Here is a 57,671-nt window from a genome sequence, read left to right as displayed (position 1 = left end):
CCACCCACCTGTCCCGCGCTCCCCGGCACTGGTTCAGGCCCACTCATGAAGCCTTCATTCCGTGTGTAGGCCATAGGTTCTCGCGCCCTTCCCGATACAAGATGTGCCCCGCCGCCGCCCGAAACAGCATGTCCTCAACCCCATCGGTCCAGGCCGTCCGCCGAACCTTATCGATGATCAAGGTCCGACTCATCTCCTCCCGCCTCGGCCCGAACCAGTACTCCGCCTCGTCCGGCTCATCGCGCACCTGCCGGTAATAGACAAGCAACGCCATAGCCTCACCAGTCGTCGGCGCGAATCCGGCCGGGGGTGATGTCGTCCAGATCTTCGACATCGGTGAAGGTCATGATCGATTCGCTGTTCTGGTGTCGCTCCGGCGAATTCGGGGGTGCGGTGGAGGCTGGGATGGGTTCGGGGATTCGCTTGGTGAGGTCCGGCAGGCCCTCGATGAGGTCCGACATCTTCGGCATCCGTCCGCGCCGTTCCTGAATCGGATTCGTGAGTTCGGCGCTCTTGCGGCCCAATTCGATGGCCGCGGCCTGCGCGGCTTCGGTGACGGCCTTGCTCAACTCGTGGAGCGAAAGGCCCTCGAGATCGTCGTCGAAGCGGGTCTCGATAACCGTCCCATCGGCATTCACCACCACCGTGACCCGCTTCTGCAGCGCGTACCCGGTGGCCATGAGCTGCGCCCGTTTCTGCTGCATCTCGCCGAGAATCCGCATCTGCTGCTGGAACTCGTCGAGCATCGAGGCCAATTCGGCCTTCACGCTCTCATTGGCCATGGCTACTTGCCGAACGCGTCGGCGTTACCTTGATCGGTACCGTCGAGCTTCTTGCCGGACTGGTTCTGCCCGTCGGAGTTGTTCTCGGCGTTCTTGGCCAGGGTCTCGGAGAGACCCTTCAGCGTCTTGCGGGCGGCCAGATAGCCGGACCCGTCCTCGGTCCCGGCGAATTCCGTGCCGTAGCTGTCGTTTCCCCAAGGTTCGCCCTTGCCGCCGGTGCTGGCCATTAGACCGTCCACCACCCCGCGTAGCCGACTGTTGACCAGGTCCGTTTTGGCCGACGCCTTCTTCAATAGCTCGGGATCGACGTCGAGTTTGTCTGTCATCAGGTATTACTCCTCCCCATAGCAGCCGGTCAGCGCGTCAGCCGCGCTGCCGCATCCGTTCCTGAAACCGTTGAGTGAACCCCGCGATGTAGACCGTCGGCGGCACCGAGGACGAGGACGGTTCGATCACGCCGTCGTCGGCCATGTAGTAGATCGCGCGACCGATCATGATCTCGCCCGGTCGGGTGGGCACGAAAACCATCCAGCCGTTGTCGATTCGTTCGGCGGTCAACTGGTCGAGGGGGTAGCCACTGGTGTCGGTACCGCGCGCCAGGATGAATCGGCTGACTTGCTCGATGGCGTCGATCCGGCTCAGCGGCGGCGCGGTGACAAAGGTCCGAAGGCCCGCCAGCGTGAACTGGTTGAGGGCCGAATCCACGTCGTGCTCGGCCGGATCGAAGACCGCGGCCACCGTCTCGTAGGTCACCAGTCCCGCCTGTGCCGCCGAAACCAGCGTCGCGACAGCGGATCTGGTGGCATCGGTGACCGTCTTCCCGGCGGACGTCATGACCTGCAGGATCACGTCGATGGTCGAGTCGGTGGTCCAGATACCGGGTACGGCGCCAGCTATGCCGGGACCGTCCGGCGATTCCCCCCGGAACCACTGTCCGTCCTCCCACCAGTAGCAGAAGGTCAGCTGCCCGGTGGCCGCCCGCGGATTCAACACCGCGTCGGTCACCCAATCCGGTGCGCCCGCGTACAAGCTGGGTAGTAGAGCGCCGTCGTTGTAGACAGCATCGAGTTCGGGTGCGTTGAGCACACCGCCCGAGATGACCGCCCGATCTCCCGGCAGCACGTACAGCGTGCTCCCACTGCGATTCGGTCCCTCGAACCAGGCGAGCGACGGCAGCATCCGGGGGCCGTTCGGTGCGTCGAGAGCGACGAATACCGCTGCGAGCGTGGTCCAGTGCGACCACATCAGCGGTAGCGGCGGGAAGACCTCGGTCGTCGCCTGGCCGCGAATCTCCTTCGCGCGATCGGACCGAGCCTGCTCCGCGGCGACTCGCGGCGAGCGCATCAGGCGTCCACCGTGGCTCACGTACGCGGCCAGCCAAACGGGTAGTCGGTTGCGCGGGTACTCGCGCAGATCGGCCAGATACGCCTCGGCCGGAAATAGTTGGTTGTCCGGAAACGGCTCGTCGCCGTAGTCGTAGTCGGTCTGCATCTGGCCCGCGTTATTGAGGCTGATTCGGATCCGCCACCACGGTCCTTCGCTCATCCCCGCCGCGACGTCGCGCTGTTCCTGCACCAATTGCAGGACCGACTGCGCGGGTTCGACCTGAACCGCCTGCTCCCCGGCCGAATACACGATGCTCCAGGTCTTGTCGGTCACGGTCCACGCGAAGGTCGCGTCGACTCGCTCCCAACCCTCCGGTGCGGCGGCCGCGAGTTCCTGGGCGATCCGATGCGTCAATCCCCGCGCTCGCTCGATGATCTCCTGCTCATCGGCCACCGCTTCGGGACCGGGATGCGAAACCAGGCTGAATCCGATGTCCGGCTCCGCGTTGGACTCCGCGAACCCAGCCATGAACGACTTCATGAATTCGTCGTCCGGATTCCCGCCCTGAGGTCTGCTCACGTCCCGACTCCCCTCCTCGACCGGTCCCGCGCCTTTCACCCCGGTCGGATACCTGTGCGACCTTACACATTCGAGGTGTCGGTGTCGGCCGGGGTGTGGTTAGCTCAGAGTTCGCGGGAGCTTACGTAGCCCTCGTCGGTAATGCGCAGAGCATCCAGCGTCGCCGTCGGGCTGCCCGACAGAACGACGTCCCAGCCACCGTCGATGCGCTGCGGGGCGAAGCCCATGGCCTCGATATCCACGCCGGCACCGATCAGATACATCCGGATTCGGCTCGATGCCTCGGCCGCGGACATCCCGCCCGGAGCTGCCGCGTGCACAGGCCATGGACGGCGATCGAAAAACCCGAGGCGTTCCGCCTCGCGTTGCCGGTTCTTCTCGCTGTGCCGGTAGTGGTCGGAGGTGTTCGTGAACGGTATCCGCCAGAGTGCCGGGCGCTTGGCCCAACCGTAGAAGTAGGGCCCGCCGGTCACCTGCAATCCCGCGGTGAGCAGTCGGGAATCCTTCGGCTGAACGAGCGTGATGATGCCGCTGTGTCCGGAACCGTCGGCCAGCCGAACACGGCAAGTCCTGCGGTGGGTCGCGGTGCGGTTCTCGACCTCGCCGACGACATCGGAGGGCATCGCGACGAAACGGCTCACCAGCTCATCGAATTCCGCTGGTGGGCCCGAGAATCCGGCGGTGATCTCGTGGAGGCGGCCGTTGGATCCCTTGTCGACCCGGTTGAACCCCTCGCCGACGAAGGCATTCGCGCTCCAGGTTTCGGAGCCGTCACCGTCGGCGGTGAATCCCGCGCCCTCCAACAGCGAGACCAATTCCGAGGCACGCCTGCGCCCGTGCGCGATGACGGCCGCGGCCTGTGCCTTGCCGATGGGCTTCAGCGTCGAGGAGACCCCGCCCCGATATCCGGTGCTCTCCTCCGGCCCGACCACGGCGATGCCGTGCGGAATGAACCACAGTGATCGCACGGTGACACTCCTTCGGTGGCGGCTGTCCCGATTCCGTTGCCGACCCTAGCCGATCGATAACGGCGGTCGCTTTCCCAGTTGATCGTCGGCGCGTTCTGTGGCAGCGTGTCGCGAGATCGTGAACTGTCCGCGCGCCGAATGCGCTGCTGGACAGCGAATCAGCAATACAGATCAGCGCGTATTCGGGGGCGATAGTGGGGTCACGGGGGTGTCTGATTGAAGCCACCGCTGCGCGAGTGATTCTCGTCGCAGGCGGTCCGCGATGATCTGGAAGCCGCCCGCGGCGGGAGGTCTCGGCTGGCTCGTCGGCATGAAATGGCCCGAAGGCAATGAAGACCTCATGTGGGGGATTGCCGACGACTGGACCGGTGCCGCGAAGGATATTCGCAGTATCGATGCCGACATCGATGCCGCGATCGCGGCGGTGCGCCAGGCCTATCCGACGGGTGACGGCGGCGACAAGATCATCGCTCAGCTGTCGGACATGCGGACCGGCAACCAATCGATCGACAAGCTCGCGGACTGGTTCGACACGATTGCGGGAACCGCGAACAACACCGGGACACAGCTCGAATACACGAAGCTGATGTTCTACACGACGCTGATCACGCTGGCCGCGGATATCGCGGCGGCGTGGGCGTTTCCGCCCACCGCGCCGATGGCCGAGGGCGCGATCATCGGCGTCGGCCGGATCACCGTGCGGATCCTTACCCGGCGCGCGATCGACTTCCTCGGCAAGGAAGCCGAGAAGGCCGGTGAGATCGCGCTGAAGAAGTTCATTCTGAAGCAGGTACTCATCGGTGGTGCGCTGGGTGGATTGCAGGACGGTGCGATCCAGGCCTATCAGAACGAATTCGGACGCCGCAACGGTATCGATTACAAGCAGTTGGGGTTGTCAGCGGCAGGTGGTGCTGTCGGTGGTCTGATCGCCGCTCCCGTCGGCAAATACGTCCCGAAGATGCTGCTGAGCCCGCTGTCGAAGGACGTCGCCCAGAAGATGGTGACGCAGAAGGCCGCTAACTTCCTCGGCGGTGGAGTCGCCGGTGGTGTGGCCGGTCTGGGCGGTTGGGTCGTCAGCGGTGGTGTTACGCACAACTGGGAATTCGACCCCCGTGTGGTCACCGCGGGTATCGCGGGAGGCACGCTGCCCGGTGTCGCCCACGAAGTCCCGTCGCCCTGGAAGGGCGGCGAGCCGAAGCTGTCCACTGCGGGAGCCAAGACCGACGGCGCTCCGTCGGGCATCACTGAGCAGCACAAGACGCCTGAGATCGAAACCGGCAAGCCGTCGATCGGTGAGCAGCCTCAGCAGACGCCTTTGCCCGCCGAGAACGCAGCTCGAGATGGTGCTCCGGCGGCCGAGCATCCCCAATCGGTGGAGCCGAAAGCGCAACTGACCGATCACGGGAACCAGCACGAAACTCCGGCCGGCGGGCCGCAAGCCGCACCGAATGCGCAAGCGCAGGTGCACAACCCACAGGTTGTCGAGGCGCGTCCGGCGGACGGTCCGCAGGCCGCCAACACCGGGCAGTCACCGGCTTCGGCTGATCAGCGTCAGGTAACCCCCGCGGGCGCGCCGCGCGCCGAGACGCCCGGTGTACTGCGCACCGAAACACCAGCTGCGCTGAAACCCGAAACACCGGTCACCTCGAATACGGCGCGTGCCGACGCACCCGGATCACAGACCCCGCAGGCTGCCGAACCGAGAGCCACGGCCGCCCCGGCACGCGATGGCGGTGCCGCGCTGACTACGATGAGTACCAGGGCCACCGGGCAGGACGTTCCCACTCGCGTGGGCGAGCACACGGATCTGAGCCAGTCCGCGCGGACAGCGGAACCGGCGGCCGGCCGGCCGGACGGCAGGGATCTGGTGGGGGCCGGTAGCGGTCCGGCTTCCAGAATCGGCGCGCGACCCGAGAATCCTTTGGGCGGAAGGGAACCGCGGCCCGATGGGCAGTCGAATCATCCGTCCGGGTCTCCGACAGAGCACAACCGGGGACCCAACGACCAACGCGGCCCGAATCACCCGGCGTCGGGTCCGGCACCCGACCCGACGGCCACCCATACGACGCCGCCGCACGATTCCACGCCCGCGCTCCCGCGGGACCCCGAACATCCTGTGCTGCCGAAGGATTCGCCGGTCACCGAGGCCGAGCACGCGCACGCTCGTGAAGCCTTGGATCGCCTGGGCCCGGAGGCGACGCCCGAACACCTTGCGCACGAACAGGACAGCTCTGTCGCGGCCGCGCACGATCGAGCGACCGAGAACCACGAGTGGTGGCACTCGCTCACCCCGGAGCAACAGGGCGCCATGCTGCGCGTCCACCCGCACGAGCTCGGCAATGCCGACGGCATCCCACCGCACATCCGCGACGAAGCCAACCGCCTGGCGATCGCGCGCGACATCAACCAGGTACGCGAACAGAATCCGCGGGTCGACAAGTTCCTCACCCGGTTCACCGATCCGGAGAGCGTCCGGCAGTGGAAGAACCTGCGGTCCACCGTGGAAGCCCTCGAGCACGCGGACGATCTGGCTCGCAGCTTCGCGGACAAGAACGCCGGTCACGAGCCGCCGGTACAGGTGCTCTCCTACGACTCGGAGGCGTTCGGCGGCGAGGGTCGCGCGGTAGTCGCATTCGGTGATACCCAGCACGCGTCCACCGTTTCGTTCCACGTTCCGGGTATCACGACCACGGTGCGAAGTCTGGGAACGAACCTGGACAACGCCTTCAACCACTACCGGGCCACTTCGGAGAACAGGGATCCCGCCGAGGTCGCGTCGATCGCGTGGATCGGTTATGACGCGCCGAGCGGATTCCCGAAGATCCTGCGCGAGATGACCGACGCGCGGCTGGCTTCACGCGGAGGCCAACTCCTCGCCCGAGATGTGGCCGCGTTCAGTCAATCCCGTCGCTCGGACGCCGCCCTGCCCGGTGGCTCGCCGACACCCGACGTGCACCTGTTCGGCCACAGCTATGGCTCCACCACCACGGCCTTCGCGGGCGCGGGCGGGCGCCTGTCCGGCGACATCTCCACCATCACGCTGCTGGGATCGCCCGGTGCGGGACCGGTGGGGCACGCCGCGGATTTCGGCATCGGCGCGCACAACATCTTCGTCGCCAGTTCCTCGCGCGATCCGGTCACCTGGATCGGCGCCAACGCACACGGCGAAATCAGCCGCATGGCACCGGGTCTCGGCAACGGCCTGGGAATGGACCCCGCCATTTCGGCATTCGGCGCCAACCGCATCGCCGCCCAATTCCCCGGCGGCATACACACACTCAGCGACATCTCGACCCATACGGGCTACTACAACTACCTGGACAAGGGCGCCACGGTCCCAACCGAGTCCCTGCACAACTTCGCCCGTATCGCCAACGGCGAGAGCCCCCACACCCTGCCCGAATACCCTCGCCCGGGCCGCGACGACCTCAACGCGTGGCAGCGCAACATCGGCTCCCTGCCCCACGACCCGGCGGGCTTCCGCGCTCCCGAACCCAATGTCCATCAGGGCGAACACCCGTACGGCTACGACGATCTGGTCAACCAGCACCGCACCCAGGACCCAACCCCGGTCGCCCCTGATCGTACGCACTCCCAGGTCAACGACTGCGGCCCCCAGGCCCTCCGCCAGGTCCACGAGCTAACCGGCAACCCCGACGTCCACGTCCCCGAAGACGCTCACATCGCCGAACACGGCATGACCGCGGCCGAACTCGAGAACGCCGCAGGCGCCCACCTCGACCGCCACGAAACCCTGGGCTCGATCGCCGACCAACTCCACCGACTAGGCGACGGCGCCACCGCCCTGGTCGTCGACGAATTCCACGGCCCCACAGACGCCAACGACATCGGCGCCCACGCCTACACCATCACCAACGACGGCGGCCGACTAGTCGTCCACGACAACGCCGTCCCCGGCGGCCCCCACTCCTTCCCCCCGGACCACACCAACGTCAAATCCACCCACGCCATCGTCTACGACTCCCATGGCAACCCGGTACATCCGCTCGAACGAACCCCTGAGACCACTCCGGCGAATGTCCGCGATACTCGCCCGGAAGCCCGTATAGGCCAGCCGGATTCACGCTCCGAACCCGCGCATCAAGGGCAGCACCCCGAGCCCCAGCACGAACCAATCACCCACGAATTCACCCATCCGACCGATCATGAGGTCGGTGGTCCCGCCCACGATTCGATCCGGCGTTTCGACACACCTGATGCTGCCCGCCACTATGGCGAGGAGATACTCGGTCCTATCCGAGACATGATGTCCGGCCCTGAACTACGTGAGCTGCAGGCATACACCAAGAAGTCTTGGATCAATGAATTCTTGCGCGCGGCGGACCCGGTGAAGTTGCTCACCAAGCTCGGTGAGGACGAAGTCCACTACGGGCAATTGATGCGGCTCACCGGCGGCAGCCCGATTATGCTGAAGATCGAAGTGCTCGAGCGATTGCTTGCGGAGCATCCCGATCCTCGCGATCCGAATCTCGATCCGCCCCTGCGCGCTGCGATCGACAGCATCCTCAACGAGGACAATCCGCACGCTCGGCTCCAGGAGCTGTGGCGTAACTCCGGCAAGCTGCCTTCGATGCGTGAGTATTTCGGTGGTGACCCGACGATGGACATCCTTCGATCTCAGGTCGCTCACCTCGACCAAGCAACGAATCGTCCGCTTCCCGAGGGAGTGGAGGTTTCGCGCGGTATCAGCATGAGGAGTCTCGACCGTCTCATCGGACCCGACGGCCGGCCACTGAACGGTCGTAATCCAAAACTGCTGAAGGGCACGGTCCAGGACGACCACGGCTACATGTCGACCAGTCTGGGACCGACCCCGCCTCAAGAATTCAGGCTCAAAGTCCGTATGGAACTAGAGGTTCCGGCTGGATCGAAGGGCGCGTGGGTCGGCGACAAGGGACTGTCCGGACCTGAGAACGAACTCATCCTCCAGCGTGAATCCCGCTTCCTGATCACAGATGTCATCGAGGATCCGCAAGGCGCGAGATACGACGATGGGTACGTCGACTACCTGGTCAAAGGAACCCTCGTACCGGCGGATTACGTCCACGAGCCGCACGTCGAAGTCACGGATGCCCACGATCCGAACTCGACGACGGACAAGCCCGAAGCGGATCCGGTTCATCCTCCGACGGACGGACCCGACGAAGACCACGTTCCCTTTCGGCTGGGCGACGAGACGCAGCATCCGGTCGAGCCGGAGCACCCGCAAGAGGCTCCGCATGCCGAAGACAACGGACCCGAACATGTGCCGACCGATCCTGCCGATCGACCCTCGACGCTCACACCGCATCTGGCCGACCGCTTCAACGAGATGCATGAGCGCATCGCCGACATAGCTGCCGCCTACAACGATCCGACTCGCACCGCCGAACTACCCGGACTACGACTCGGACTCGGCGACCTGATGGACAAACTCGGAATGCTCGACCGCTCGACAGCGGTGACTGCGATGCGACTGTTCAACGAGTACAACCTCGAGTTCGCGAAGTATCTGAATGAAAACTACAAGGCCCTACTGCCACACCCATCGGACGTTGAAAGTCATGGCGCGGTTCCGACGCACTCGACTGAGCACCCTTCAGAGGCCGCCGATCATACCGAGCCATCCAAGGAACATTCGTCAGCTGACGAGCCGAACTCGGAACCCGCTCACGAATTGCCGAAAGCCGGTGCTCCATCGGAGCTCACCCCACACGAGCAAGATGCATTGCACCGCTACACCGACCCCGACGCGGGCGTCTACGCCGATCTGAACAAGCGCCTTCGCAGTGGCACTGACCTGGATCCCCATCAAGCGGAACTCGCAGACCATATCTCCTCGGCGCTCGATAAGCTTCCTACCTTCGAAGGCACGGTATGGCGAGGCACAAACCTCTCACCCGAGGACCTCGCTCGCTACGTGAAGGGCGCCACAGTTCGTGAGCCCTCATTCACCAGTACCTCGACCGACCGCAACCGAATCTTCACCGGCAATGTCGAATTCATCATGCACTCGACGAATGGTCGTGAAGTCAGCCCGCTTTCGGCCCGTCCCGCTGAGAAGGAGATCCTGTTCGACCGCAACGCGACGTTCGAAGTCCGAGGCGTAGTCCACGACCCCAACGCCAACCTCTTCGGCGTCACTCGCATCTATCTGGTCGAAACCCCCAGCCACACAGCCATTCACGAAACTTCGCCGGAGCATGCCAACACCCATCCCAGCGATAGCGAGGCTACCCATGCTCCGAACACTCGAGACCTGGTCCCCGAGGATCCTCCCGTCCGTTACGGAACCGACCGCACCTCACTAGGCGATTCCCCCGAAGTAGAGCGAGTCTTCCAAAACCTCCGTAACGAGGGCGAACACGATGTAATCCTCCACGGCGACCGCTTCGGCCGCCCCACCGCCGACGGCGGCCACGAGATCGACCCGCAAAAGGTCGTAGAAGCAATCCGCAACAACCCGGACTATGTACCGGGGACCCCGGTCCGCCTCATCTCCTGCCACAGCGGAAACGAAATCGGCTGGGCCCAACACATCGCTCATGAACTGGGTGTCCCGGTCCGGGCCCCGTCCGATCTGGTCGGTGTGAAGGCTCACCCGGATTCTCCAGCGGTCGTCCACAACGAAGGCACTTGGAAGACCTTTCACCCGGAAGGGCCGGACGGAAGAACCCCCGAACCCACTGTCCACCAGCCGGATCCCCTTGTCGACGCGGACCTGCCCAGAGGCGGGGGCACCCGAGATGGCTGGGACATTCTCGGCAATGAGACAGCGGATGAGCATTCGGGTTCGCCGCACGATGAGCATCCGAGTTCGCCGCACGACGAGCAGTCTGATTCGCCGCACGATGAACACGGGCTCGACGGCGATTCGGCCTCTTCGAGGTACGCGGACCTCGAAGACGATGTGATCATCGATTCGGGCGATCCGAAGTACAACGAGCGATTCGTGGAATGGAATCGCCCTAGTCACCGACCCCCGGATCCCGAGAATCCGCACGCGCCGCGGCGGCCGCTCGATGTGCACGAAGAGATCCGAGCGCCACACCGTGACCGTGATAATGTGCCGGACGGCAACACGGAGCCTGACAGACTTCGGCCGGATGAGAGCCCGGATCCGATACCTGAGCCGCTGGGTGACTTGGCCGGGGACGGCGGGCTCCACCCGTGGACGGAATACCCTGTGGTCAACCAAAATGGCACTCGCACAACATTTTTCACCGACGGTGATGGTGTCGTCAAATGGGTTGAGGCTACTCCTGGTGCACGTGATATGGCCGTCGATGGCAAGGGAAAATGGTCTGGATTCAACCCCGACCTGAGCTTCCCATTGCTACCGGACGTTCAATATCAGGTTCCAAATTTTCATAACAATGAGAAATTACTGAACTTCCATACCGACGAGCATGGCCAGACGGATCGACTCACTGGAGATGTCGAAGCGCGGGGGCAGGACAAGAACCATCGCGACGACGACAGCAAGAAAGGCGCGCAGAAGCGTGCCAACCAGGAAGGGGAAGCTGCCTTCCCGAAGAACCCTCCCGGGCGTACGCTGACCCTCCTTGAACGAGCGAAGGCTCGTATCAAGTGGGCGGGCGGGCACCTGCTCGCGAATGAGCTCGGTGGTCTTGGTGAATATCTGAACATGCATCCGCAGATGGCAGCATCGAACTCCGGAAATGATCGAGACGGATGGGTTCATGCTGCATCGTGGCGGGCAAAGGAGAACCAGCTCGTCGAATTCGCGAGTCAGGATCATCAGGATATTCGAAACTATCAGGTCAAGATGATCAGAGAAGCCGACGGAGTTCCGGCTTCGGTTGTCATGCGCTGGCAAGAGGTTACCTACGCACGCAATTCCGACGGCACCGTGCAGCTTGGTTTGAACGGTAAGCCCGTGGTGGAGTCGGTGGTTACCAAGGAACGAGCGTTCTCGAACAAGGAGGCGAACTTTGGACCAGCCACCCCGTACAACGGTCGCTGAGATCTGCGCGATAGTGGAGCGTGCGGCCCCAGTGAGCTGGGCGTGCCTTACCCTGCAGGTCTGGGCGAATGTGATGTCGTACGAAGTCGCGGTGTCCGCGCAGGATGCCAATGGCAGGTCCGCGGGCGAGGTGAGCCAGCCGGCGGTGACCGATCTGCTGGTACGGCTGCGGAACGAGATGTACGAGCCTGATCGTGGAGCTTGGCTCTCCGCGAGGTTTGTGCTGAATCGTGGGGAAGAACCAGATATCTCGTTCAACTATGACGATGATCCACAGTGGTCACCTGACTTGCATCCGCTGATGTACGCGCGCGACCTGGAGGTGTATCCACGTGCGGAGCAGCATGTTCCGCAGTGGTTGCAGGATCGGGTGGCGTTCGGCCTGGAACTGGAACGCCAGCGTGAGGCCGACGGCGATACACAGTAGGCTGTGCATTGATGATCGGTTTCCGAGGAGGACTTGCCTGATGTCGAACCAGCCGTTGAACCCGATGGAACAACAGGAGAAGCTGTCGGACATCACATTGGAAATACTCGAGACCCTGCCGATGGGATGGACGCGCTTGATTGTTCGCGGTCGGATTCTCGGTCGGTACGCTGAGCGTGAGAGTGGGGTGAAGATGCCGGATGGATCTGTGCAGGGCTTCTCCTTCCCGCCTACCGCATGGCGAAAGTTCCAAGATTTGCGAGACGGTATGTACGCGCCTGGTCTGGGCACCTGGGTCGAGTTCGAATATGTACTGGATCCGCCCGGCCGGTTTGTTATCGACTACAACCGTGACCAACTTCCTCGATTCAGTAAGAAAGGTCCGACGAGCAGCGATTTTGCCCTCGAGAACGAGTGGTATCCGCGCACGGCCGAGCACATGCCCGAATGGTTCCACCATGGATTGGGCACGCCTTCCTCGGAACATCTCGGCTGATGCACACAGGAGTGTGGTGGTGATCGGTCTGAAGCCCGTTGGTATCTACCAGGAGATGTACCGAAAAGCGCGGGAAGGGCTTCCGTCGTTGCGAGATTCGTACACCGACCAGGTGGTTGGGGAACGAGATCTGGTAGTCGCGTATATGAGGTCGGCGACGCCGGTCTTCGACGTACCGGCGGATGTCACGGATCTGGTCGATGTTTCCCAGACTATCCGTAACGGTCCATCACTGCTTTCTGACGGAGAGTGGATCTGGCGCATCGACTCGATCCATTATCTCGCGAACTACTCCCTCGCAATTCCGTCTGCGTTCCTCGATCACGTGCGCGCGCAAAACTACCGTCCCGCAACCGATGTCGACGTGTCTGACGCAAAGTTCGACGCTGCGATTTCCGCGTACTTCTGAACGAACTCAGGAATCCGCCATGACGCTTCCGCATTGGGTGACCCCGCCGGATGAAACCGACGACAGCGAGATCGACAAGAAGCTCGCGGCGAGACTGGGTGTCACCGTCGACCAGTTGCACGAGATCGACCGGCAGATGGCCGAGGATGTACGTGCCCGCGACGCTGTTCCGCCTGCGGACCGAATCGTCGACAGCAGTCCAAAGTTCAATGAGGGTTTCGGGCCCGACAACGCCGCGGACACCGCACAGTCCGGCGAGATCCGAGCCTCCGCCACGCTCCCGCCTCTTGTGTCGGCGGACGACGCGATGGCGCCGAACTACGACGCCTGGACGCGTCTTCCGGTATTCTACGTTCCGATCACGGTAGGCGACACCCTGATCGGCTACCTGTGGGGGTCACAGGACGGGAAGTCCGCGGGGTTCTTCCGGAACCTCGCGTCCGCGGTCGATCGTGTGAAATTCGCTGTGTACTGGAACAATCGGCTCGAAGAGACCTACGGTATGGGGCTCACCCCGGCGGAGGCGATCGAGTATTGGCGTGGAAGGCCTGGGGACCCCCAACTCGGTGCGATCGCTGGTGACGCGGAGCGAGGTGAGTCGCGGACTATCCAGGAGTTGGCGCTGCGCTTGAATCCTGATAAACCGTTGGGCGATGGTCCATGGGTCCAGGACGGCACCTTTCCAAGTGGCAGTCCGGAGGATCGCTCGGAAGGATTCAGCGCGATCGCGCCTTCTCCGACAACCACATACCCCGAGGAAACCGCTTCGGCTGTCATTTATCTGCCCGTCAGTCTGAAAGGCACGATCGTCGGGTACGTGTGGGCGTCGACGAGTGACGATGCCGCCGGGTACATCCCGCGCACCGCGGTCGGCCACACGGGCTTCGTTGCGGGGGGACTGTGGCGCTCACGTCTCATCAATGCACATATGGCTGGTCTGTCGGCGCTCGATGCGGTTCGGCGTTGCCGGTCGCTACCAGACAATGCCCCTGGGACATTCGGTGTGATCGATCCGATTCCGGAGCAGGAGGCGCCCACGCTCGCCGATCTCCGCCGGCTCGCCGATCAAGATTGACCGCTGCGAGAGCTGCGGCCGCGACATGGGCGCCGTGAAACGGATCGATCGGACCTACGACGACCACCAAATCTCCACCGGTGATGATCTGCGACTCGAGTACCGGGGCGAGCCCTTCACAGGCGAAGTGGTGACGACACTCGGTGACCAACTTTTGGCCCAGGCCTTTTACGTGGATGGGATCAGCCATGGACTCCAGCGCGCGTGGTGGTCAGACGGTCAGCTGAAGTCCCAGGGGGAGATGGACTTCGGTACACCCCAAGGCGTGCACAGGGAATGGCATCGGAACGGTCGACTCGCCAAGGAAAGGCAGTTCGATGAAATGGGTCGACTGCGAGCCGTGCAGATCTGGGATGAGAGCGGAAGCGCGGTCGAGAGGGCACGACCGTGGGACAAGATGTAGTCGTAGGCCCATGCCGATCTTCGCTCGAATCTCCTACCAGGATCAGGGAGCTCTGGCCGTGGCGAACTGCCGTATCGGCCACGGCCACGACTCCCTGATCTTGAAGTGGTGATCGCTCCCGACAGTCAGGTGACGAGGTCGTGGCAGCCCTGGGATTCTCGGTCGATGCGGGCGCGTATTTCCGCGACTGAGGTACCTGCGGGGCGGTGGTCGGAGCGAATCGCCGGGGCGATCCATCCGAGGATGAGACCGATTCCAGTACCCAGGATGAGGAAGACTACTTCACTGGTCATGGTCTTCCCCTTCATGATTCGGGTCCATGAGGAGAACAGACCGGGGTTGAGCGCTCAGCTGGTCGAGTGCGTGGCCTCCGACTCGGAGCAAAGTCTGTAGGGCCATCGCGCTGACGAAAAGTTCCAACCCACCGGGCTCGCCGAATACGAGAGTGACTGTCTCGTCCTCGGTGTGTACGACGGGACGAATGGGACATTGGTCGTCGATGCAGGCCCAGGTGCCGACCTTCAACTGCTCGAACATGGCCGTCCTTTCGACGGTTTGGGCTGTCATGCAAGCAATCTGGGATATGGACTGACGCTAGTGTGGCGTACGCCACACATTGAGAATAGGCTGATATATCAGCGGATTCAATGGGCTGGAGCCGATGATGTTGGTCGGCAGGGAGATTCGTCGCAGGCTGCAAGGAGGACCAGGTGAACGAGCGTTCCGACCCGTCCGCGCTGCGGTTTCTGATCGGGCACGAGCTACGGGTCGCTCGGGAGCAGGCACGGGTGAAGCAGAGTGAGGCATCGAAGGCGATCGGATGCAGTCAGCCGAAGATCGTTGCGATGGAGGCCGGGAAGTACCTGCAGCAGCCCTATGATGTGACCGCTCTACTGAGGTTGTACCGAGCCGATGTGGCGCAGATCGACCGGCTCGCATCGCTGGCCGGGCGCGCGGACCAGAAGACTTGGTGGGCACCGTTTTCCGAGGTGCTGCCCAACTGGTTCAAGACGTTTGTCGGCCTCGAGGGTCTCGCGCGGAGCCAGTTCATCTATCAGACGGTGACCTTCACCGGTCAACTACAAACCGAGAGCTATGCGACTGCGCTGCACGCGGGCAGTCCGCTGGTGGCGTCGGTTGACGTTCCGCAGATCGTCCGGGCCCGCATGGCGAGGCAGCGGGTCGCGGACACCGCCGACCCGATGGGTTTGAGTACCGTCATCGAGGAGGCAGTTATGGTCCGGGAGGTTGGCGGTCCGCGCGTGATGCGCGAACAACTGGACCACCTGCTGACCCTGATCGAGCACGACCACATCGATATTCGGATTCTTCCGACCAGGACCTACGCCCATGGCGGGAATGTCGGCGAGTTCACCTTGCTGTACTTCGACGAAGCGCAGACAGTCGGCTACATCGAATACCCGACTGGCGCTCTCTACCTGCAGGACTACGATGGGGTGGCAGTGTACGAGATGTTGGCCGACCAGCTCCGCGCGGCGGCACTGTCGAAAAGTGAATCCGCCGAACTGATTCGGAGCCGGGCGGCCGAGTGGAAATAAGGGAGTCGGCGCATGGCCCCGGTCGCAGGTCGCCTATGGCGTAAGTCCAGCTACAGCGGAAGCAACGGGGGCCAATGTGTCGAGGTATGCGTCACTGCGCAGACGGTTCTGATCCGCGACAGCAAATACACCGGTCCGAGTGAGTCCCGGCCGATCGTCTCGGTACCGGGTGCTCTCTGGCCCGAGGTACTCGACGTAGTGCTCGCGGGGAGCTCAGCTGCGGTCGGGGCGGAGCTCGATATCAAGGTGGACGCCGACGGTGCCGCGAGTCTGACGGACAGCCGCGGTAGGCGGTTGACATTCACCGCAGGCGAATGGGATGCGTTCACGAAAGGCGTTGCGGACGGCCAGTTCCGATAGCGGTTCGGCCGCTATTTCACCGGCATCGTCGTGGTCCACTGGCCCTTGCTGTCGGCGATCGTCGCCTTTGTGAACATGCCCTGACTCGGGTCCGAGAGTGCGACCCAGGCGTGGAGGGTTTCGTAGGTGCCCGCGGCACAGGACGGGTCGCACTTGTTCACGTGGTAGGTGCCTTCGCCTACCGCCACGTCGGATCCCCAGATCTGCCAGGTGACGTCGGTGAGGTACTGGTGGGCCGAGGAGCAGCCGGGTTCCAGTCTGGTCGGCTTGGCGGACGGGGTACGGCCGGTGCAGTCGAGCACCTGCGAGTCGGCTTGCTTCGCAGGGGCGGCGGTTGCCTGCGGGGCAGCCATTCCCGACGCCACGGTCAGTACGACGGCGCTGGCTCCCATCAGCAGTGCCGTTGTCTGTGCCACCATTCGATTCGCCATCGCCCGTTCCTTTCCGTCGACCCCGATCCGGTGCTTCGGCCGGGTACGTTGTCGACGGTAGAAACCGGGACTAGGCGACTTCTAACGAACTTCCAACGGAGACCTACGCGACTACAGCCCGCGTCCGCGCTTGATCAGCGCATACAGCAGGTTGAAGTTGGTCAGCGAGCTGATCGGAACGGCGATCGAGGGATGTTTGGCCGCGGTTTTGATGCGGAGCCGACCCTCGGCGATGTCAACGTCGGTGATCTCGGCCCACTGCACCAGGGTGCTGTATCCGGTTACTCCAGCCGGGCTGAGGGTGATCGAACCGAACTCCACCGCTTGGCCTGATCCCAAAGTCGCCAGGACGGTAGGCATCTGGTGGACGGCTACACCTTCCTGGATCCGCGGCCCCCACTCCTGAGGGTTGACGATCCCCTCGCGTAGACGCAGAGGCCGGCCGTCGAGGTCCTGCATCTCATAGGCGTAGGTGACCCGGGTAGTGACCCCGTTCCGGCGATGGTCGACCAGGTCTTGGATCACGCTCGTCGAGTCGTACCGAACCACCCGCAGTTGTTCCCGGGACACGAAAATCAGCCCATGCTCGAAGAGCTCCAGCCATTTGCCGGAATTCCGCTGCCCGTAGAAGAGCCCGTGCACAATCGAAAACAGCGCCGCCAGCCCCACGATCAGCGCGAAGTACATCGCTGCTTCCAACAACTCGACTCGCACGGCGAACCCCAGCACCGTCACCGCGACCAGCCCGACGAATATCATCCCGAGTCGTCCGATGCCGCGCCAGTCCATCGTGACCGCGCCGTAGGTCTGAACGTGCCTCCCCAGACCCGCCCGCACAGCCGCTTCCGAAATGCGCTGTGTGTCATCGGTTTGCAGGGCTGGCTGCGTCATGATTCCCCCTGTCGTCAAACGTTCTTCCAACGATGGTGCACGAGCGTGTCACCCGCGGTATTGACCACCGCTATTGAGCTGCGCCGCAGCCTGGTTGACGGCTGTGGCGAGCTCGGTCATCAGTCGTATGACTTCCAGGTAAGCGGCAGAATCACGGGGGATGGTGCCGCGGATCCAGCAGATCAGTACTCCATCGTTGACGCGAATGCGCGCCGTAGGGGCAATCTGGACGATCGCGTACGCCGCCTTCTTGACGGGGAGCGTCAGTAGCTGCCGGGCATGATCAGGGTTATTGGGGGTCAGACCGAGGTACCAGCGATCGAATTCCGCGTCACCGCTGGAGAATCGGCGGTGTTCGACCGATTTCTTATTGAACTCGAGAAGCCACTCACCCTGGGTCGACAGGAGGTCCAGCCGGTCCACCGTGGGATCGACGCCTTCGAGCAAGGCCGCGGTGTGTCGCCAGGTCTTGATCGTATTGAGGTACATGGTCTCGTGCTCGACCAAGAATGTGGTGAACGGGAAGCCGAGGGCCTGACCGTGGATGGGCTCCTGGTATTTCGCCTTCGAAGGGTAGGGGCACAGCCCGACCTTCGCGTGTTGCTCGCGCCAGACCTCAGTGGGCCAGCTGGGCACACCACCCATCGCGGCCGCCATCGCCGCATGCGCCTCACGGTTCTTCGCAGTGCCACTGATCGCCAGCGCACCCCACGCCACGACGATGACCACCCCGATGACAATGGCAATAACCATGAACTCCCCCTGTAATCAAGCGTCCATCAACCGCCCGCAGCTTAGTCACCGCCCGGATACGCCGCTATTCGACAGCTATGTCCGCTGGCCAGCGGCCCTGCGACTGCCCGGCTAGGATCGTCTGAAACGTGTCGGGGTGGGAGGGTCCGGCGCGGTATCCCACTACCTACGCAAGCACGCCTTTCCGCCAGACCCAGAGCTGGTGAGCCACATCATCGCTCGTGACTTCCAGTTCCGCGAGGTCAGTCCGGAGGAGAAAAATCTCGCTGTACGCGTGATCACCACCGGATGACCACAATCTCCCGCCGGTGGTACGGTCGGGCCGTATCGTCACCGGGGGCTGGGTAACGCAACGCGGTGTAGTCGAAGCCGTATCAGTGTTGGGTCGCAACGCTGTTGGACGGGGAGGGAGAACGTTTCGTGGCCGATGGCGACGCCTTCACCAATCTCAGAAACGACGGCCAGAAGGGTGTGTACTTCGACTCCGGAGCCGCCCAGACGATGGCGCAGCAGGCCGCCGACATGTTGACGGTCGTGAACGCGGCTATGGCTCTGGTCCAGCCGGAGACGAACCTGCAACCGTTCAATCAGCGAGACTCCGGGCGGATGCTCGCGGACAAGCTCAATGCAGCTACGCAGCGTCTGGGCGGCACGGTCGCGAAGGACCATGTGGAAGTTCTCACCAGTATGGGTGAGGCCTTCGTCGGGGCGAATAAGGCGTACGCGGACGCTGATCAGACGTCAGCTGTGAACTTCGACCAGAATGTGCGCGACAGATTCACCGGTATGCACGCGAGTGGGCAGCCGGGATTGGCGACGTCTCCGCTGGCCGCGCTGACACAGCACGTCGACTCCGTCAGCCTGCCGGGATGGGGGCAATCCAATAGGGGCAACGTCTACGAGTGGTCCGGAACGTCGAAGGACGACTACTCCAACAAGCTCCAGAGCACAGACCAGGCGGGCCAGCTCAGCTCCGCTGCCAAGGCTGCGGGGATTGCGTTGGACGGTAAGCAGATTACTCCCGAACCGGGCAGCCAATACGGCTGGGACGATTTCCATAATCACTGGCAATATATTCACGATTCCACGATCCTCAGCGTGCTCGCGCAGCATGCGCAGGACTGGAAGACCGCGAGCGCTTACATCAAGAGTCAGGCGTCTACTTTTTCCGCGGCCAAGGACCAGTATCTGACGGGCTACCAGGGTGACAACTCGATCGGGGACAAGATCTGGGCCTCCGACGCTGCCAAGCAGGCGCGGGACGGGATCGGGCACTACCTCGACAATGTGAAGACTCTGACCGATTCGATGGATTTGATGAGCGTCAATCTCGCCTTTGCCGAGGGATGGCTGAAGAAGCTGCAGAATTTCTTGCCGTACAAGAGTATTTCGCAGACCACCGAACTTGTCGCGGCGGGAGAATCGGCCGTCGAGATGCCCATTTCGCAGAGTTCCGTCGATGAAGCGATGAACGAGATGCGGCAGGCATGGGATGAGTGGTACGGCAATGGCGTCAGGGACTCGAGCGGTGCGGTGCCCATCATCCCCGACCCGAAGGCTGCGGTCTCGATAACGCCGCCGGACCCGGCACCCACCGATCAGCCGGATCCGAATGCGAAGCAGCCGGCGGGTACTCCCACCACGCAGACCCCGACCACCCAGACACCCAATATCGACAACCCGGACGGTCAACAGCCGACCAACACTGATCCGAAGGACACCGATCCCAAGAAGACCGACACGCCGACAACAACGACTGACACGACGCTCCAGACGCTGATCACGCAGGCCAGCACGGTGCTTCAGGCTGGCATCACCGCCGCCGAGCAGGGCGTCGAGAAGCTCGCCTCGGCGGTCGAAACGGCGCTGACGCAAACACAGACCACGACGAAGACCACCGATCCGACGGATCAGCTCACTCAGCAGTTGCAGAACCTGGGCTTGATTCCGAACACCGATACACCCGGCGGAACCCCGACCGGAGGCAGCCCCACGGGTGGCACGCCCACTAGCCCCGGGTCGCCCCAGACACCGAAGACTCAGATCGCTCCTCGTTCCGCCAACCAGACAACGACGACCGAGACGGACGCGGAGGAAACCACGACTTCGCGTGCAGGACTGGCGTCTACGTCCTCGGCCTCCTCCAGCGGCTCAACCGGCGGTATGGGTGGTTCGCCGATGTCGGCGGGTTCGCAGGGGCAGGGCAAGGAACACAAGCGTCCGCAGTTCCTCACGAACCTCGACAATCTCGAAGAAGTTCTCGGTGAGGCTCCGGCCGCGGTCACCCCGGTGGCGGAGAAATGACGCCGAGCTGGCGATTCACCGAGGCCGAGTTCTACGCCCTCTGGATGGATCGGACGGGGCAAGCGCCGCCGAAGCCATTCTTGTTCACCTCGGCCACGCAGACCGCGGACGAATTCGACACCGAGCAGTCGGAGGCTCAGGAAAGCCTGAGCCACAAGGTCGGCGGTAATTTCGAGCTCGTTTTCGACGCCATGGCAAACCCCGATCTGTTCCTGACCGCTTACGGATGGGATGAACGGGACCGCTTCGGTATCGGCTCGATGGTTCGGGCCCGCGCTACGCGTAAGGGACCAAAGGGCTATGTGATCAAACAGTCGCCCGGCACGAGCTACTTCCAACGTGGCGGCTACACGGTGACCGAATGTGATCCCATCCAGCTCGCCGACGAAATCGTTCGTGCCATGCCTTCCGTCGAGCGGGGCCGCCTCGGCGACATCGGATTGGCCTCACGCGAGCAAGATCTGGACCACGATTTCGGCCGTTCGTCCGTCGCCGCCGCACCGGACACCGCGGTCTCCCGCACGCGGGAATTCATGGCGCAGTCCATCACGACGGCCGGTGAGGTCCGGATCGTGCAGGGCCGATCGGTGTTCGGTCCGCGTGGAATCACCAGCCACATCGTGCGTTTCCGCGATATCGAAGATGACGGTCGTTACGTCATGGTCGAGAACCCCCAGCGCGCACTCGCGGTCGATCAGACCAGATTCATCTCGGTAGTCAACAACTATGTCGCCGCCGTGGTGCAGACCATCAAGGACGAGCGCGGGTGAACGCATCCGCGCATCGAAATGCTGTTGGCTTGTCGAAGCGGCCTGTGATACTCATACGCATAGCTAACTGGGAGGGAGTTCGGCATGACTGAGTCGGGGGCGACCAGTTCTGGTGCTGGCGAGGGGGATTGGGCCTCGCTAGTTGTTGCCAGCACGTCCGGGTCTATTCGGGTGCGGGCGACCAATCAGGGGTTGCCATTGGCCGTGAAGGTCGAATCCGCTGAGCTGCACCGGGATCCGGGTCAGCTCGCTGGGGAGGTCTTGCGGCTGTGCCAGAAGGCTGCGAATCGGGCTGACCTCGCGCTGCGGAAGCAGTTGGAGGAGGCCGGGCTTGGGGCTGCCGGGCTCGCGCGGACCGGGCTGCCCACCGAAGCCGACGTAGCTCGACAGGAGATTGTCGAGGAGCAGGACTACGATACTGAGCCGCAGAGTTGGCTCAGGACGGTGTGAGAGGGGGCGCGCGTGGTTTCGTCTATGGATGAGCTGCAGGAGCAAGTTCGGCGGCAGCTGTATCGGTTTCAGGATTTGGCTGATCAGATGGCTGCGGTTCGGGGGCGGGAGACTTCCGAGGACGGGGCCGTGACGGCCGAGGTCGACGGGAACGGGGCGCTCAAGGATCTGCAGTTCACCAGCGCTGTTTCGCGGATGACGCCTGCCGAGTTCGAGCAGGCTGTGGTGTCGACTGCGGCGCAGGCGGCGCGGAAGGCGTTCGAGCGGCGGGCCGAGGTCGTCGACCGGTTCAACGAGGAGATGTCCGGCTAGGCCGGTTTGTTTACAGAACTTTGAGCCAGAGTTTGCATCTTGCGGTCTGGCACAAGAATTTTCGCACTTGTAGTCTGAGCACGATCATAGGTAGTGGGAGGGACACTCATGGCCGATCATGTGGCGGCGGAATTCGCGCCCATCTTGGCGTACGGCACTCAGAAGGCGGGCATCGCTGCGCAGGTCGCGGGGGCTGCCGGGGCTGATGTGGCTACCGCGCTCGCGCAGGCGGTGCCGGTGTTCGGGCTGATCGGGCAGGAGTTCCTGGCGGCGTTCGCTGTCGCGCAAGGTAATTACCTGCTGTCCTCAGCGGAAATCGCGGCGGTCCACGCGGACACCGCGGCCACGGCGTACGCGGCTGTCGGAGCCTACGGGGCGAACGAAGTGACCTCGGCGGCGAGCTTCCTATCGACGGTGCTGTGACCAACCCGTCGAATCCGACCGTGCTGGACGAGCTCCGCAGCAGTCCGATCGGTCAGTACCTCGATACTCCGGTCGCGGATGTATTGAGCAATCTGGGATTGCCTCAGCTGCCACAACTTTCGTCGATCAGCCTGCCGGATCTGTCGGGGATACAGATGCCCACGCTGCCGACGATCGACGTGACGAGTCTGATCCAGCCGGTCGTCAGTTTGCTGCAGTCGTTCGGGACGGGGAGCCTGAGCAACAGCAGTTTCAATCCGGCGACCATTCTGACCTCGCTGATCAGTGCGCTGACTTCCGCTGTGTCGCAAAGCAAGTCGGCGACGAACACGGTCATGAACACCTGGACCGGCGATGCCGCCCATGCCGCGGAGGATAAGAGTAAGACGGTCGAGGCCAACAGCGTCGAGGTGGCCGCGCAGGGGGCTCAGCAGCACGGGATTCTGCTGAGCGCCGAGGCCATCGTCGCCGAGGGTTATGCCGAAATCAGCGCTGTCATCGCGAAATTCGTCGCGGAGGTGACCGCGGGCATCGCGATGCTGGCGACTCCCGCCGGCATCCCGTGGTTGATCGCGACCGCGACCGACGCGATCACTGAAGGCACGGCCATCGCGGCCAAGACCAGCGCCGAGCTGGCGGGCAGCACCGCCGAGATCACCGCGGCCGGAACGAAGATCATGATCGCGGGCGCGCCGATCGCATCCAATATCGCGGATCTGGTGAACATGGTGGGCACCGCGCTGCAGCCCATGGCCAGCGCCGCGCCGACGGTCGCGGAAAAGCTGGTCGAGAAGGGTGCTTCGGCTGTTTCCACCGGCGTCAGCGACATCAGTTCGGCTCTGAGCAACAGCAATACCAACACGAACACAAACACCAATACGAACACCAAGACCAACACGCCCACGAACACCACCACCAAGACCGACGACGCCGCGAAGACCGACAGCCCGGACACCACCAAGACCGACGGTGGCGGCGGCAGTCCGCTCAGCACCCTGTTCGGCGGCGCGCCCACCACCACGACACCGACGAACACGCCGAGCACCAGCCGGATTCCGACGGGTGAGGTCACCTCCGGCGGCGGAGTTCCCAAGACCACCACCGAGGCGACCGGCCGCACCACCGGCACCACCTCGCCGGGGATGGCCTCGGGCGCTGGTGCCGCGGGTCGGGCCGGCGCCGCCGATGAAGAGTCCACCTCGGACCGCTCGGGCCTGGTCACCGGCGCGCACGGCGACGAGGTGGTCGGTGTCATCGAGGGTGTGGTCCTGCCGGTGGTCGGCGCCATCGAAGCCATCGAAGAGCCGCCGGACAAGGCGCTCACACTCTGAGATCACTGTGATGTAGGGACCGAATTGCCAGGGGTAACAGGAGGATTGGCATGAGCACCAACGCATTCGACGGTCTGCGCTTCGACGCCTCGACCGCGCGCGACGCCGCAGCCCAGCTGGACGCGCTCGCCGACCGTATCGCCAACGGACTGGGCGTCGAGCAGGTCAAGCTCGACTTCGCGCCCGCCGGGGCGGACGAGGTGTCACAGCGCGCCGCGCAGACGCTCAACGCGGTGGCCGCGTCCTTCGTGGCCTCCGGCGGGGACGGTGTCACCGAACTGCGCAATCTCGCTTCGACGCTGCGTAGTCAGTTCGACACCTTCGGGCAGGTCGAGGAGCAGTCCGTCCTCGGCTTCGCCGGCTGAGCGGAGAGACCTTCCCCGATGCTGGAACCGACGAAACCCGGCTTCACCGAGACGGTTTGGGAATCCCGGCCGCCCGAACAGCTGGCGCGCGACCTGGTGACGGGTGCCGGTGCGGTACCCGCCGCCGAGGCCGGTCTCGCCTGGACGCGATTGAGCGCGGGTTTCGCGGCTGCAGCCGTCGAATACGAGCGGATTCTCGTAATCCTCGACAGCGCTTGGGAATCCAAGAACAGCGGGCCGTTCATCGAACGCATCAAGGCGTTGCGGGACTGGCTCGGTGCGTCCGCGGCGGCCGCCGCCGGTAACGCCACACAGGCGGAATCACACGCTGCCGCATATGAACTCGCGAAACTGACCATGCCCGACGTAGACGAGGTCGAGAAGCTCAAAGACCTCCAGCAACTGATGCAGCAGCTCGGTATGGCCGCCGGCCTGCCGCTGCTGGGCGGACTGGCGATGACCGAGACCGACGCCGAGAAGGCGAAAGCCGAAGCAGCCCGAGTGATGCGGACGTACGAGGCCGCCACCGAATCGCTGGCCAAACCCTGGGAGCACCAGGCGCCGCCACAGGTGACCGCAGGGCTGACGCCTACAGAGCAACCGGCCGAACCTGTGGAGACCCCGGAAACGCCGTCGATCGCGCCGACCTCGCTGCCGACCCTGTCCCTCGACTCGCTCAACCTGCCGCCGATGCCGCTGACCCAGGTGCGCGCGACAACGGTCGAGGCCAAGGAGACGACGACGCAACGCGTTGTGACACAGCCGGTTACGGTTCAACAGGCCGGCACATCGATGGCGCCCACCGCCATGGGCAGTACGGGCCAGGACAACGACGAAGAGCACATCCCGCGCGCCGGACTCGTGGGTGCGCCCACCGGCGACGCCGAGCTGGGCCTCACCTCCGGTATGCAGGTCGCGCCCGCCGTGCTCGGCGGAATAGAACCGTCCGCGCAGCGCGCCCCGGTCGACATCGCGTTCAACGCGAGTAGTACTGGATCTGAAAGTGCCTCCGGCGCAAAAGAGTCCGCTCAAGAGGCGGCGTCATGACAACCCTCACCAACGACGGTGTGATCGCACTCGCTGGACACCTAGGTGTGCAGACCCTACCCCTGGTGCTATCGATCGGCCCGCAGCAGGATTCGTACCAGGAATGGGAACAGGCGCAGGAGCTAGCCCGCGCCGACCTACGCGCCCGCCGCATAGTCGACGCCCACGGTGATGTCGACACCGACACCGCCACAGCACTTTTCGTACTGGCTCAGCCCGACCGTGAACTGGCCATGCGTGTCCACACCGCCGATGGCCCCATCCGAGTCTGCGTCACCCGCCGCGCCGAAGACCATGCCGTCGCCATCCGCCGCGGTGACACCCTCGACATCCACCCCCTGTGGTCCGACGGCTCCGGCGCCTCCCTCGCCCGCCCCCTCCTCGACGCACTCGGCCCCTGCCCGCCCGCCGACCTGGCCGCCTTCAGCGCCGAATCGGCAGACCTGGCCGAACGCCTCGACACCGCAACAACTTCCGCGGACTACGCGAGCACCGTCTACAACCTCGGCGTCCCCGACACCGACGCCACCACCTACGGCCTCGCCCTGTCCGCCACCCACGCCTACGCCGAAATCGTGGCCTACGCCTACGCCGACGGCCTCACAGACCGATCGCCCGGAGCCGTCGCTGTCTACGACACCGCACGGGGCCGCATCGTGGCCGCACCGGGGGTCGCCCCGGACCAGCAACTCTGGTCCACGCTGACACCGGGCAGTGATCACCGTATCGCGCAGTCGATCTCGACCTTGATCGACTCGCTGCCTGGGGGGAGGTGGCTGTCGTGAGTCACCTGTGACCCACACACAGCTAGTCACCCCGAACCGGTGATGCGCAACGCATCGCCTATCCATTCCCAAGAAAAGGCAAGGTACAGACGATGGTTGCAAATGATGCGGAAATGGCCAAGGCGGCCCAGAGCCACATGGCGGACGTAGTCGCCTCGATCAAGGACATCCTGAAGAAGATCACCGACCGGGTGGACTCGTCCAAGGGCAGCTTCGCGGGTGACGCGGCCAACGCGTTCAATGCCGCCGCGGTGGCTTGGGATGACGAGTCCCAGAAGCTGAACGCGGCCATGGATGAATTCCAGGACAAGGTCGGCCAGGGTACGGACGTGTTCTCGCACACGGACATCGCCAACAAGGACGAGTTCGCGAAGGCCCTCACGAACCTCGGCTAGCCGACGCTGGCTATTTCAACTTTCGGATACTTGGAAAGGAACCCACCATGCTTTACGACAAGGCTGGAATGACCACCCTCGTGGCGGATCTTCGGCAGTTTCACAAGGACCTGGTCGCTGTTGCCGGTGACGGCACGTCGGCCATCGATACCTCCAGCGACCTCGGCCAGGCCTGCGAGCGACTGAAGCAGGCGTGGTCGAACCCGGCCAGCGGCGCGGAGAACGGCGCGCTGGAGGCGGTTGTTGCCGCGAAGTCTCACTGGGACAACGCCTACGCCGACAAGTGCCTGTCGACGCTCGATGCTGTTGCCACTGCGGTCGAGAATGCGCTGAACAACGCCCTCGCGGCGGACAGCAAGGTCGGCCAGTCCTTCGCCTAGCGAGGACGTCGGTGCCGCTCACGACAGCGCACGCCTCCGATCAGGAGGTGTGCGCTGTCGTCGGCTGACACCCAGTAATCTACGTGCCCGTAGTTCCCGGTTCGACGAAGGATTTGGTCAGTGCCAGCCCAATTGAGCACCCGTGCCCAGGTCAATGGGTACCGCTTCCTGCTGCGCCGACTCGATCACGCGCTGGTGCGCCGCGATGTGCGGATGCTGCACGACCCGATGCGGTCACAGTTCCGATCGTTAATGGTCGGAGCGGTTCTCGCGTTGCTGGTGGTCGCGGGCGCGGCGATCATGGCGTTCATTCGTCCCCAGGGCTCCATCGGAGATGCGAACATCGTGATGGGCAAGGACAGCGGCGCACTCTATGTCGTAGTGCGGGACAAAGACGACAAGAACAAGATCACCCTGTATCCGACCTTGAATCTCGCGTCGGCACGGTTGATTTCGGGAACAGGTGAAACCCCGAAGTCGGTCAAGGACAGCAAGCTCAACACGGCACCGCGTGGGCCGATCCTCGGAATTCCGGGTGTGCCCGCAGCTTTGCCGGGCACGGAACAGGGCGAGAGGTCCCAGTGGACGTTGTGTGACAGGGTGCCACTGTCGGCCTCAGGTGGGGCAGCCTCCTCCTCCGGTGCGGAGACCACCGTCATCTCCGGAAGCCTGGAGCTCAGTGATCGGATCAAGGCCGCCGATTCGAGCACGGCTGTCTGGGCGAGCAAGGGTGGCAAGGACTATCTGGTCTACGACGGTAAGGTCGCAGAATTCGATCGGAACAAGGATTCGATCGCGCAAGCACTCGGCTTGAGTGGCAAGCGGCCTCGGCCTGCGACGACCGATCTGATCGGTGCGGCCGTCAAGGTTCCTCCGCTGGTCCCGCCCACCATTCCTCGCACCGGCGAGAACGGTATGGGCAAGCTGAGCACTGTGCCGGTCGGCGGCATCATCAAGGTCGCGGCTCTGGATGGTTCTGACCGATCCGACCTCTATGTTGTGCTCGCGGACGGTGTGCAGCGGATCTCCACGTTTACCGCGCAGGTCATCGGCTCCGACAACTCACAGGGCATGAACGGCTTCAAGTCCGTGACACCCGATGTGATCAGCGGAATCCCGGTCGTGCATTCGCTGCCGGTCGACGACTTCCCCAACTCCACGCCGAAGATCGTTACCGCGGAGGACAACCCGGTAGCCTGCGTCACCTGGACGAAGAAGAGCGGCCTCGGCAAGGAACAGGCGGATGCTACCGAAGGACCTTCGGACCGAGCGACTGTCCAATTGCTGCTCGGCACCCGACTTCCGCTCCCCGATTCGCAGAAGCCGGTCGAGCTGGCCACCAAGGACGGAACTAACGGCGATCGTGTCGATGCCGTGTACGTGCCGCCGACCACCGGTGAGTTCGTTCGTACCACGGGCATCGAACCGGGCAGCCAGCGGCGCGAGAATCTGTTCTACATCGCTGACAATGGAATCCGCTACGGCATCCCGGATCTGGCGACCGCGCAGATCCTCGGACTCGGCAGCACGCCGCATTTGGCCCCGTGGGAGATCATCGGCCAGCTGATCCCCGGTCCCACCCTGGCCAAGCAGGATGCGCTGAAGAGTTGGGACACGCTGCCGACCCAGTAGCCACGGTTCGGCAGCAGCTGCCGGCACCGAACTACCTGACGTTCTTGCGCAGGATCGGTAGCAGCTTGTCGAGGAGGACTTGTTCGGAGTTGTCCGACCATTGACGAATCGCGGCAACTGCGGACGGGTCGTCGAGGACGATGACGGAAGCCTTGCTACCCGTGACGGCCGACGGCAGGTTCACCAACCCGCCGCCGCCGGCATCGGTATCGCTGCGGACGGCGACGAGATAGCCGGAATTGATGGGCTGCATCGCGTCGAACTGCGTACTCGACCCCGATGTGATCGGCCGGGGGTTCGGCTCATCGCCGCTGCGAAGAAAGTTGGGGTTGTAATTGAAGCCCAAATCCTCGAGGAACTTCGATTGAGGCCCGGGCTTCAACTGGACATCCATGGTCGCGGAGTGTCCGCTCACGCCTGAAATATCCAGCACAACAATGGTTTTCCCGGTGAAGGCTGGATTCTGTGCGCGAGCATCGGCTATCGGGCTCCCGGGCGCTGATGCGGTGGAATCGTGCTGCGTCGCCCAGACGCCCACCCCCGCGGCCACTGCGATAACGGTAGCGGCGGCGACTCCGCCTATGAGCCAGGGCCGTTTACGGGCCATGGATCTCGGCGCGACCCCGGATACTGACGGCGGAGGCTCACTGGCCACGGTGGACCGATTGTGAGGCACTGTCGTCATGGACAGGCCGGAAACTCCGTACTCGAGAGCGGATTTCAGGGCAGTCGTGAATTCGTGGCAGGTATCGAATCGTTCGGTGGGGTCCTTTGCCATCGCGACCGCGATCACTTCGTCCACAGCTGCGGGAAGACTGGGATCGACCGCGCTGATCCGCGGCGGCGGCTCGTTGAGGTGACCCATCATGACCACGGCCGGTTGCGTTCCCGGGTAGGGATTCTGGCCTGTCAACAGTCGGAAGTACGAACAGGCCAGGCTGTAGATGTCGGCACGATGATCGAGTCGCTGCCCGCTGAGCTGCTCGGGTGAGGCATAGGCGATCGTGGCCACGAAGGCACCGGCCTGGGTGAGTTCGTTGGTGTCCTCGGTGGACTTGGCGACGCCGAAGTCGGTGAGCAGCACCCTTTCTTCACCGTTGTCGCCCATCGACAACAGGAAATTGGCGGGCTTCACGTCCCGGTGCAGCAGGCCTCGGCGATGTGCGTGATCGAGGCCACGCCCCACCTCGGTAGCAATATGCAACGCGCGCCAAGGCGTGATCGACTGCGGATTCCTTTCGGCAGCGGCCGCCGCGTCGATGCCGTCGACATACTGCATCGCGATCCAAAGCTGACCGTTGTCCTCGCCGCGGTTGTAGATCGAGACGATATTGGGGTGATCCAGGGCCGCGGCGAGATTCGCTTCGCGTTCGAACCGTGCCCGGTACTCCGGATCCGCGCTGAACTGCGGACTGAGGACCTTCAGCGCGTCCCAGCGCGGCAGTTCCGGATGCTTGGCCAGATACACCGTGCCCATGCCTCCCGCGCCGAGGACGCGCTCGATGCGGTAGCCGCGGATGATGGTGCCCGGTCCGATGTTCATCCCAATTCCTCACATGTACTGAGCATTTGCCAGCAGGGCGTACTGTGCTGCGGCCCGCTGCTGCACGTCGACCAATTGGGGTCCGGCCACGCGGGCGACGTAGCGGTCGTAGTGCAGGGTGCAGACGTAGGCGGTGCTGGTTCCCGCGACGCTGGAGGCCCACCATGAAGCGCCGGATTCGTCTCCGGGTTTCGCGGTGCAGGAGACGTCGGGCACCTTGGCGGGTGCTTCGGCGTTTGCACCTGCCGCGCTGTTGATTCCGGACCACAGCTTGGCAGCGGACTCGGCATCATGAGCGCGGAATAGCAAGCCACCGCTGCTCGCGGTCGATATGCGGTCGACGCCGTTGTCGTCGAGCAGTTGTTTCCAGGCCACCTGGTCGTCGGCGTAGTGGAGATAGCCTCGCGGGGTGTGGGTCGCTTCGTCGATAGGGTGGGGGTTGAGCCATCCCTTGGGATGCAGCGTCCGACGTTGCATGGCGTCAGGGTCGTAGTCGAGTCGGAATATCTCATGTGGCGACAATGCGGGTGCCCGTTCGAGCAGTGACAGCTGCCCCGCGAAGACCTGCTCGGCGAGTCCACGAAGCGCATCGAGATCAGGCTTGGGCTGTGCCACATAGACATTCATGACGTACTGCCCGTACGCCATCGTGGCAGCCATCGACGGGACACCCGGTCGCCAATGGGCCTTCGCGTTGGGCTGTTTGGCGAGCGTGACGCGAACGTTCTGATCTGCCGCGACCGCGAAGTCGGCGGCCTCCATTTGATCGGCGGCGGCCTGTGCACGTTGCTGGTCCGGGAACTGCAGCACAGTGACATTGAAGGCGGTTGCTTCCGGATCACTCGCGGCACCGTTGAATGGATTGAAGTTGCCCGAATGGTCGCGCAGGCGTGATGCGGACAGCTCGCGGGTACTCGCGGCTGCCGAGAAGCCGAAAATGAAGCCGTTGCTTTCCAATACGGGCTGCACCGCACCGGCCAGCACCGAATTGAGCGTCGCATTGGTCGAGTCCAATGACAGCGCCAGAACGTTGTGGCTGAACTTCGCGTCGACGTCGGCGCCGATGACGACATTGTCAGCCAGCCGTGCCAGGGCGATCTTCTTCCCGCTGGCACCACTGTGCTGGTAAGACATGCGGACATCGAGTGGGTCGGTCGGATAGTTGCCGACAGCGAGTTGTCGTACATCGACCTCGCCTGCGGTCGGGCTCCCGGATGTCTGGCTCCCGCATCCCGAGAGTGATGCCACGCCTAGAAGGACGACGATCGTTCCGACGACTGCTCTACCAGCGAAACGGTGAGCGACAAGCCTCTTCACAAGCCCCCCTATTTGTTGTTCGCCAGGATGGCGTACTGCGCGGAAATCCGTTGGTACACATCCTGTTGTTGCTGAGACCACACCGTTGCGACATACCGCCCGTATGTCACATAGCAAGTGAATGGCGCCGCGTTGTCGTCGGGGCCGTGATACTTCACGCAGCGTGCAGCAGGAAGTCCGGTCGGCGGCTCTATCCGATGCTTGAACCGCGAAGTGGATGTGGTGTCGAGAAAGGTCTCGGCCGAGGCCGCGTCCCTGGTGCGAACCAGGATTCCCGCACCGTAACCAGCGCCATCCATCCCCGTTTTCTCGAATAGTGCCTTGTATACGGCTGTATCGCCCACAATGTGGAGCGTGCCGTGCTGGTCGAGCGTCCCGGTAAACGCATCAGCCGTCTGATCGCCCGCCGGTCGTGGCAGGCTCAGTCTGAGCATGCCGTCGGGGTCGGGTGGAAGCTCGGCGAGTTTGTCCGGCGGTGTCGGCTGGAAGCTCTTCAACCGGTCAGTGGTGACGTCGATGGCCTTGTCGGCAACCGCAAGTGGTGCGGGTTCGGGCGCGACGTGGAGATCGTTCTGGACGACGGCGTTCTCGATCTCATTGATCATCGTGAAGACGACGAACTTCCCGGTGGGATACCAAGAGGCCAGCCGCTGTTCGGCAGGAGCCCAGATCATTTGGGCGGTTGGATGTTGGCTCGATTGCACAGGATCAGCCGTAGTGTTCGGCAACTCCAGCGTCATGCCGCTCCGTGCGAGGGCAGTCGCCGCGGCTGCGGCTGCACTGTCACTGTCGAAGATCATGACGGCATTTGTCAGCGTATATCCGACGAAGACATCTTCCGAAGGACGTCCGCTGGTAGCGAAGCCGGCAACGAATCCCGGTGTGTCATCGCCGAAATGATCGATGTTGAGATAGCCGCCGAACGAGTTCGGCCCGGTGAATACGTTTGCACCGGACCCGTTGTGTGTAAGGGCCGGATCAATCTCAGAGGCGAGAGGAAGAAGGTTGCCGAGCCGTACAGCCTCGAGGATGCGGGCTCGCTTGGCGGGATCCGAGGTGGTCGGGTCCTGCGGTTTCGTCGGGTAACTGCCAGTGTCGAGCTTGGCCAGATCGGCCGTCTTCTCTTCGGCCGCATGTGATTCCGACCCGCATCCGGCGCTCACCAACACTGAAACCGCGAGCAGCGCCGTCGCTGCCGCGCGCACCCCGATGCGGGCCGACCGTAGTCGGCCATAGCCATGACGCATGTCGAGCATTCCCCCCGCCGAAACCGAATAGCCAGTGTCACCTTGCTTCTGGTGTGCAGAGTGTACTGGGAGGTATGGATGTGCGGCGCACCCTGTAAATCGGCTGGGTGGCATCTCACAGGTACTGACTGTTCGCGAGCAGGGCGTACTGTGCTGCCGCCTTCTGCTGGGCGTCGATCAGCTGGTTGCTCGCGACGCGGGCGACGTAGCGGTCGTAGCGCACGGTGCAGATGTACTTGTCATCGACGTTCCAGGCGTTGTAGTCCTTGTCGGTGTTCTTGGCGGCGGCGTCGTGGTTGTCGGCGCAGGCGACGTCGGGGACCTTGGCGGGGGCCTCGGCGGGGGTGGGGGTGAGGGCGGTGATGGCGGTCCAAAGGGCGGCGGCGGACTTGGGGTCGTGGGCGCGGAAGAGGAGGCTGCCCTTGTCGGCCTCCGCGACCCGGTCGACGCCGTTGTTGTCCAGCAAGGGTTTCCAGGTTGTCTGGTCGTCGACGTAGTGCAGGTAGCCGCGGGCGGTGTGGGTGATCTCGGTGTCCGGGTTGGGGTTGATCAAGGAGCTGGGGTGCAGGGTGCGGCGGAGCATGTCGTCGGGGTCGTAATCGAGGCGGTAGATCTCCTTGGCCGACAGTGCGGGCGCGCGGTCGAGCATGGGCAGTTGGGCGGCGAGGATCTTGCCGGCGAGGCCGCGCAGGCCGTCGAGGTCGGCGGTGGGTTGTTGGACGAAAAGGTCGACCACGTACGGGCCGTCGGTCAAGACGGCCGCCAGCGATGGGACGCCGGGCCGCCAATGGGCGATGGCGGCGGGGTTCCCGGTGAGGGTGACGTGGACGTTCTGGTCGGGGGCCACGTTGAAGTCGGCGGCCTCCATGTCCCGTCCGGCCGTTTGGGCGCTCTGCTGGTCGGGGAACTGGATCACGGTCAGGTTGAACGAACTGGCGGTGGGATCGACGTCCGCGCCGCCGAAGGGCTGGAAGTTCCCGGAGAGGCTGAAACCGCCGGACTTGCCCAGCGGTTTGGTGCTGGAGGCGGTGGAGTAGCCGTAGACCATGTTGCCGGCGTCCAGCACCGTTCGAACCGGGTCGGCCAGTATGGCATAGGTGCTGGATGCCGAGGTGAGCGACTTGGACAGCAGATTGTGGCTGAACGACGGGTCGACGTCCGCTCCGATGACCATGTTGTCGGCGAGGCGCGCGATGGCCATCGCATATCCCTCGCCGCTGCTGTGGCGGTAGGTCATCCGAACGTCGAGCGGGTCGGTCGGGTAGTTGCCGACCGGGAGTTCCCGGACGTCGACCTCCGCGGCGGCCGCGGTACCGGACACCTCGCTGGCGCATCCGGCCAGGGCGGGCGCGGTCACGGCGGCCACGACGACGAAGGACACCGCACCGAGAACTGTTCTGCCGCAACCACGGCGAGCACCGAGACGCTTCACGATTCCCCCTACTTCCCGTTGGCGAGCATGGCGTACTGCGCGGAGATGCGCTGGAAGACGTCCTGCTGCTGCTGAGACCACACCGTCGCCACAAAACGTCCATAGACGACCGAGCAGGTGAACGGGAACGCATGAACATCGGGGCCGTGGTACTTCACGCAGAACGCGCTCGGCAGCCCGGGCGGCGAATCGATCCGGTGGAGGAACTTGTCAACGTTGGACTTCACAAAGTCCTTCGCCGCGTTCGCGTCCCGGGTCCGGTACAGAGCTCCTGCGCCGTAGGCGACCGCGTCCACCCCGGCCTTGTCGTACAACGAGCGGGCAAGCACCACATCGGATTCGGTGTGCAGGGCTCCGTGCCTGTCGAGTACGCCGTCGAATGCGTGCGCCGTCTGGTCCCCGGCCGGGCGCGGCAGGGTGAGGCGCAGCAGGCCCTGCGGATCGACCGGCAACGAGTCGACCTGGTCCGGCGCGGTGGGCTGGAACGATTTCAGCTTGTCGGCGGTGACGTCGATCGCCCTGTCGGACTTTGCGATCAGATCGGGGAGATCCGAGATCTTCGCGTAGAAGTTCTCGGCGTTGTTGACCAGCGTGAGGATGAGGTACTTCCCGGTCGGGTAGAACGTCGCGAGGTACTGGTCGTCGGGCAGCCACGAGAGGTGCGCGGCGGGGTGCACGGACGACTGCGCGGGCTCACCCGTCCCGAAGCCGACGTCCAGGAAACCGTTGGCCCCCTCGTCCGCCGCGGCCGCGGTGGCGTCGCCGTCGTTGTCGAAGACCATGACGACATCGGTGAGCCGGTACCCGAGGGATTCGTCCTCGTCCGTGCGTGCGGCCGTCGCGAAACCCGCCACGAATCCGGCCGGATCATTGGTGAAGGCCGCCTCATTGAGCCAACCGAACGCCGAATGGCCGCCCTTCATCTCGGGACGAAGCACTTCGGAGATATGGGCGAAGGGGTGTACACCACCATCGTCGTGGGTCAGCGCGGGATCGATTTCCATCGGCAGCGGCATGGTGTTCCCGAGCCGCAGCGCCTCCGTGATGCGCCCGCTCGCGTCGGTGGCGGTGACCGGCGTCGGCGCGGTCACGTAGCTGCCGGTGTCGAGTGCGCTCAGATCTACCGAGTTCGCTTCGGCCGCACGGGAATCGGACCCGCAGCCGGTACTCGTCAAAGCTGTGATCAGTAAGAACGCTGCTGCCGCCGCGCGCGGCCGGACGCGGACCGACCGAGGTCGGTTGAAACCGTGACGCATGTAGAACTTCCCCCGAAACGAATGACCAGCCATACCTGAGCTGCTCGCCTGCAAAGCATACTGTCAGGTTCGAGCAGCGGCACACCTTGGGAATCCACTGGGGGACTTGGTGTCTCAGCGCCGGGCCGTGGCCCCGCTGAGGTAATGCTGTTCCGCCGGGGTGGTGACCATTTGGGCGGTGGTCATGGTGGCGGGGGTGTGCACCGAGATGGTGTGTGGGGCGTCCGGGTGCTGGACGATCGTCACGTCGGCGTCGGGTTGGTAGTCGGCGGAAATGGATTCGTGGATCGTGACCACCGTGGCCGAGCCCGGGGGAGCGCTGGCCGGGACACCGTCGAAGACGATGACCGTGGCGGCCGGGCTGGGGAGGCGGCCGGTGACGGCCGTGCCCCGGGAGCTGTGCGTGACCGAGGAGGCCAGGGAGAGGGCGTGGGGGGCGGCGACATTGGTCACCATGCCCTGCCAGGCGCCGGGGCGGGCGGTGTGGACCACCGCGCCGGCGCCGAGGGCGATGGCGCGGAGGATGACCTGTTGGGCCAGTTGGAGGCTGGCGATGATGTCGATGCGGCGGGAGCCGTCGCCGATGAGGGGGACCGCGATGCCGCTGCCGGTGTTGTCGGCGCCGATGAGCTGGCCGCAGCCGGCGGTCGGCATGGCGATGTCGGTGAGGACGTCGACGGGGCCGCGGTAGCCGCTGGGGCGAATCTCCTGGGTGCCGTAGGCGAGGATGTCCATGAGCGCCCACATTTGGCGGCGGGGTAGTTCCTTCAGGCCCGCGACGGGCGGTTCGCCGTGCTCGTAAGGGGTGTCGTAGCGGACTCGGGCGTCCACCTCGATGATGCTCGCGGGCTGGCCGGGCTTCGCGCCCGGCTCGGGGACCGGTTGCAGGCGGACGGTCACCGTGGTGGCGAGGCTGCGGACCGCCCAGATCTTGGCCAGGCCATCGGAATTGAACAGCTGCGGATCGATCTGGTAGCTCGTCAGGTGAACCCCGTGGTGCTCCAGGTTGTCCGGGTGCTCGGTGAATTCGCCGACGGGAATACCGCGGGTGAGCTCGCGAATCGCGGTCGTCATCTCCGACGTCGTCAGTACAGACGCCGTAATGCCGTGCCCGGCAAGGCGATTCGCGACCCGCCGAGTGGCGACCAGGGCGGAGCGCAGGGCGCCCTCCGGACCGCCGCCGCGATTGTCGACGGCCTTGGCGTTGTCGAGCGGATTCAGGCGCAGCACCAGCCACATGGTGCGGTGTGCGATGGCGGGCAGCGGGCCCAGGATCTCGTCGTAGAGGCGGCCCAGCGGTGCGATGCTGGCCGCGTAACCGGAGATCACCGCCTCGGTGCTGGCGGTGCGGGTGCCGGTGCTGATGACATCGACCGAATGCAGCTCGACATCGTATTGCCGCAGGCAGGCCGCGATCTCGTTGAGCGGCAACAGCTGATCGGTACTCAGTGAACCGCGCCGTAGCAACGTCAGCGTGTCCGGCGGCGGATCGATGCGCAGCATGGTGGTCAACAGCGTGCCGTCCCAGCGCAATCCGCAGCTGCCGCCATCGGGCAGCGGGACGTCGACCAGGGCGTTCTCGTCGAGACTCGCGCGCCGCGCCTGCTTCCAGCGATACGCGACCCATCGTCCCAGCCGCAGCCCGATCGGTGTCCCGGCCACCGGCACCAGCCCGATGAGGGCGGGCACCAGCCCGGCCACCAGCGCCGCCCACCAGGGTGCGTGCAGTGCCACCACGACCAGCGAGACCGCGACTCCGATCAAGGCCACCGGAATCACCAGCCGCAGCGGCAGATTCCGCAGCAACCAGAGATCATCCGACCGCAGCTCGGCCGCAAGGGCATTCGCCTCGGGCCGGTTCGCTGAGGGCTGTGAGTGCTGCCCCTGAGGCTCCACGGGCTCCGGTGCGGACTGCGCCGCCGGGGGACGCGCTTGCGGCGGCGCCGGTCGCGGCGGCGCGGCTACGGGCGAGCCGCCGTGCGAGAACGCGTCGAACCCGCCATGGCCGAAATCGCCTTCCCCGCTGCGTGAATGGCCGCTCGCCGCACCGGTCGGCGCGAAGTTGCCGGGTCCGCCGGGCCCGAAGCCCGGCTCGCCCTGTCCGTATTCGCGCGGTCCGACTTGGCCGTAGCCGCCCGGACCACCCTGCGGGTAACCGCTCGGCGGCGGGCCGTGCCGCCCGTCTCCGGGGTAGCCCCCGTCCCCGACTGGGTTCCCACCATTTCCGCCCGGCTGATAGCCGCCCGCTCCCCGCGGAAAGTCGTTCACAGTTCAGTTGCCCCTCAGTCGGCGGCCGACGACAGGTTGAGTGACGCGAGCAGGGTGCTCAGCGCGGCCTTCATGTCGGGGCCCTCGATCCGCATGAGCACCGATTCGTCGATGGCGCTCAGATCGATGGATTCGTCATTGGCCAGGCGGAATTCGCGTTCCTCCTCGGCGGCCTCGATCAGGTTGCGGATGAAACGGCCGTTGCCGGCCACGTCGACACCGCGGCGCGGTTGCCCGCTCTGGTCGGTGCTCTCCATGTTGTAGAGCCGCCCACAAGTCTCGACCAAGGCGTGCAGCGCGTCCTGGGACAGATCCGAATCCCGCTTCGACGCCACCACTTCACCGATCCGGCCCAGCTCTTCGGCTGTGTAGGACGGGAATTGCAGCCGCTTGGCGAAGCGGGAGGCCAGACCGTCGTTGGAGGCCAGGAAGCGGTCGATCTCGCCGTCGTATCCGGCGATGATCACCACCAGACGGTCGCGGTCGTTCTCCATCCGGGCCAGCAGCGTGTCGACGGCCTCGCGGCCGAACGCGTCACCACCCGAAAGACCCTGCTGGATCAGGGTGTACGCCTCGTCGATGAACAGCACGCCGTCCATGGCGGTGTCGATCAGGGCGTCGGTCTTGATGGCGGTGGAGCCCAGGTGCTGGCCGACGAAGTCGGAGCGCTTGGTCTCGACGACCTTGTCGGTCTTGAGAATGCCCAGGCCGCAATAGATCTTGGCGACCACGCGCGCGATGGTGGTCTTACCGGTCCCGGGCGGGCCGGTGAACGCGAGATGCTGACCGCGCGCCGAGCTCGAAAGTCCCTTCTCCGCACGGATCTTCGCGAGTTGCGCACTCGACTGCAGCTTGGCCACCTGCGTCTTCACCGCGGCCAGGCCGATCTGCTTGTCCAGCTCGGCGCGCGCCTGCGCCAGGATCTCCTTGGCCCGGTCCTCGTGCTCGGCGGCCTGCTTCTCCTCCAGCGAGGGCGCCGAGGCCGGATCCCACCTGTCGGTGCGAGCCTCGATCACCTCCTTGGTGGTGAGGGTGATCCGGTAGGTGCGGTCGCGCATGGCCGCGGTGTTGGCGTCGAAATCCGGTGCCTGCGAATACACCTTCTCGAACAGCGCCTGCGCCTCGTCGGCGGCGCCGTTCTCGCGCAGGCACAGACCGCGGCAGAACATGGCGGCGGTTCGGGCCGCCGGAATCGGGCCCGCCTCAGCGGCTTCCATCCGGCGAATCGCCTCACCGAACAGACCCAGCTGCGCACAGGCGGTGCCGACCATCACATGCGCGCCGGCCGCCAGATACGGGTCTTCCCAGCCCTCGGAACCGGCCAGCACGGTCATCACATCCGGCCAGCGCTGGGTGTTGTAGTGCAGGATGCCGCGCACGTACTTGGCGATGCGGCCGTCGATTTCGAAATCCGGCTCGGAAGCCCGTGCCCGCCGGTGCTTTTCGAGTTCGTCGAGCACCTGCTCGGCCTCGTCGTACTGCTTCTCGGCGATCAGGTGCGCGGCCCACGCCAGGTGGATCTCGGTGAAACCGGCCAGCGGGTAATCGATGTAGAGGCCCGGCAGGAAACGTCCGGCAAGCTGTCGCGGCGCCAGCCCCAACCGGCGCTGTTCCCGCCCCAGCGAGACGGTGCTGCACTTGTACAGGTTGCTCAGAACATCCTTGGTGACCTCACCGGCGGCGGCCCGGCCCAGCCAGGCGTCGGCCATGGTGGGGTCCCATTCGGTCGCGCGCTGGAAGGCGAGTTTGGCGTAGTCGAGGTCCCGGTTCGACTCCTGGCCCTCGATGCTCAACCCCAGTGACAGCACTCCCGCATCGAAGGCGCGTTGGGCCTGGCGAGTGTCGATCATCCTAGTCGAACCCCGAATTCGTCGAACCTGGTTGGTCTTTCGTTCACAATCCCCACCCACACCATGCGAATCGCACGGCTGCGGACAGTCGGATACATTATGGTTAACCGCCCTGGGCGGGCAACTGTTGAGAGCTACAGGGGAGCAGTTCAGCTAGTGACAGCACAGTCGATCAGTGGCCCGCGGGCGGCTGAACCCGAATTGTGCCGTGTGTCCGTCATCGGGGGGAATACCCAGCTCGACGTCGGTCTGCCGGCCAACGTTCCGATCGCCGCCTTCATCGGTGATCTGGTGCGCCTCATCGAATCCCGCAATCCGGACCCGATCGGCGGCGAGGAGGGGGGAACTCCACTCCAGTCGCAGCATTGGACACTGGCCAAATTGGGACGCGACATGATCGCGCCCAGTCAGACGCTCAATGACGCCGAGATCTACGACGGCGAATTGCTGGTGCTGCGGGCGGTTTCCGCCAAGGAAGCGCCCGCGCTGTTCGACGACGTCATCGACGCTGTGTCGAGGCTCACGGCCGAGGAGTTCCGCAGCTGGTCCGTGACCGCCGCACGGTGGACCGGACTGGTGGCGGGGGTGGCCGCGGTCGCGTTCGCGGTTGTGCTGGGCCTGATCTCGCGATCCGGGGGTGACAAGTTCGTCGCGCCGCCCCTGCTGCTGGGCGGCGCCATCGCCGCGCTGGTCGCCGCCGCCATCGCCATGCGCAAGTACGCCGACGAGCTGACCGCGACCGTGCTCACGCTGTGCATGCTGCTGCTCACCTTCGGCGGCGCCGCGCTGGCCGTGCCCGGCTCGGTGGGCAGTCCGCACCTCATGCTCGGCGCGGCCGCGACCCTCCTGCTCGCCGTGGTCGGCTACCGCATCATCGGGGCCGGCGCCGCGGTGGTTTCCGCCGTCGTGACCGTGGTGATCCTCTCCGGAATCGGCGCGGCCGTGCGCATGATCTGGGATGCCGGGGTGCCGAAAGTGGCTGCGGGCGTACTGGTCGCGTCGATCATCGTGCTGTCGATGGTGCCGCGGCTGGCCGCCATGCTGGCACGACTACCCGTGCCGCCGGTGCCCACCGCCGGCGCCGCCATCGATCCGGCCGACCACGAACCCCGCCCCACCATCGAGGGCATCGGCGCCATCGGCGCGACCGTGCTGCCCTCCGCACACGGGCTCGGGCAGCGTGCCCGTACCGCCAATCAGTTCCAGACCGGCATCGTCATCGGCAGTGCGCTGGGCGCCGTCGCCGGTGCGCTCGGCACGGCCGACCCGCTGCACTCCGACCGCGGGCAGGGCATCGCCCTGGCCGTCGTCATCTCGATCATTCTCTGCCTGCGCGGACGCTCGTTCGCCGATCTCACCCAGGCCGCCACGCTGATCGCCAGCGGCTGTGTCACTTTCATCGGTCTGGCGGTGCTGCTGGCACTGTCCGACGACGGGATGCTGCTCGTCTCCGCCGGGCTGCTGCTGGTATTCGCGGTGGGGGCCATCGGATTCGGCGTCATCGGGCCGCACGTCGAGGTCACCCCGGTCACCCGGCGCTTCAACGAGCTGTTCGAATACGGCCTGATCGTGTCGATCGTCCCGTTGGTGCTGTGGATCATGGACGTCTACTCGACGGCTCGGAACATATGAGTCGGCGTCCTGGAAACTGGGCGCGAACACTGTGTGCGGGGGCGATTCTCGGCGGTGCGTTGCTGGGGCCGCAGGGCACCGCGGCGGCCACCGTCACCCAGCCCGATCCTGACCTCTCCCATATCGGGGATGCGCAGGCGCTGGCCGGCAAGCCCGCGCCACCGGTGCCGACCCAGAAGAACGCGGTCTGCGTCGAACAGTCGCTGAAGGGCGACACCCCGCGCGATGAACCCGTCGCGCAGAAGGTGCTCGACCTGCCCGGGGCCTGGCAGGCCAATCCGGGGCCGAACCACAGGGGCGCGGGGCAGAAGGTCGCCGTGATCGACACGGGTGTGAATCGGCATCCGCGGCTGGCGAACCTGCAGGGCGGCGGGGACTACGTCTCCGACGGCGACGGCACCACCGAGGACTGCGACGGCCACGGCACCCTGGTCGCGGGCATCATCGCCGCTCAGCCCAGCGCGGACGACGCGTTCGTGGGAGTCGCGCCGGACGCGGAGATCCTGTCGATCCGTCAGCTCAGCGACGCCTACAAGGCCAAGGACTCCAATGGCGGGGACACGCCGGGCAGCATGAGCAAGTCGGGGTACGGCAATATGCAGACCCTCGCCGCAGCCGTGGTGCGCGCGGTGAATATGGGTGCGACCGTTATCAATATCTCCGAGGACGCCTGCACGGCCGCCGGTGGCGACACCGCGGACAGCGCGCTCGGCGACGCCGTGCGTTTCGCCTACGAACAGAACGTGGTCGTGGTCGTCGCCGCCGGCAATGTGGACCAGGCCAATGGCTGCGGAACGCAGAACGACCAGTACAGCAATACCAAGACCAGCTGGGACAAGGTGAAGACCATCTCCAGCCCGGCCTGGTTCAACAAGTACGTGCTGGCGGTCGCCTCGGTCGATCCCAGCGGCGGACCCTCCAGCTTCTCGCTCTACGGTCCGTGGGTCGGTGTCGCGGCGATCGGGACCAACATCGTCTCGCTCGACAACAAGCCCGGCGGAACCGGGCTGGTCAACGCCACCGGGCTCGATTCGGGCCAGAAGGCCATCAACGGAACCAGTTTCGCGGCGCCGTACGTGGCGGGCCTGGCGGCGCTGGTGCGGGCGAAGTACCCGGACTGGACCGCGCGGCAGGTGATGAACCAGATCATGCTCACCGCGCATCAGCCCGGCACCGGCCACGATGACCGCGTCGGCGCGGGCCTGATCGATCCGGTCGCCGCCCTCACCGCGCAGTTCCCGGCGAGCACGCTCACCGCGGACACGCCCGAGCTGCCGATCCATGTCGGGGCCGCGAAATCCCAGGCCTTCCCCACACCGCAAAAGCCTGCCGGCCCACCGCGATTGCCGCGGCTGGTCGCCACCGTCGGAACCCTCGTCTGTCTGTCCGCGCTGGGAATCGGTCTCGCCGTGTCGATTCCGTTCCGGCGACGCCGCCGCGACGACGAGCTACCCGACCTCGATTCCTAACGACCGGAGAAATACCCATGGCTACCGAAGGTTTCGTGCGCCGGCCCCGCATCGCCCCACCCCGCGCCCCGGGCGGTGAGATGGCGCTGACCGCGCCGCCGGAGATTCCGCGTCCGGTGCCCGCGCCGCTCATGAGCAAGCTCATGCCGGTCGTCATGGTGGTCGCCATGATCGGCATGCTCGCCATGATGAGCCTGATGGGCCGGTCGATGCTGTCCAACCCGTACATGATGATGATGCCGATGATGATGATCATGTCGATGGCCGGCATGCTCATGGGTCAGCGCGGCAGCAGCAAGAGCTCCTCGGAGCTGAACGAGGAACGCAAGGACTACTTCCGGTACCTCGATCAGACCCGCCGCGAGGTCCGGCGCACCGGGCAGAAGCAGTTGGAGACGCTGGTCTGGAGTCATCCGGAACCGGCTGACCTGCCGTCCATCGTAGGCACCCGGCGCATGTGGGAGCGGCGGCCCAACGATCCCGACTTCGGGCATGTGCGCGTCGGCATCGGCACGCATCGGCTCGCGGCCAAGCTGGCGCGGCCGGAAACCGGTCCGCTGGAGGATCTGGAACCGGTCTCCACGGTGGCGTTGCGTCGTTTCGTGCGAACGCATTCCGTGGTGCACCACCTGCCGACGGCGGTGTCGCTGCGCGCCTTCCCCGCCATCAATGTCGAAGGACCGGCCGAGGATGTGCGCGGGCTGGTGTGGTCGATGCTCATGGAGCTCACCGCGTTCCACGGCCCCGACCACGTCGCCGTCGCCATCGTCACGGCCGAACCCGACTGCGAGGCCTGGGCGTGGGCGAAATGGCTGCCGCACGTGCAGCATTCGAGCCAGCGCGACGGCATGGGCGCGGCTCGCATGATCTACGGCTCGCTCGGTGAGCTGGAGACGGCGCTCGCCGACGATCTGCTCGAGCGCGGGCGGTTCATGCGCAATCCGCAACCGACGCAGGGGCGCATGCACCTGGTCGTCATCATCGACGACGGATATGTCAGCGGCAGTGAGCGTTTGATCAGCGAGTCCGGTCTGGACGCGGTCACCGTCATCGACCTGAGCGCCGCCGAGAACAGCCTGGCCGCGCGGCGCGGGCTGCAGCTCGTCGCGGTCGGGGGAGAGGTGTTCGCCAAGAGCGCGGCAGGCACCGAGAAGTTCGCCAATGCCGACAGCGTGACCCTCGCCGAGGCGGAGGCGTTCTCGCGCAGCCTGGCTCGCTTCCGCATCGCCACCGCGGCGCAGATCGTCAGCCTCGGCGACAACACCTCCGCCGCCGACCCCGGCCTGATGAACCTGCTCAAGATTCCGGACGCGTCCCAGATCGACCCGGCCAAGGTGTGGCGGCCGCGCGCCGGACGCGAGCGACTACGTGTGCCCATCGGCATCACCCCCGACGGGACGCCCGTCGAGATCGACATCAAGGAATCCGCCGAGAACGGTATGGGTCCGCACGGTCTCTGCATCGGCGCGACCGGCTCTGGTAAGTCGGAATTCCTTCGCACACTGATTCTTTCGATGGTCACCACGCACTCGCCGGATCAGCTCAACCTGATCCTGGTCGACTTCAAGGGTGGTGCGACGTTCCTCGGTATGGACCCGCTGCCGCACGTGGCGGCGGTCATCACCAACCTCGAAGAAGAGCTCTCGCTCGTCGACCGTATGCGCGACGCGCTCGCCGGTGAGATGAACCGGCGGCAGGAACTGCTGCGCTCCGCGGGCAACTTCGCCAATGTCAACGAGTACGAGAAGGCCCGCGCGGCCGGCGTGCCGCTCGACCCGCTGCCCGCGCTGTTCGTGGTCATCGACGAGTTCTCCGAATTGCTCTCGCAGAAGCCGGATTTCGCGGATCTGTTCGTCATGATCGGCCGACTGGGCCGCTCGCTCCACGTCCACCTGCTGCTCGCCTCGCAGCGGCTGGAGGAGAACAAGATGCGCGGCCTCGACTCGCATCTGTCCTATCGCATCGGTCTGCGTACGTTCTCGGCCAACGAATCCCGCGCGGTGCTCGGCATCACCGACGCCTATCACCTGCCCGGTGTTCCGGGTTCCGGCTACCTCAAGAGCGATGCCTCGGATCCGTTGCGGTTCAACGCGACCTATGTATCGGGTCCCTACGTCGCGCCCCGGGCGGCCCGGCAGGCCGCGGACGGCACCACCGTCGTGGAAGCGCCGCCGCGCGAATTCACCGCCGCGATGGTCGAAATCCTCGAGCAGCCCGAACCGGAGAACCCGTTCGATCCGCTCGACCTGCTGCCGCCCCCGCCGCCGACGGGCGACGAAGGCCTGCCCGACAGCCTGCTCCAGACAGTCGTGAAACGCCTGACCGGTCACGGCCGCCCGGCCCACGAGGTCTGGCTGCCGCCGCTGGACGAGTCGCCGACCGTGGACATGCTGCTGCCGGATCCGGACTGGCGGTCGCCGGTCAACCGGCACGGGCAGCTGTGGATGCCGATCGGCATCATCGACAAGCCCTATGAGCAGCGCCGCGACGTTCTCACCATCAATCTCGCCGGGGCGCAGGGCAATGTCGCCGTGGTCGGCGGCCCGCAGTCCGGCAAGTCCACCACGCTGCGCACCATCATCATGTCCGCGGCGGCCACGCACACGCCCGAACAGGCGCAGTTCTACTGCCTCGACTTCGGTGGTGGCTCCATGGCGGGTCTGGTCGGCCTGCCGCACGTGGGTTCGGTCGCCGGCAAGCTCGACTCCGACAAGGTGCGGCGCACCATCGCCGAACTCGCCACCCTGCTGCGCGAACGCGAAGAGCGCTTTGCCGCCCAGGGTATCGAATCCATGGCCGAATTCCGGCGGCGCAAGCACGCCGCGCTGGCCTCGGACCGCGCCGACGACCCGGTACTGGCCGACCGATTCGGCGACGTGTTCCTGGTGATCGACAACTGGCAGGTCGTCCGCGAGGAATTCGACAGCCTGGAGCCGGTGGTCGGACAGCTTGCCGCCCAGGGTCTTTCGTACGGCATCCACGTGATCCTGGGCGCGAACCGCTGGGGCGAGATCCGGGCCTCGGTGAAGGACATGATCGGTACCCGCATCGAGCTGCGCCTGGGTGACCCCTCCGACTCCGAGATGGGCCGCCGCGTCGCGGTGAACGTCCCGCTCAACCGGCCCGGCCGCGGTCTCACCGCGGACCAGCTGCACATGCTCATCGCCATGCCGCGCCTGGACTCCGACACCAATGTCCAGAATCTGGCCGAGGGTGTGGCCGCCGCGCGCACCGAGATGCAGGCCATCTGGGGCGAACGCCGCGCACCCGCCGTTCGCACGCTGCCCGGTAGCGTGCCCCGCGAACAGGCGCTGGAACTGGCCCGCCGGCACGGAATTCAGCAGAGCCCCACCAAGGTGGTCATCGGCATCGGCGAATCCGAACTGCAGCCGATCGTCCTGGATTTCAGCTCCGACCCGCACTTCATGGTCTTCTCCGAAGTCGAATCGGGTAAGACCACGGTGCTGCGCAACATCATTCGCGGCCTGGCGGAGAGCTCCAATGCCGACACGGCCCGCGTCATCCTCATCGACTACCGCCGAACTCTGCTGGGTGTGCTGGAAGGCGACCAGCTGGCCGGGTACTCCACCTCCTCGCAGACCTGTGGCGGCATGATCAAGGAAGTGGTCAACTACCTCTCCAAGCGCATTCCCGGCTCCGACATCACCCCCCAGCAGCTGCGCGACCGCGACTGGTGGACCGGCCCGGAGATCTACGTCGTGGTCGACGACTACGACATGGTCGTCGCGGGCGGAAACCCCCTGGGCGCCTTGGTGGAGCTCCTACCGCAGGCCCGCGACATCGGCCTGCACGTCATCATCTCGCGCAATATGGGTGGCATCTCCCGAGCCCTCTACGACCAGGTCCTGGGCTCGATGAAGAACCTGTCGGTCCCCGCCCTCCTCATGAGCGGCTCCCGGGACGAGGGCAAACTCATCGGCGACATCCGCCCCATGCGCCTCCCACCCGGCCGCGGCATCCTCTGGTCCCGCTCCCGCGGCGACGAAATGATCCAAATCGCCGACCTCCCCGCGCTGTAACCAGGCGGCGCACAAGGAAGTCGCATGAACATCGGCCCCGGCTCGATACCCGGCGGCCACCGCATCGAACGCGCGCACGGGAGCGGCGGAATGGGCACGGTCCACCTGGCCACCCACCCCGCCCTGCCCCCGGCGCGACGCCTTCTGGCCCCACCTCGCCGAGGACCCGAATTCCGTGCCCGCTTCGACCGCGAGGCGAATCGCGACCATCCGGACATCGTCGCCGTCCACAGCACGGTGTCTGCGGACGCGCGACCTCGCCGAAAGCGTCTACGCCGGTGACGATCCGAAACTGCGCCGCTGAGATGCAGTAGCCGCAGGGCTATGTGGGCGCCGTCCCCGGCTCGGTGATCGCGCCGGGGAGGGTGCGCAGGAGTGGGTTGTGGCTGAGGGACCAGATGGTGGTGGGGTCCGTGTTCAGGGGGAAGCGCGTGGTTTCGCCTGCCGCCAGGGTGAGGGTCGGGCGCGTCGTGACGGGGTGGGGCCAGGCTGCGGTGGGGCGTTCGAAGAGGGCTCGGGAGGGGCCGGTGGCTTCGGGGCCGGCGATGCGGGCGAGGTGGAAGCCGGCGCGGCGGTAGTAGGCATGGAGGTCGGTGTTGGTGGTCCAGGCGTCGAGGCGGACCCAGGTGCGGTGCTGTTCGCGGGCCAGGTGGGCGGCGTGCGCCAGGAGGGCTTCGCCGACGCGGGTTCCGGCGAAGCGGAGGTCGACGATCATGTAGTGGATGATCACGGCGTCGGCGAGTTCGCCGGGGGACCAGAGGTTTTCGTCGGCGCGGTCGTTGACGGTGATGGTGCCGGCCGCTTCGCCGTCCACCTCGGCGATCCAGGTCTCGCCCTGGCGGACCGCGTGGGCCACGAACCGGACGAAGGTCTCGATGGGGAGTCCTCGCCCGGCCCGGGTCCACTGGTCACTGCCGCGCGCCGCCAGCCAGCTCGTACGTTGCAGCCGGAACCGGGTGATGGTCCCAAGATCGGCGATGCGGGCGCGGCGCAGGTGCGGTTTCATGACGAACCGGGTAGCCGGGAATTACCGAAGGAATGGGAATTTCCGGACGGAAATGGAGCGCCCAGAGTTTTACGAATAATGTCCGTTCCTTCGTCATCGCCCAATTCGTATGCCAATCGGTTGCGGGCCGCTGTGGAACGATGGCGCGTCACTCGGGTGACGCGATCGTGGTTGGCTCCGATGCGGAGATGGTCGAGCAGTAGCGTACCCGGGCCCACGCCCAGCAGCGCCGCCTCCTCGGCCGTGGCGGGTCGGGCGACGATGGTGTCGCGATGGGCGGTCTCGGCGAATCCGCGTTCGGCGAGCCGCCGCGTGGTGCCCTCCGGAATGTCGTGCGGTGCGTCGATTCCGGTGGCTTCGGCCAGATCTCGCGGATAGAAGCTGACCTCCCACGACCACGGCTCGTTGTCCAGATACTGCATGATCGTGCGCGACACGACCCACTCGTCGCGCGCGACACCCAGCCAGTGCGCCACTTCCAGACTGGCCGGTTCCATTCTGGCGCTGAACTGTTTGGACGGCTCCCGACCCGCGGCGCGCGCGATCTCGGAGAAGATGTCGTGCGCCGCCTTCGGCCGGTCCGGCCGAATATGGTTGGTGACAACGGATTCCAGCACTTCCTGACTGCGCACGATGGTGCCCCGGGAAGTGGCTGTGTAAACCAGATTTTCGGCAACCAGGAGTTGAATTGCGTTGCGAGCAGTCGTAATCGAAACCTGCATCTGGTCGGCCAGCTCATTGTGACTCGGCAGTCGATCGCCCGGTTCCCACTTGCCGGCGCGGATCTCCTCGCGGAGGAGGTCTGCGATCCGTTGATATCTCGGACCGTCCGCCATCTCGCTCCTCGGTTGTTGCTTCAAGGCTCAGAAGTCTACTCCGGTAGTACTACTGCCGTGTAAGGCTTGACACCAGCATTCTGAGGTTTATTGTAATGAACGTCCTGAATGCGGTGTTGTTATACGTCGAAGAACGCGAGGCAACGTGGCAGGTTCGGAGACATCAAACACGGTCGTTGTGGCATTGCCCGACGTGTCCGCTTCGTATGCGGATATGGAGGCGCAGCCCTTGGCTGCCGGCCTATTGCCGACCTCCGACCTACTACTGCGCGCTTGTCGCGGTCACCGGGTGATCGGCGGACCCCTGCTGTGGTTCGCCCATGATCTCGCGGTGCTGCACGAGCGGCGGCTGGTCGGGCGCGGCGGTATCGGTCCGGAAACCGATCCCACCTCGATCGTCGAAACAAAGCGCCGCCGAATCGAATTGGTCATGGCCATCGACGACTGGATCGTGCGCTCGGTTCCCCAGCATCGGCTGGGTGCGACCCTGCACACCGAAACGGTCGGTTCGGTCATCGATCGCCTCGCAGAGGCTTCGGTTCGGGCTCATCACGCGTTGATGACCCTTGACGCGAATGATGAAATGCTACACGGCGCTTGGCACCATTTAGCCGAATTGTCGGACGCTTACGACGATCTCGTTCGTGATGTGCTCGCCGGTCGGCGGCGGCTGCCCGCCTGGTAATAACGAAACAACTGTGCGGTCCGGGCCCGAGGGCGGCCCGGACCGCCATGTTCCGCGCGAAAGATCATTTGCAATTGCAGTGCGCGGAGATGGCTACTTCGGCAGTTGTCGGATAGCCTCGTCGAGCAGATTCACGGCCTTGCCGCACGCATCTGGTGAATTCGACAGATCGGACACCGTGAGCTTCAGTTGCTCGGCATTGCCTTTATCCGTGGGCCGCACCAGATAACTGAGGTAGCAGTCGTTGCTGGAGCGTGCGCCGGTGACGTACGCGGTGAATTCGCCGGCCTGCAGGGTTTCGTAGGTCCACTCGTCCTGATCGGGACGGCTCTGGTCGACCAGGTCGACGCGGACCCAGCCGTCCCGGCCGATGGTCGCGCAGGCGTGCGGGGCGCGCTGATGGTCGGCGATATCCCCGACGATCTCCCGAATCGTGCTGTCCTGCACCACCGAACACGGGTCCACGCGCAGAATCGAATTCGACGGGACCGTCCGCTGCGGCACGTACGAGGTGAGCTGCTGCGCGACGGCGGTCAGTGCGTCCTCCGCCGCGGTGCAGGCGGTTCCCGGCTGGGCCGCGGGGTCCAGCTCCTCGGCCGACATCCGCAGCGGCACATTCCCGCCGGACTGGGTCACCAGCACGGCGTCGCATTTGTTGTCCGCGGCTCCGGCGCTGAGGATCGGGCCCCAGCCGGCAGTCCGGCCCGTCGGCGTCAACTGGTCCACACCGATGGAGTGGTCGGGAATGTCCAGGTTGTAGTGGACCTTGCGCTGCGTCGAATCGACCACGGTGGTGCCGCAGCCGCCCTCGGGCGAGGCTTGCGGATCACCGGTGCGCGTGCCGAGCTTGCCGGGCACCGCCTTGTCGATGACCGCGCAGAAGTCCAGCAGCCGCAATTCCATGGCCGTCAAGTCCAGTGACGGGTCCGTGCGCGGCTGGGCATGGCCGTCGGTCTGCGACGACCGGCTCAGCCCCGCCAGCGTGCCGCTCACCACCACCAGGCCGGTGACGGCCGCCGCCGCCCAGCCGATCGTGCGCCGCCGTCGACCGGCCAAGCGCGCCAGCTGATCCCGATAGCGGGTCTCCTGCTCACCGCTGGAAGCCCACCACTCGGCATCTGCTCGATGCGTCTCGATGAACTCCAGCACCGGTTGCGGCCACGCCGATTCCGCGGGAATGCGCTCCGCCTGCTCCAGCAGCTGACGCGCAGACGGGCGGTGCGCGTGATCGGGCGCCAGGCAGGACTCCACCAGTTTGCGCAGCGCATGCGGGACCGCCTGCAGATCCGGTGTGGCGGACATGGATCCGGTGGCGGCCAGGACCAGCAGCATGCCGACCGCGTAGATGTCGACGGCGGAGGTCACCGGCTCGCCCCCGGCCTGCTCGGGGGCCACGTAGGGCGCGGCGTCGGCGACGGCGTCCGAAGCGCCCTCGCCATCGCGTGCCCGGGTGATGCCGAAATCGATGATGCGCGGGCCCTCGGGCATCAGCAGGACATTGCCGGGCTTGAGATTCCGGTGCACCAGCACCGCCCGGTGCACCTCGATCAGGGCGGTGGCCAGGCCGATCGCCAGCAGGCGCAGGCCCGGCAACGGCAGCGGACCGCAGGCCGCAACGACCGTCGCGAGATCCGGCGCCGGCAGGTATTCGGTGGCAAGCCAGGGGCGTTCGGCATCCGCGTCACTGTCCACCACGGCCGCCGTATAGGGTCCGGTCAGCTGCTTGGTGGTCTCCAGCTCCCGCTGGAAGCGCGCCCGGAACTCCATATCCACGGTCTGCGAGCGGTGAATCTGCTTGACCGCCACCAGCTTTCCGGTGGGTGTGCGGCCCAGCAGCACCCGGCCCATATCGCCGGTGCCGATGACGGCGATCATATGGTGCGGGCCGATCCAGCGCGGATCGTCGGGCAGCAGTGCCTTCATCGCGGACCTCCCATGATCGCGTACTGCGCCGCCGCCAGCTGCCGGACATCGGTCTCGGTACTGCTGTAGACCACGGCCACATACCCGTCGCGCGCCACCACACAGCGATAGCGGCGGGCCTGCACGGATTTCGGGTCCGGGCGGGTCGCCTGCGAACAGGTTGCGGCGGTCAGGCCGCGGACATTACGCATCCAGGTGTACTCCGAATTCTCAGGGTCGGCGGCGAGGTCTCGGCCGTACTGTGCGGCGGCCTTCGAATCCCGCATCCGATACAGGTACTTGTTGTGGGACACCGCCAGCGCCGTCACGCCGCTGCCGGAATATTTGCCGAGAGTGTGCGGTGGCTCCGGTGAGAGCGCCGAGAAGGCGCGGACGCCGAAGGCGACCGCGATACCGAAGGAACCGGCCACCCCGAAGGGGCGCGCCGCCGCCCGCTGCTGCGGCGAGAGCGCGGTCTCGTGGAAGCCGCGATCGTCGGCCGAGATCCCGCCGCCGCGCACCGTCGTCAGGTCGGGATCGATATCGGTCGCGAAGACGATGTGATCCGCCAGCCGCACCGACTCGGCGAAGATCCCGCGGATCCGGCTCGGCTGCCGATCGAAGTCATCGTCGCCATGGATCGCGTACGGCCCGTAATCCGGTGCACCGCCGTCGGTCCCGCACGCGGTGGCCAGGACCAGCACGGCGGCACCCATTCCGGCGGCGCACCATCGCCCGGACCTCAGACGCATGCGTTCCTCTCACCCACCGGTCAGCGGTGGGCCGGCCGTACGTGCAAAACCCGCATCGCACCGAGGCGAGCGGCGCGATCGAGCCACAAACTAGCACCCGGCCGGTGCCGTGTCATGCGCAGCCGTCCCGGCCGAAGCCACTGCCCGCGAACGGATTCGGAACCGGCCCCGGCTCAGCCCCGATAGTGCCGGTGGTCGGCCCCGAAATCATCGGCGACGGTGGCCGCCAGCTCGACATACGCGCGTTTGGTGGGCTTGCTCAGGCGGTGCAGATCGATCTCCGCGCCCTCACCCAGATGCGCGTCGTAGGGGATGATGTGCACTGCGCGGCAACGCGACAGGAAATAGTCGCGCAGCTGATTGATGCCGACATTCGGGGCGCCCGGGCGCGGCAGGTTGATCACCACCACGGCATTGCGGACCAGATGATCGTGGCCGTGCAGCGACAGCCAGTCCAGGGTGGCGGCGGCACTGCGCGCGCCGTCGATGGCCGAGGACGAGATCAGCACCAGGGAGTGCGCCAGATCCAGCACACCCGCCATGGCCGAATGCATCAGGCCGGTACCGCAGTCGGTGAGGATGATGTTGTAGAAGCGCTGCAGAATGCGCGCGACAGCGCGGTACTCCTCCTCGCTGAACGCCTCCGAGGCCGCCGGATCCCGCTCACTGGCCAGCACCTCCAGGCGGCTGCTGCCCTGCGAAGTGTGGCGGCGCACATCCGAATACCGCTGAATCTGCCCGTCCAGCAACAGATCCCGCACCGTCGACCGGGTCTGTAGCGGCACCCGCTGCGACAACGTCCCGAAGTCCGGATTCGCGTCGACCGCGATTACCCGGTCCCCGCGAATCGAGGAGAAGATCGAGCCCAACCCCATGGTGGTCGTCGTCTTCCCGACGCCGCCCTTCAGCGACAGCACCGCGATCCGGTAATCCCCGCGCACCGGCTGCCGGATCCGCGCGACCAACTCCTGCAGCCGCCGCTCCTCCGCCGACATCCCGGGATTGATGGCGCCACCGGACATATGGTGCACGGCCCGTCGCCACCCCGACTCCGGAGCCTTCTTGGCCCGCCGCATCGGCACATCATCCAGCGACGGCACCGGACCACCGGCAAACCCGCGCGGCCCGCCCGCACCCCAGGCGCCCGGCCCGCCGACCCCCGGCTGCCCGGAAGCCGGCACACCGTACTGTCCCGGACCCCCGGCTTGCCCCGGCGCCGAGACGCCGTGCTGCCCTGGAGCACCGGCCTGTCCCGGCGCCATGCCGTACTGCCCGGGAACCGCTGCCTCCGGTTGACCCGGCGCACCCTGGCTCCCCGGCCCGCCGAACCCTTGCTGTCCCGGGCCGCCGGGCACACTGCCCGCATCCGGCCCGGATCCGTTCGGGTGAACAGCGCCCTGTTCCTGTCCCGGTGCGGCCCAGGGCATTTGTCCGCCAGCACCCATGCCCTGCGCTCCCGGACCACCGGCGTGCGGCCCGGTCAACCCGGCGGCTGCCGCCTCGGACATGGGCGCGTTCGCCCAAGGATTCGCGTCCGGGTTGGTGGCGTCCGCGCCACCCGGCATCGGCCCATCCGGCCCCTGCGCCCAAGGATTCAACTGCGGCGGAACAGCGCTCGCCGGGAGTCCCGGGGTCTGCTGCATCGGCGACATCCCCGAATCGGGACGGTCCGGACCATGCGCCTGCGGGCCGTTCAGACCTGCAACTGCTGCCTCGGACACGGGTACGTTCGCCCAGGGGTTCGCATCGGCATCGGGGTTGCCGGACGAACCGTCAGGATGGGTGAAATTCGGCCCCGGTGCCTGCCCCCACGGAGTCGGCTGCGGCGGAACAGGACCCGCCGCGAACCCTGGAGTCGACTGCATCGGTGGAAGCCCGGAATCCGCCGCCGGCGGCATCGCCTGTGCGCCCGGGAAGGGGCCCGGAACCGGTGGCGAGGGCGGCATCCACTGGCCGCCATTACCGGACATCTGCGCGCCGGGACCCGGAATCTGGGGCAGGGGCGGGCGGTTGTCGTTCTGGCCGGGGGTGGGCGGGGTGGAATTCCCTTGCGGTGCAGGGGGTACGGGGTCGCCGGGGTGGGGGTCCGACGGCTGCGGGAGTGGGACTTCTGTGGCGCGGTGACGGCCCGGGGTCATCGACTGGTCGAAAGCGGTGTTCGGGTCGGCTTGTTCGCCGTCGGCGGGCGCGCCGGTCAGACCGGCCGGGGCGATGATGCCGGAGCCGGTCGCATCCAGGTCGCCCGGAGCCGGGGGCAGGGGCGGGTGCGCCATTTTGGTCGTGGCGTCGGCCGGATCGGCTGCGGTATCGGCTTCGCCGGGGGCCGGGGGCAGCGGCGGGCGCGCGGCGCGGAGCGCCGGATCGTTTGCGGCCGAGTCGACTTCACCGGGGGAGGGTGGGAGCGGCGCCCGGGTGGTCGGATCCGCCGGGGGACGCGCGGGGTCGGCCGGGCCGGGAGTACCCGCGGCCGATGCACCGGCGAGGGAGGCGCCCCTCGGATGCGACTCAGCTGCGCTCGGGCCCTGTGGTGAGTTCGGCGAAGACGGCAGTGGCGGCGGGGTGAAGTCGGATTTCGCCTGCTGCGGTTGCGCCGGAGCGGACAGCTCGGCCGGATCCACGGGCTCGGCGGGCGGCGTGGGCGGCGTCGAGAATTGCGGACCCTGCACCGGTCCCAGCGGACCCGAATGCGGGGCCGGCCGAGCCGGTTCGGCGCTGGCGATGCGCTGCGTCGGATCAACCGGGGGCGTCGGCGGGGGCGAGAACTGCGGACCGGGCGTGGGTCCGAGCGGGCCCGAATGAGGGCCCGGGCGAGCCGATTCCGGGGCGGCCGGGTGTGCAGGTTGCCCTCCATTAGCTGGAGGAATGTCGAAGCGAGGCCCCTGCGGAAGGTCGGGTGCCTGGCCGGGATGCGGTGCGCCGCCGAAGCCTTGACCGTTGGGCGGCGTCGAGCCTTGCCCGTTGTGCGGCCCGGGCGCAGGGCGCTGGCCGTTCTGCGGGAGCTGGGTCGGGGTTTGGCCATTCGGCGGTTGTGCCGGGCCGTGGCCATTGGGCTGTGGCGGTCGTGTGTTGTGTCCGTTGGACTGCTGGTTGGCGCTGCCCGACTGGTCGCCGCGGTGCGGAAGGTTGAAGTGGGTGCCGGGGTCGCGGATCGGCATCGGGGTGGCTGGTTGTGAGGCCCACGGATTCGGCTCGGCGCCACCGGAGGTGGGGGCGGGATTCGCGGCGGGCGGCTGGGTGGTGGGCTCGGGTGGCGCGTCCTTGCGAGGCTTGCGCCGGCCGAAGAGGCCGCGGCCGCCCTTCTGCTCGGGGATGACCTCGTCCTGGGGGAGGTTCTCGACGGGAGCCTCGTAACCGGTTGCGGCGACGTCGCTCTCGGAGAGCCAGGGGGGGAGCATTGGGAGTCCGTCGTTCTCGCGACTCACATCTACCCCCGGTGTTCGATTGAGCGTGCAGGACAGCGCGTAGTTTAGCGATCTCCGACGGGTGCGCGCCCGGCGTATCTCGTCCGCCCGGTGGGGCGCTGCGCGCAACCGGTGGCATCGCCCGTGCACAGCGGGGCACGTCACGGCACCCGTATTTGGCCGGGTCTGGGGAAACGGGTAAGCTAGGTCGCTGGTGACTTACATAGTGGTTGTGGCATGTCCTAGTGCCGCCTCCAGTGAGTATGTCACCGGGTTGGCCGCAATGCACCACCAACTTCGGGGCCGACCTGCCGTAATGAGCTTGAACCAACCAGGTTCAGCCTAACCGGGATCGCGGAGGATATGGCGAAGAAGGAAGGGGCCATCGAGGTCGAGGGCCGGGTTATCGAGCCGTTGCCCAACGCGATGTTCCGGATCGAGCTGGAAAACGGTCACAAGGTGCTGGCCCACATCAGCGGCAAGATGCGGCAGCACTACATCCGCATCCTGCCCGAGGACCGCGTCGTCGTGGAGCTGTCGCCCTACGACCTGACCCGCGGCCGCATCGTCTACCGCTACAAGTGAGTCACCCCCGCGGGTGCCAAAGACTTCCGGGGCGCGAGTCCCGGGTTTTCCCCGGTCAAACCGGCCGGGGAAAAACTGTGTTCACGGCCAGTGAACACCGACCCAGATTGGATCTGACGTGAAGGTTCAGCCGTCCGTCAAGCCGATCTGCGAGAAGTGCAAGGTGATCCGCCGCCACGGTCGGGTCATGGTGATCTGCGAGAACCTGCGCCACAAGCAGCGTCAGGGCTGATTGCGGCCTCGTGCCGTGATCGCCGGGACAGTGGATTCTTCACGCCCCCGGTCGCTCACCGCCAAGCACCGAACGCGATTCGGATTGGCAACAAAGAAGAACTCCCAGCGCCAGTCGCCGTCGCCGAGTCCCGTAGGGGACGGATGGCGGCCCACCCCCGGTACGGAGGCCGGGGCCCCACTCACGAGGGGACGGACAGGGAGCAGACCTCCGCAAAAGTAAGGAATCGCCAACCATGGCACGTCTGATGGGCGTCGACCTCCCGCGCGAAAAGCGCATGGAGATCGCGCTGACCTACATCTTCGGCATCGGCCGTACCCGCGCCAAGGAGATCCTGGACGTTACCGGCGTCAGCCCGGACCTGCGTTCCAAGGACCTCAGCGATGACGACCTGACCAAGCTCCGCGACTACATCGAGTCGCAGGACTTCAAGGTCGAGGGTGACCTGCGCCGCGAGGTGCAGGCTGACATCCGTCGCAAGATCGAGATCGGCTGCTACCAGGGCATCCGCCACCGTCGTGGCCTGCCTGTGCGTGGCCAGCGGACCAAGACCAACGCCCGCACGCGCAAGGGTCCGAAGAAGACCGTCGCCGGCAAGAAGAAGTAGGGATAGCGCATGCCTCCGAAGAGCCGGGCCTCGGGCCCGAAGAAGACTCAGAAGTCGCGTCGCCGGGATAAGAAGAACATCCCGCACGGCCACGCGCACATCAAGAGCACGTTCAACAACACGATCGTGTCCATCACCGACCCCGAAGGCAACGTCATCTCCTGGGCGTCCTCCGGCCACGTCGGTTTCAAGGGCTCGCGTAAGTCGACCCCGTTCGCCGCGCAGCTGGCCGCCGAGAACGCTGCCCGCAAGGCGCAGGAGAACGGCGTCAAGAAGGTCGACGTCTTCGTGAAGGGCCCGGGTTCGGGCCGCGAGACCGCGATCCGTTCGCTCCAGGCCGCGGGCCTGGAGGTCGGCACGATCTCCGATGTCACCCCGCAGCCGCACAACGGCTGCCGTCCGCCCAAGCGGCGTCGCGTCTAAGCGGGAAGGAAAAGGTACAGAACAATGGCTCGTTATACAGGCCCCATTACCCGCAAGTCGCGTCGTCTGCGTGTCGACCTCGTCGGAGGCGACCAGGCGTTCGAGCGTCGTCCTTACCCGCCCGGCCAGCACGGCCGCGCGCGGATCAAGGAATCCGAGTACCTCATGCAGCTGCAGGAGAAGCAGAAGGCTCGCTTCTCGTACGGCGTCATGGAGAAGCAGTTCCGCAAGTACTACGAAGAGGCGAACCGCCAGAAGGGCAAGACCGGCGACAACCTGCTGCGTCTGCTCGAGGCTCGTCTGGACAACGTCGTGTACCGCGCCGGTCTGGCCCGTACCCGTCGTGGCGCCCGCCAGCTGGTCTCGCACGGCCACTTCACCGTCAACGGTGTGAAGGTCGATGTGCCCAGCTTCCAGGTCTCGCAGTACGACATCATCGATGTCAAGCCGAAGTCGCTGGCCATGTACCCCTTCCAGGTGGCGCGTGAGACCGTCGGCGATCGCCCGATCCCGGGCTGGCTGCAGGTCGTTCCCGGCCGCCTGCGGAT

Annotated in this window: 52 protein-coding genes (1 of these 52 only partly in view); 30 read left to right on the top strand and 22 right to left on the bottom strand. The window is 65.6% G+C overall.

The window, feature by feature from the left end; genetic code table 11:
* Positions 1 to 43: 43 nt before the first annotated feature.
* The 5 genes from ACFXIV_RS31670 to ACFXIV_RS31650 all read right to left on the bottom strand — a co-directional run bounded on the left by ACFXIV_RS31670 (position 44) and on the right by ACFXIV_RS31650 (position 3,655).
* Positions 44 to 274 (bottom strand): hypothetical protein, encoded by a 231-nt coding sequence (locus ACFXIV_RS31670; protein ID WP_379394554.1) that lies wholly within the window; start codon positions 272 to 274, stop codon positions 44 to 46.
* Positions 275 to 278: 4 nt separating this feature from the next.
* Positions 279 to 782, bottom strand: coding sequence for a YbaB/EbfC family nucleoid-associated protein (locus tag ACFXIV_RS31665; protein ID WP_379394556.1), 504 nt, complete (start codon positions 780 to 782; stop codon positions 279 to 281).
* A 2-nt stretch (positions 783 to 784) separates the two neighbouring features.
* Positions 785 to 1,108 carry a hypothetical protein gene (locus ACFXIV_RS31660; protein WP_364605532.1) on the bottom strand — a complete coding sequence of 108 codons (324 nt, stop codon included), beginning with the start codon at positions 1,106 to 1,108 and terminating at the stop codon, positions 785 to 787.
* 37 nt (positions 1,109 to 1,145) lie between these two features.
* A complete protein-coding gene (locus ACFXIV_RS31655; protein ID WP_379394558.1) occupies positions 1,146 to 2,687 on the bottom strand; it encodes a hypothetical protein in 1,542 nt (513 codons plus the stop codon).
* A 104-nt stretch (positions 2,688 to 2,791) separates the two neighbouring features.
* Complete coding sequence (locus ACFXIV_RS31650; RefSeq protein WP_379394560.1) at positions 2,792 to 3,655, bottom strand: hypothetical protein; 864 nt, start codon at positions 3,653 to 3,655, stop codon at positions 2,792 to 2,794.
* Between the two features lie 262 nt (positions 3,656 to 3,917).
* Here ACFXIV_RS31650 and ACFXIV_RS31645 point away from each other — a divergent pair, with 262 nt between their 5' ends.
* The 6 genes from ACFXIV_RS31645 (at position 3,918) to ACFXIV_RS31620 (ending at position 14,452) form a co-directional block, all read left to right on the top strand.
* Positions 3,918 to 11,642 (top strand): ADP-ribosyltransferase, encoded by a 7,725-nt coding sequence (locus ACFXIV_RS31645; RefSeq protein WP_379421367.1) that lies wholly within the window; start codon positions 3,918 to 3,920, stop codon positions 11,640 to 11,642.
* 73 nt (positions 11,643 to 11,715) lie between these two features.
* A complete protein-coding gene (locus ACFXIV_RS31640) occupies positions 11,716 to 12,069 on the top strand; it encodes a hypothetical protein (RefSeq protein ID WP_379394564.1) in 354 nt (117 codons plus the stop codon).
* Positions 12,070 to 12,109: 40 nt separating this feature from the next.
* Positions 12,110 to 12,565, top strand: a complete 456-nt coding sequence (locus ACFXIV_RS31635) for a hypothetical protein (protein WP_379394566.1) — start codon at positions 12,110 to 12,112, stop codon at positions 12,563 to 12,565.
* Between the two features lie 19 nt (positions 12,566 to 12,584).
* Positions 12,585 to 12,974: a hypothetical protein gene (locus tag ACFXIV_RS31630; RefSeq protein ID WP_364605520.1), complete on the top strand. Its 390-nt coding sequence runs from the start codon at positions 12,585 to 12,587 to the stop codon at positions 12,972 to 12,974.
* A 19-nt stretch (positions 12,975 to 12,993) separates the two neighbouring features.
* Complete coding sequence (locus ACFXIV_RS31625; protein ID WP_379421366.1) at positions 12,994 to 14,049, top strand: hypothetical protein; 1,056 nt, start codon at positions 12,994 to 12,996, stop codon at positions 14,047 to 14,049.
* A 34-nt stretch (positions 14,050 to 14,083) separates the two neighbouring features.
* Positions 14,084 to 14,452 (top strand): toxin-antitoxin system YwqK family antitoxin, encoded by a 369-nt coding sequence (locus ACFXIV_RS31620; RefSeq protein ID WP_379394570.1) that lies wholly within the window; start codon positions 14,084 to 14,086, stop codon positions 14,450 to 14,452.
* Between the two features lie 125 nt (positions 14,453 to 14,577).
* Here the strand turns inward: ACFXIV_RS31620 and ACFXIV_RS31615 are convergent, their stop codons facing one another.
* Positions 14,578 to 14,745: a hypothetical protein gene (locus ACFXIV_RS31615; RefSeq protein WP_379394572.1), complete on the bottom strand. Its 168-nt coding sequence runs from the start codon at positions 14,743 to 14,745 to the stop codon at positions 14,578 to 14,580.
* Between the two features lie 417 nt (positions 14,746 to 15,162).
* Here ACFXIV_RS31615 and ACFXIV_RS31610 point away from each other — a divergent pair, with 417 nt between their 5' ends.
* On the top strand, positions 15,163 to 16,011 hold the full coding sequence (locus tag ACFXIV_RS31610; protein WP_379394574.1) for a helix-turn-helix domain-containing protein: 849 nt from the start codon (positions 15,163 to 15,165) through the stop codon (positions 16,009 to 16,011).
* Positions 16,012 to 16,023: 12 nt separating this feature from the next.
* A complete protein-coding gene (locus ACFXIV_RS31605) occupies positions 16,024 to 16,371 on the top strand; it encodes a DUF397 domain-containing protein (RefSeq protein WP_379394576.1) in 348 nt (115 codons plus the stop codon).
* 11 nt (positions 16,372 to 16,382) lie between these two features.
* Here ACFXIV_RS31605 and ACFXIV_RS31600 read toward each other — a convergent pair whose 3' ends face one another.
* From ACFXIV_RS31600 to ACFXIV_RS31590, 3 genes are all read right to left on the bottom strand, one after another.
* On the bottom strand, positions 16,383 to 16,802 hold the full coding sequence (locus tag ACFXIV_RS31600) for a hypothetical protein (RefSeq protein ID WP_379394578.1): 420 nt from the start codon (positions 16,800 to 16,802) through the stop codon (positions 16,383 to 16,385).
* A gap of 111 nt (positions 16,803 to 16,913) precedes the next feature.
* Complete coding sequence (locus ACFXIV_RS31595; RefSeq protein WP_379394580.1) at positions 16,914 to 17,693, bottom strand: DUF6585 family protein; 780 nt, start codon at positions 17,691 to 17,693, stop codon at positions 16,914 to 16,916.
* 48 nt (positions 17,694 to 17,741) lie between these two features.
* The gene (locus tag ACFXIV_RS31590; protein WP_379394582.1) at positions 17,742 to 18,446 is read right to left on the bottom strand and encodes a hypothetical protein; all 705 of its coding nucleotides are present in this window, start codon (positions 18,444 to 18,446) and stop codon (positions 17,742 to 17,744) included.
* A 420-nt stretch (positions 18,447 to 18,866) separates the two neighbouring features.
* Here ACFXIV_RS31590 and ACFXIV_RS31585 point away from each other — a divergent pair, with 420 nt between their 5' ends.
* From ACFXIV_RS31585 to ACFXIV_RS31565, 5 genes are all read left to right on the top strand, one after another.
* Positions 18,867 to 20,750, top strand: a complete 1,884-nt coding sequence (locus tag ACFXIV_RS31585; protein ID WP_379394584.1) for a hypothetical protein — start codon at positions 18,867 to 18,869, stop codon at positions 20,748 to 20,750.
* A complete protein-coding gene (locus ACFXIV_RS31580; RefSeq protein ID WP_379394586.1) occupies positions 20,747 to 21,520 on the top strand; it encodes an ESX secretion-associated protein EspG in 774 nt (257 codons plus the stop codon). Before ACFXIV_RS31585 ends, ACFXIV_RS31580 begins: the two co-directional genes overlap by 4 nt.
* A gap of 204 nt (positions 21,521 to 21,724) precedes the next feature.
* Positions 21,725 to 21,970, top strand: coding sequence for a hypothetical protein (locus ACFXIV_RS31575; protein WP_379394962.1), 246 nt, complete (start codon positions 21,725 to 21,727; stop codon positions 21,968 to 21,970).
* Positions 21,971 to 21,994: 24 nt separating this feature from the next.
* A complete protein-coding gene (locus ACFXIV_RS31570; protein WP_379394588.1) occupies positions 21,995 to 22,282 on the top strand; it encodes a YbaB/EbfC family nucleoid-associated protein in 288 nt (95 codons plus the stop codon).
* A gap of 108 nt (positions 22,283 to 22,390) precedes the next feature.
* On the top strand, positions 22,391 to 22,705 hold the full coding sequence (locus ACFXIV_RS31565) for a hypothetical protein (protein ID WP_379394590.1): 315 nt from the start codon (positions 22,391 to 22,393) through the stop codon (positions 22,703 to 22,705).
* Between the two features lie 103 nt (positions 22,706 to 22,808).
* Here the strand turns inward: ACFXIV_RS31565 and ACFXIV_RS31560 are convergent, their stop codons facing one another.
* Positions 22,809 to 23,042, bottom strand: coding sequence for a hypothetical protein (locus ACFXIV_RS31560; RefSeq protein WP_379394592.1), 234 nt, complete (start codon positions 23,040 to 23,042; stop codon positions 22,809 to 22,811).
* On the opposite strand from ACFXIV_RS31560, the gene ACFXIV_RS31555 reads away from it, so the two are divergent.
* From ACFXIV_RS31555 to eccB, 7 genes are all read left to right on the top strand, one after another.
* Entirely contained in the window at positions 23,041 to 24,036 is a 996-nt protein-coding gene (locus ACFXIV_RS31555; protein ID WP_379394594.1) for a hypothetical protein, read from the top strand. The two genes, ACFXIV_RS31560 and ACFXIV_RS31555, sit on opposite strands and share 2 nt — an antisense overlap.
* Before the next feature lie 50 nt (positions 24,037 to 24,086).
* Positions 24,087 to 24,401, top strand: a complete 315-nt coding sequence (locus ACFXIV_RS31550) for a PE family protein (RefSeq protein WP_379381670.1) — start codon at positions 24,087 to 24,089, stop codon at positions 24,399 to 24,401.
* 18 nt (positions 24,402 to 24,419) lie between these two features.
* Complete coding sequence (locus ACFXIV_RS31545; protein WP_379394596.1) at positions 24,420 to 25,448, top strand: PPE domain-containing protein; 1,029 nt, start codon at positions 24,420 to 24,422, stop codon at positions 25,446 to 25,448.
* Complete coding sequence (locus ACFXIV_RS31540) at positions 25,445 to 26,233, top strand: ESX secretion-associated protein EspG (protein WP_379394598.1); 789 nt, start codon at positions 25,445 to 25,447, stop codon at positions 26,231 to 26,233. The genes ACFXIV_RS31545 and ACFXIV_RS31540 overlap by 4 nt, the downstream gene beginning before the upstream one ends.
* Before the next feature lie 92 nt (positions 26,234 to 26,325).
* Positions 26,326 to 26,628, top strand: coding sequence for a WXG100 family type VII secretion target (locus ACFXIV_RS31535; protein WP_379394600.1), 303 nt, complete (start codon positions 26,326 to 26,328; stop codon positions 26,626 to 26,628).
* Positions 26,629 to 26,675: 47 nt separating this feature from the next.
* Entirely contained in the window at positions 26,676 to 27,008 is a 333-nt protein-coding gene (locus ACFXIV_RS31530; RefSeq protein ID WP_379381678.1) for a hypothetical protein, read from the top strand.
* Positions 27,009 to 27,128: 120 nt separating this feature from the next.
* Entirely contained in the window at positions 27,129 to 28,640 is a 1,512-nt protein-coding gene (gene eccB / locus ACFXIV_RS31525; protein ID WP_379394602.1) for a type VII secretion protein EccB, read from the top strand.
* Positions 28,641 to 28,671: 31 nt separating this feature from the next.
* On the opposite strand, the gene ACFXIV_RS31520 is transcribed toward eccB, so the two are convergent.
* From ACFXIV_RS31520 to eccA, 7 genes are all read right to left on the bottom strand, one after another.
* A complete protein-coding gene (locus ACFXIV_RS31520) occupies positions 28,672 to 30,183 on the bottom strand; it encodes a serine/threonine-protein kinase (protein WP_379394604.1) in 1,512 nt (503 codons plus the stop codon).
* Between the two features lie 9 nt (positions 30,184 to 30,192).
* Positions 30,193 to 31,317 (bottom strand): hypothetical protein, encoded by a 1,125-nt coding sequence (locus tag ACFXIV_RS31515; protein WP_379421365.1) that lies wholly within the window; start codon positions 31,315 to 31,317, stop codon positions 30,193 to 30,195.
* Between the two features lie 191 nt (positions 31,318 to 31,508).
* Positions 31,509 to 32,756, bottom strand: coding sequence for a hypothetical protein (locus ACFXIV_RS31510; RefSeq protein ID WP_379394608.1), 1,248 nt, complete (start codon positions 32,754 to 32,756; stop codon positions 31,509 to 31,511).
* A 106-nt stretch (positions 32,757 to 32,862) separates the two neighbouring features.
* Entirely contained in the window at positions 32,863 to 34,128 is a 1,266-nt protein-coding gene (locus ACFXIV_RS31505; RefSeq protein WP_379394610.1) for a hypothetical protein, read from the bottom strand.
* A 59-nt stretch (positions 34,129 to 34,187) separates the two neighbouring features.
* Positions 34,188 to 35,354, bottom strand: coding sequence for a hypothetical protein (locus ACFXIV_RS31500; protein ID WP_379394611.1), 1,167 nt, complete (start codon positions 35,352 to 35,354; stop codon positions 34,188 to 34,190).
* A gap of 195 nt (positions 35,355 to 35,549) precedes the next feature.
* Positions 35,550 to 37,703 carry a type VII secretion protein EccE gene (eccE, locus tag ACFXIV_RS31495; RefSeq protein ID WP_379394612.1) on the bottom strand — a complete coding sequence of 718 codons (2,154 nt, stop codon included), beginning with the start codon at positions 37,701 to 37,703 and terminating at the stop codon, positions 35,550 to 35,552.
* 14 nt (positions 37,704 to 37,717) lie between these two features.
* Entirely contained in the window at positions 37,718 to 39,553 is a 1,836-nt protein-coding gene (gene eccA / locus ACFXIV_RS31490; RefSeq protein ID WP_379394613.1) for a type VII secretion AAA-ATPase EccA, read from the bottom strand.
* A 210-nt stretch (positions 39,554 to 39,763) separates the two neighbouring features.
* On the opposite strand from eccA, the gene eccD reads away from it, so the two are divergent.
* From eccD to ACFXIV_RS31470, 4 genes are read left to right on the top strand one after another with little or no spacing between them, the layout of a single operon-like run.
* Complete coding sequence (gene eccD, locus ACFXIV_RS31485; RefSeq protein WP_379394614.1) at positions 39,764 to 41,185, top strand: type VII secretion integral membrane protein EccD; 1,422 nt, start codon at positions 39,764 to 39,766, stop codon at positions 41,183 to 41,185.
* A complete protein-coding gene (gene mycP, locus ACFXIV_RS31480) occupies positions 41,182 to 42,654 on the top strand; it encodes a type VII secretion-associated serine protease mycosin (RefSeq protein WP_379394616.1) in 1,473 nt (490 codons plus the stop codon). Before eccD ends, mycP begins: the two co-directional genes overlap by 4 nt.
* Before the next feature lie 17 nt (positions 42,655 to 42,671).
* Positions 42,672 to 46,694: a type VII secretion protein EccCa gene (gene eccCa, locus ACFXIV_RS31475; protein WP_379394618.1), complete on the top strand. Its 4,023-nt coding sequence runs from the start codon at positions 42,672 to 42,674 to the stop codon at positions 46,692 to 46,694.
* Positions 46,695 to 46,718: 24 nt separating this feature from the next.
* Positions 46,719 to 46,976, top strand: a complete 258-nt coding sequence (locus ACFXIV_RS31470) for a hypothetical protein (protein ID WP_379394620.1) — start codon at positions 46,719 to 46,721, stop codon at positions 46,974 to 46,976.
* A 40-nt stretch (positions 46,977 to 47,016) separates the two neighbouring features.
* On the opposite strand, the gene ACFXIV_RS31465 is transcribed toward ACFXIV_RS31470, so the two are convergent.
* On the bottom strand, positions 47,017 to 47,700 hold the full coding sequence (locus tag ACFXIV_RS31465) for a GNAT family N-acetyltransferase (RefSeq protein ID WP_379394622.1): 684 nt from the start codon (positions 47,698 to 47,700) through the stop codon (positions 47,017 to 47,019).
* Positions 47,697 to 48,536, bottom strand: coding sequence for a GntR family transcriptional regulator (locus tag ACFXIV_RS31460; protein ID WP_379394624.1), 840 nt, complete (start codon positions 48,534 to 48,536; stop codon positions 47,697 to 47,699). Before ACFXIV_RS31460 ends, ACFXIV_RS31465 begins: the two co-directional genes overlap by 4 nt.
* Before the next feature lie 331 nt (positions 48,537 to 48,867).
* Here ACFXIV_RS31460 and ACFXIV_RS31455 point away from each other — a divergent pair, with 331 nt between their 5' ends.
* Positions 48,868 to 49,221: a DUF4254 domain-containing protein gene (locus ACFXIV_RS31455; protein WP_354830395.1), complete on the top strand. Its 354-nt coding sequence runs from the start codon at positions 48,868 to 48,870 to the stop codon at positions 49,219 to 49,221.
* A gap of 93 nt (positions 49,222 to 49,314) precedes the next feature.
* On the opposite strand, the gene ACFXIV_RS31450 is transcribed toward ACFXIV_RS31455, so the two are convergent.
* The 3 genes from ACFXIV_RS31450 to ACFXIV_RS31440 all read right to left on the bottom strand — a co-directional run bounded on the left by ACFXIV_RS31450 (position 49,315) and on the right by ACFXIV_RS31440 (position 55,270).
* On the bottom strand, positions 49,315 to 51,144 hold the full coding sequence (locus ACFXIV_RS31450) for a protein kinase (protein WP_379394628.1): 1,830 nt from the start codon (positions 51,142 to 51,144) through the stop codon (positions 49,315 to 49,317).
* Positions 51,141 to 51,839, bottom strand: a complete 699-nt coding sequence (locus ACFXIV_RS31445) for a hypothetical protein (RefSeq protein WP_379394630.1) — start codon at positions 51,837 to 51,839, stop codon at positions 51,141 to 51,143. Before ACFXIV_RS31445 ends, ACFXIV_RS31450 begins: the two co-directional genes overlap by 4 nt.
* A 209-nt stretch (positions 51,840 to 52,048) precedes the next feature.
* A complete protein-coding gene (locus ACFXIV_RS31440) occupies positions 52,049 to 55,270 on the bottom strand; it encodes an AAA family ATPase (RefSeq protein ID WP_379394632.1) in 3,222 nt (1,073 codons plus the stop codon).
* Positions 55,271 to 55,639: 369 nt separating this feature from the next.
* Between ACFXIV_RS31440 and infA the strand changes: the two genes are divergently transcribed.
* From infA to rpsD, 5 genes are all read left to right on the top strand, one after another.
* Positions 55,640 to 55,861: a translation initiation factor IF-1 gene (gene infA, locus ACFXIV_RS31435; protein WP_040804562.1), complete on the top strand. Its 222-nt coding sequence runs from the start codon at positions 55,640 to 55,642 to the stop codon at positions 55,859 to 55,861.
* A gap of 118 nt (positions 55,862 to 55,979) precedes the next feature.
* Positions 55,980 to 56,093: a 50S ribosomal protein L36 gene (gene rpmJ / locus ACFXIV_RS31430; protein WP_033085975.1), complete on the top strand. Its 114-nt coding sequence runs from the start codon at positions 55,980 to 55,982 to the stop codon at positions 56,091 to 56,093.
* 235 nt (positions 56,094 to 56,328) lie between these two features.
* Positions 56,329 to 56,700, top strand: a complete 372-nt coding sequence (gene rpsM / locus ACFXIV_RS31425; protein ID WP_040855471.1) for a 30S ribosomal protein S13 — start codon at positions 56,329 to 56,331, stop codon at positions 56,698 to 56,700.
* A gap of 9 nt (positions 56,701 to 56,709) precedes the next feature.
* Positions 56,710 to 57,123 carry a 30S ribosomal protein S11 gene (gene rpsK, locus ACFXIV_RS31420; RefSeq protein WP_040855472.1) on the top strand — a complete coding sequence of 138 codons (414 nt, stop codon included), beginning with the start codon at positions 56,710 to 56,712 and terminating at the stop codon, positions 57,121 to 57,123.
* A gap of 24 nt (positions 57,124 to 57,147) precedes the next feature.
* Positions 57,148 to 57,671: the 5' portion of a 30S ribosomal protein S4 gene (rpsD, locus tag ACFXIV_RS31415; protein ID WP_213557958.1), read on the top strand. It continues 82 nt past the right edge of the window; only the first 524 of its 606 coding nucleotides appear in the window; the start codon lies at positions 57,148 to 57,150; the stop codon falls past the right edge of the window.

This window comes from Nocardia sp. NPDC059236, from assembly GCF_042754085.1.
GTDB lineage: Bacteria > Actinomycetota > Actinomycetes > Mycobacteriales > Mycobacteriaceae > Nocardia.
Note: the sequence above shows the minus strand (reverse complement) of the source record. Positions and strands in the feature narration are given on the sequence as shown.

Excerpts from the sequence above, each read along its gene's own strand:
- ACFXIV_RS31450 (WP_379394628.1), bottom strand. The coding sequence starts at position 51,144 with ATGAAGGCACTGCTGCCCGACGATCCGCGCTGGATCGGCCCGCACCAT.
- ACFXIV_RS31605 (WP_379394576.1), top strand. The coding sequence starts at position 16,024 with ATGGCCCCGGTCGCAGGTCGCCTATGGCGTAAGTCCAGCTACAGCGGA.
- ACFXIV_RS31535 (WP_379394600.1), top strand. The coding sequence starts at position 26,326 with ATGGTTGCAAATGATGCGGAAATGGCCAAGGCGGCCCAGAGCCACATG.
- ACFXIV_RS31670 (WP_379394554.1), bottom strand. The coding sequence starts at position 274 with ATGGCGTTGCTTGTCTATTACCGGCAGGTGCGCGATGAGCCGGACGAG.
- ACFXIV_RS31560 (WP_379394592.1), bottom strand. The coding sequence starts at position 23,042 with ATGACCGTGTTCGTCGCCGACTTGCTTTGCGACACAGCGGAAGTCAGC.
- ACFXIV_RS31580 (WP_379394586.1), top strand. The coding sequence starts at position 20,747 with ATGACGCCGAGCTGGCGATTCACCGAGGCCGAGTTCTACGCCCTCTGG.
- ACFXIV_RS31465 (WP_379394622.1), bottom strand. The coding sequence starts at position 47,700 with ATGAAACCGCACCTGCGCCGCGCCCGCATCGCCGATCTTGGGACCATC.
- ACFXIV_RS31600 (WP_379394578.1), bottom strand. The coding sequence starts at position 16,802 with ATGGCGAATCGAATGGTGGCACAGACAACGGCACTGCTGATGGGAGCC.
- ACFXIV_RS31530 (WP_379381678.1), top strand. The coding sequence starts at position 26,676 with ATGCTTTACGACAAGGCTGGAATGACCACCCTCGTGGCGGATCTTCGG.
- ACFXIV_RS31565 (WP_379394590.1), top strand. The coding sequence starts at position 22,391 with ATGGCCGATCATGTGGCGGCGGAATTCGCGCCCATCTTGGCGTACGGC.
- mycP (WP_379394616.1), top strand. The coding sequence starts at position 41,182 with ATGAGTCGGCGTCCTGGAAACTGGGCGCGAACACTGTGTGCGGGGGCG.
- ACFXIV_RS31640 (WP_379394564.1), top strand. The coding sequence starts at position 11,716 with ATGTCGTACGAAGTCGCGGTGTCCGCGCAGGATGCCAATGGCAGGTCC.
- ACFXIV_RS31470 (WP_379394620.1), top strand. The coding sequence starts at position 46,719 with ATGAACATCGGCCCCGGCTCGATACCCGGCGGCCACCGCATCGAACGC.
- ACFXIV_RS31595 (WP_379394580.1), bottom strand. The coding sequence starts at position 17,693 with ATGACGCAGCCAGCCCTGCAAACCGATGACACACAGCGCATTTCGGAA.
- ACFXIV_RS31520 (WP_379394604.1), bottom strand. The coding sequence starts at position 30,183 with ATGAACATCGGACCGGGCACCATCATCCGCGGCTACCGCATCGAGCGC.
- ACFXIV_RS31660 (WP_364605532.1), bottom strand. The coding sequence starts at position 1,108 with ATGACAGACAAACTCGACGTCGATCCCGAGCTATTGAAGAAGGCGTCG.
- ACFXIV_RS31515 (WP_379421365.1), bottom strand. The coding sequence starts at position 31,317 with ATGTCTTACCAGCACAGTGGTGCCAGCGGGAAGAAGATCGCCCTGGCA.
- ACFXIV_RS31460 (WP_379394624.1), bottom strand. The coding sequence starts at position 48,536 with ATGGCGGACGGTCCGAGATATCAACGGATCGCAGACCTCCTCCGCGAG.
- infA (WP_040804562.1), top strand. The coding sequence starts at position 55,640 with ATGGCGAAGAAGGAAGGGGCCATCGAGGTCGAGGGCCGGGTTATCGAG.
- eccCa (WP_379394618.1), top strand. The coding sequence starts at position 42,672 with ATGGCTACCGAAGGTTTCGTGCGCCGGCCCCGCATCGCCCCACCCCGC.
- rpsM (WP_040855471.1), top strand. The coding sequence starts at position 56,329 with ATGGCACGTCTGATGGGCGTCGACCTCCCGCGCGAAAAGCGCATGGAG.
- ACFXIV_RS31625 (WP_379421366.1), top strand. The coding sequence starts at position 12,994 with ATGACGCTTCCGCATTGGGTGACCCCGCCGGATGAAACCGACGACAGC.
- ACFXIV_RS31510 (WP_379394608.1), bottom strand. The coding sequence starts at position 32,756 with ATGCTCGACATGCGTCATGGCTATGGCCGACTACGGTCGGCCCGCATC.
- ACFXIV_RS31615 (WP_379394572.1), bottom strand. The coding sequence starts at position 14,745 with ATGACCAGTGAAGTAGTCTTCCTCATCCTGGGTACTGGAATCGGTCTC.
- ACFXIV_RS31440 (WP_379394632.1), bottom strand. The coding sequence starts at position 55,270 with ATGCTCCCCCCCTGGCTCTCCGAGAGCGACGTCGCCGCAACCGGTTAC.
- ACFXIV_RS31545 (WP_379394596.1), top strand. The coding sequence starts at position 24,420 with ATGCTGGAACCGACGAAACCCGGCTTCACCGAGACGGTTTGGGAATCC.
- rpsK (WP_040855472.1), top strand. The coding sequence starts at position 56,710 with ATGCCTCCGAAGAGCCGGGCCTCGGGCCCGAAGAAGACTCAGAAGTCG.
- eccA (WP_379394613.1), bottom strand. The coding sequence starts at position 39,553 with ATGATCGACACTCGCCAGGCCCAACGCGCCTTCGATGCGGGAGTGCTG.
- ACFXIV_RS31635 (WP_379394566.1), top strand. The coding sequence starts at position 12,110 with ATGTCGAACCAGCCGTTGAACCCGATGGAACAACAGGAGAAGCTGTCG.
- ACFXIV_RS31665 (WP_379394556.1), bottom strand. The coding sequence starts at position 782 with ATGGCCAATGAGAGCGTGAAGGCCGAATTGGCCTCGATGCTCGACGAG.
- ACFXIV_RS31555 (WP_379394594.1), top strand. The coding sequence starts at position 23,041 with ATGAACACCTGGACCGGCGATGCCGCCCATGCCGCGGAGGATAAGAGT.
- ACFXIV_RS31590 (WP_379394582.1), bottom strand. The coding sequence starts at position 18,446 with ATGGTTATTGCCATTGTCATCGGGGTGGTCATCGTCGTGGCGTGGGGT.
- ACFXIV_RS31540 (WP_379394598.1), top strand. The coding sequence starts at position 25,445 with ATGACAACCCTCACCAACGACGGTGTGATCGCACTCGCTGGACACCTA.
- ACFXIV_RS31570 (WP_379394588.1), top strand. The coding sequence starts at position 21,995 with ATGGATGAGCTGCAGGAGCAAGTTCGGCGGCAGCTGTATCGGTTTCAG.
- ACFXIV_RS31445 (WP_379394630.1), bottom strand. The coding sequence starts at position 51,839 with ATGGGTGCCGCCGTGCTGGTCCTGGCCACCGCGTGCGGGACCGACGGC.
- ACFXIV_RS31550 (WP_379381670.1), top strand. The coding sequence starts at position 24,087 with ATGAGCACCAACGCATTCGACGGTCTGCGCTTCGACGCCTCGACCGCG.
- ACFXIV_RS31645 (WP_379421367.1), top strand. The coding sequence starts at position 3,918 with ATGATCTGGAAGCCGCCCGCGGCGGGAGGTCTCGGCTGGCTCGTCGGC.